The organism is Paenibacillus sp. Y568, from assembly GCF_059445545.1.
This window is the reverse complement of the sequence record NZ_JCAIUM010000029.1, coordinates 1-46,372: the sequence shown is the minus strand read 5'-3', so window position 1 is coordinate 46,372 and position 46,372 is coordinate 1. Positions and strand designations below refer to the sequence as shown.

The 46,372-nt window shown below is 36.8% G+C and carries 32 protein-coding genes, 11 tRNA genes, 1 rRNA gene and 4 pseudogenes; all 48 read right to left on the bottom strand.

Annotated elements, in window-relative coordinates; translation table 11 throughout:
• Positions 1–169: 169 nt before the first annotated feature.
• The 48 genes and pseudogenes from AC1D7X_RS24665 to rrf all read right to left on the bottom strand — a co-directional run bounded on the left by AC1D7X_RS24665 (position 170) and on the right by rrf (position 46,173).
• Entirely contained in the window at positions 170–754 is a 585-nt protein-coding gene (locus tag AC1D7X_RS24665) for a sugar O-acetyltransferase (RefSeq protein WP_495476334.1), read from the bottom strand.
• A 1,108-nt stretch (positions 755–1,862) separates the two neighbouring features.
• Entirely contained in the window at positions 1,863–2,300 is a 438-nt protein-coding gene (locus tag AC1D7X_RS24660; protein WP_495476333.1) for a hypothetical protein, read from the bottom strand.
• A 762-nt stretch (positions 2,301–3,062) separates the two neighbouring features.
• Positions 3,063–4,316, bottom strand: a pseudogene (locus tag AC1D7X_RS24655) (transposase).
• A 117-nt stretch (positions 4,317–4,433) separates the two neighbouring features.
• Positions 4,434–4,697, bottom strand: coding sequence for a hypothetical protein (locus tag AC1D7X_RS24650; protein ID WP_495476336.1), 264 nt, complete (start codon positions 4,695–4,697; stop codon positions 4,434–4,436).
• A 26-nt stretch (positions 4,698–4,723) separates the two neighbouring features.
• Complete coding sequence (locus AC1D7X_RS24645; RefSeq protein ID WP_495476332.1) at positions 4,724–4,831, bottom strand: hypothetical protein; 108 nt, start codon at positions 4,829–4,831, stop codon at positions 4,724–4,726.
• Between the two features lie 210 nt (positions 4,832–5,041).
• Positions 5,042–5,257, bottom strand: a pseudogene (locus AC1D7X_RS24640) (antibiotic biosynthesis monooxygenase family protein); the annotation flags it as partial.
• Between the two features lie 231 nt (positions 5,258–5,488).
• Positions 5,489–6,460: a hypothetical protein gene (locus AC1D7X_RS24635; protein ID WP_495476331.1), complete on the bottom strand. Its 972-nt coding sequence runs from the start codon at positions 6,458–6,460 to the stop codon at positions 5,489–5,491.
• Positions 6,461–6,516: 56 nt separating this feature from the next.
• A complete protein-coding gene (locus AC1D7X_RS24630) occupies positions 6,517–7,335 on the bottom strand; it encodes a TIM barrel protein (protein WP_495476330.1) in 819 nt (272 codons plus the stop codon).
• Positions 7,336–7,377: 42 nt separating this feature from the next.
• Positions 7,378–8,511: a DegT/DnrJ/EryC1/StrS family aminotransferase gene (locus AC1D7X_RS24625; protein WP_495476335.1), complete on the bottom strand. Its 1,134-nt coding sequence runs from the start codon at positions 8,509–8,511 to the stop codon at positions 7,378–7,380.
• A 141-nt stretch (positions 8,512–8,652) separates the two neighbouring features.
• Positions 8,653–10,458, bottom strand: coding sequence for an ABC transporter ATP-binding protein (locus AC1D7X_RS24620; protein ID WP_495476329.1), 1,806 nt, complete (start codon positions 10,456–10,458; stop codon positions 8,653–8,655).
• Positions 10,455–12,263, bottom strand: a complete 1,809-nt coding sequence (locus AC1D7X_RS24615) for an ABC transporter ATP-binding protein (RefSeq protein WP_495476328.1) — start codon at positions 12,261–12,263, stop codon at positions 10,455–10,457. The genes AC1D7X_RS24620 and AC1D7X_RS24615 overlap by 4 nt, the downstream gene beginning before the upstream one ends.
• 19 nt (positions 12,264–12,282) lie before the next feature.
• A complete protein-coding gene (locus AC1D7X_RS24610) occupies positions 12,283–13,308 on the bottom strand; it encodes a BtrH N-terminal domain-containing protein (RefSeq protein WP_495476327.1) in 1,026 nt (341 codons plus the stop codon).
• Positions 13,309–13,354: 46 nt separating this feature from the next.
• On the bottom strand, positions 13,355–13,606 hold the full coding sequence (locus AC1D7X_RS24605; protein ID WP_495476326.1) for a phosphopantetheine-binding protein: 252 nt from the start codon (positions 13,604–13,606) through the stop codon (positions 13,355–13,357).
• Between the two features lie 27 nt (positions 13,607–13,633).
• Positions 13,634–15,562, bottom strand: coding sequence for a carbamoyltransferase C-terminal domain-containing protein (locus AC1D7X_RS24600; RefSeq protein ID WP_495476325.1), 1,929 nt, complete (start codon positions 15,560–15,562; stop codon positions 13,634–13,636).
• Between the two features lie 16 nt (positions 15,563–15,578).
• A complete protein-coding gene (locus AC1D7X_RS24595) occupies positions 15,579–17,150 on the bottom strand; it encodes a B12-binding domain-containing radical SAM protein (protein ID WP_495476324.1) in 1,572 nt (523 codons plus the stop codon).
• Positions 17,151–17,162: 12 nt separating this feature from the next.
• Positions 17,163–18,884 carry an alpha/beta hydrolase family protein gene (locus tag AC1D7X_RS24590; RefSeq protein ID WP_495476323.1) on the bottom strand — a complete coding sequence of 574 codons (1,722 nt, stop codon included), beginning with the start codon at positions 18,882–18,884 and terminating at the stop codon, positions 17,163–17,165.
• Between the two features lie 84 nt (positions 18,885–18,968).
• Positions 18,969–19,208: an acyl carrier protein gene (locus tag AC1D7X_RS24585; protein ID WP_495476322.1), complete on the bottom strand. Its 240-nt coding sequence runs from the start codon at positions 19,206–19,208 to the stop codon at positions 18,969–18,971.
• 60 nt (positions 19,209–19,268) lie between these two features.
• Positions 19,269–20,165, bottom strand: a complete 897-nt coding sequence (locus tag AC1D7X_RS24580) for a glycosyltransferase (RefSeq protein WP_495476321.1) — start codon at positions 20,163–20,165, stop codon at positions 19,269–19,271.
• A gap of 4 nt (positions 20,166–20,169) precedes the next feature.
• Positions 20,170–21,639: a class I adenylate-forming enzyme family protein gene (locus AC1D7X_RS24575; protein WP_495476320.1), complete on the bottom strand. Its 1,470-nt coding sequence runs from the start codon at positions 21,637–21,639 to the stop codon at positions 20,170–20,172.
• A 34-nt stretch (positions 21,640–21,673) separates the two neighbouring features.
• The gene (locus AC1D7X_RS24570) at positions 21,674–22,783 is read right to left on the bottom strand and encodes a DegT/DnrJ/EryC1/StrS family aminotransferase (RefSeq protein WP_495476319.1); all 1,110 of its coding nucleotides are present in this window, start codon (positions 22,781–22,783) and stop codon (positions 21,674–21,676) included.
• 12 nt (positions 22,784–22,795) lie between these two features.
• Positions 22,796–23,773, bottom strand: coding sequence for an NAD-dependent epimerase/dehydratase family protein (locus AC1D7X_RS24565; protein ID WP_495476318.1), 978 nt, complete (start codon positions 23,771–23,773; stop codon positions 22,796–22,798).
• A gap of 470 nt (positions 23,774–24,243) precedes the next feature.
• On the bottom strand, positions 24,244–24,588 hold the full coding sequence (locus AC1D7X_RS24560) for a class I SAM-dependent methyltransferase (protein WP_495476317.1): 345 nt from the start codon (positions 24,586–24,588) through the stop codon (positions 24,244–24,246).
• Positions 24,589–24,785: 197 nt separating this feature from the next.
• Positions 24,786–27,080 (bottom strand): glycosyl hydrolase family 65 domain-containing protein, encoded by a 2,295-nt coding sequence (locus AC1D7X_RS24555; RefSeq protein ID WP_495476316.1) that lies wholly within the window; start codon positions 27,078–27,080, stop codon positions 24,786–24,788.
• Positions 27,081–27,109: 29 nt separating this feature from the next.
• Positions 27,110–27,589 carry an adenylyltransferase/cytidyltransferase family protein gene (locus AC1D7X_RS24550; protein ID WP_495476315.1) on the bottom strand — a complete coding sequence of 160 codons (480 nt, stop codon included), beginning with the start codon at positions 27,587–27,589 and terminating at the stop codon, positions 27,110–27,112.
• Positions 27,590–27,884: 295 nt separating this feature from the next.
• Entirely contained in the window at positions 27,885–29,207 is a 1,323-nt protein-coding gene (locus tag AC1D7X_RS24545) for an aspartate aminotransferase family protein (protein WP_495476314.1), read from the bottom strand.
• Positions 29,208–29,347: 140 nt separating this feature from the next.
• A pseudogene (locus AC1D7X_RS24540) lies at positions 29,348–29,500 on the bottom strand (IS256 family transposase); the annotation flags it as partial.
• A gap of 300 nt (positions 29,501–29,800) precedes the next feature.
• A pseudogene (locus AC1D7X_RS24535) lies at positions 29,801–30,432 on the bottom strand (IS3 family transposase); the annotation flags it as partial.
• Between the two features lie 144 nt (positions 30,433–30,576).
• On the bottom strand, positions 30,577–32,415 hold the full coding sequence (locus AC1D7X_RS24530; RefSeq protein WP_495476313.1) for a TnsB C-terminal domain-containing protein: 1,839 nt from the start codon (positions 32,413–32,415) through the stop codon (positions 30,577–30,579).
• Positions 32,416–32,432: 17 nt separating this feature from the next.
• Positions 32,433–33,272: a TnsA endonuclease N-terminal domain-containing protein gene (locus AC1D7X_RS24525; RefSeq protein WP_495476312.1), complete on the bottom strand. Its 840-nt coding sequence runs from the start codon at positions 33,270–33,272 to the stop codon at positions 32,433–32,435.
• 723 nt (positions 33,273–33,995) lie between these two features.
• Positions 33,996–35,828, bottom strand: a complete 1,833-nt coding sequence (gene glmS / locus AC1D7X_RS24520) for a glutamine--fructose-6-phosphate transaminase (isomerizing) (protein WP_495476311.1) — start codon at positions 35,826–35,828, stop codon at positions 33,996–33,998.
• Between the two features lie 588 nt (positions 35,829–36,416).
• The gene (gene glmM / locus AC1D7X_RS24515; protein ID WP_495476310.1) at positions 36,417–37,757 is read right to left on the bottom strand and encodes a phosphoglucosamine mutase; all 1,341 of its coding nucleotides are present in this window, start codon (positions 37,755–37,757) and stop codon (positions 36,417–36,419) included.
• A 58-nt stretch (positions 37,758–37,815) separates the two neighbouring features.
• A complete protein-coding gene (locus AC1D7X_RS24510; RefSeq protein WP_495458148.1) occupies positions 37,816–39,234 on the bottom strand; it encodes a CdaR family protein in 1,419 nt (472 codons plus the stop codon).
• Positions 39,218–40,057 (bottom strand): diadenylate cyclase CdaA, encoded by an 840-nt coding sequence (gene cdaA, locus AC1D7X_RS24505; protein WP_495458149.1) that lies wholly within the window; start codon positions 40,055–40,057, stop codon positions 39,218–39,220. The genes AC1D7X_RS24510 and cdaA overlap by 17 nt, the downstream gene beginning before the upstream one ends.
• Before the next feature lie 194 nt (positions 40,058–40,251).
• Positions 40,252–40,866, bottom strand: a complete 615-nt coding sequence (locus tag AC1D7X_RS24500; protein ID WP_495458150.1) for an anti-sigma factor family protein — start codon at positions 40,864–40,866, stop codon at positions 40,252–40,254.
• 117 nt (positions 40,867–40,983) lie between these two features.
• The gene (gene sigW, locus AC1D7X_RS24495; RefSeq protein ID WP_495458159.1) at positions 40,984–41,553 is read right to left on the bottom strand and encodes an RNA polymerase sigma factor SigW; all 570 of its coding nucleotides are present in this window, start codon (positions 41,551–41,553) and stop codon (positions 40,984–40,986) included.
• Between the two features lie 186 nt (positions 41,554–41,739).
• Entirely contained in the window at positions 41,740–44,541 is a 2,802-nt protein-coding gene (gene ppc / locus AC1D7X_RS24490) for a phosphoenolpyruvate carboxylase (protein ID WP_495476309.1), read from the bottom strand.
• Between the two features lie 444 nt (positions 44,542–44,985).
• Positions 44,986–45,059 (bottom strand) — tRNA-Gly (locus AC1D7X_RS24485).
• An 11-nt stretch (positions 45,060–45,070) separates the two neighbouring features.
• Positions 45,071–45,144, bottom strand: a tRNA-Pro gene (locus tag AC1D7X_RS24480).
• Positions 45,145–45,167: 23 nt separating this feature from the next.
• Positions 45,168–45,244, bottom strand: a tRNA-Arg gene (locus AC1D7X_RS24475).
• 18 nt (positions 45,245–45,262) lie between these two features.
• Positions 45,263–45,337: transfer RNA gene (locus AC1D7X_RS24470), tRNA-Gly, on the bottom strand.
• Between the two features lie 8 nt (positions 45,338–45,345).
• Positions 45,346–45,430 (bottom strand) — tRNA-Leu (locus tag AC1D7X_RS24465).
• Positions 45,431–45,444: 14 nt separating this feature from the next.
• Positions 45,445–45,520: transfer RNA gene (locus AC1D7X_RS24460), tRNA-Lys, on the bottom strand.
• A 4-nt stretch (positions 45,521–45,524) separates the two neighbouring features.
• Positions 45,525–45,599, bottom strand: a tRNA-Gln gene (locus tag AC1D7X_RS24455).
• A 48-nt stretch (positions 45,600–45,647) separates the two neighbouring features.
• A tRNA-Val gene (locus tag AC1D7X_RS24450) sits at positions 45,648–45,723 on the bottom strand.
• An 18-nt stretch (positions 45,724–45,741) separates the two neighbouring features.
• Positions 45,742–45,816 (bottom strand) — tRNA-Glu (locus tag AC1D7X_RS24445).
• Between the two features lie 20 nt (positions 45,817–45,836).
• A tRNA-Thr gene (locus AC1D7X_RS24440) sits at positions 45,837–45,912 on the bottom strand.
• A 2-nt stretch (positions 45,913–45,914) separates the two neighbouring features.
• Positions 45,915–45,990: transfer RNA gene (locus AC1D7X_RS24435), tRNA-Asn, on the bottom strand.
• 66 nt (positions 45,991–46,056) lie between these two features.
• A 5S ribosomal RNA gene (gene rrf / locus AC1D7X_RS24430) occupies positions 46,057–46,173 on the bottom strand.
• Positions 46,174–46,372: the final 199 nt, after the last annotated feature.

Genomic DNA, 46,372 nt, shown 5'->3' with positions numbered 1-46,372 from the left:
TGACGGGATGGTTTCAGGATACATGGTTCCGTCATTCCCATCCTCGGTTGTAAAGTTAGATTTCATTTCATGAAATCTCTGTTTTTTCGCGCTGTAAAGCGCTTATACAGAACTTGTCATACTTCCCCGTTAGTTCAATCATGATTAACTTAAAAAGCTAATCACATGTTCAGTATTCCAAATTATTATTAATTTTTTTCAGCTCTTTTGCTGGTACTCCTGCAACGACAGTATTCTCTGGAACATCTTTAGTGACAACTGCTCCTGCCGCAACAACAGAGTTGTCCCCAATCGTCACGCCGGGCAGTATGGTTGCGTTTGACCCGATCCATACGTTTTCCCCAATTATAACTGGAGAGGGATATGTTGTGTTTCTCGTCTCCAAAGGTAACCCATGATTAAGTGTAGCAATCGTGACATTCATACCAACCATTGTACCGTCTCCTATACTAATTCCACCTCTATCTTGGAAGGAACAGCCTGTGTTGAAAAACACATTCTTTCCTATACTAATATTTTTCCCATAGTCTGTATAAAACGGCGGGAAACACATAAAAGACGAATCAACTTTATTGCCTGTTAGTTCACTAAAAATCTCCACTATTTCTTCTCTTGAATGATAGGAAGTATTCAATTCCATTGTGATCTTTTGAGCTTGATAACTACATTGAATTAATAATCCATGCAATTCTTTATCCTCACCCGAAATTGGGCTGCCTTTCTTACAAAAGTCTATAAAATCTTTCATGTCCATTTTTAAAAATCACCTACCTAATTTAATTATACTTCTTGTTTTGTTGGGCGAATAATCAGATCACTAACAGACTCTGGTTAAAAAATATCAAATACATATAAGATGAGGTTACTGAGGTTACTTCAATACCCTTCGTGATTTGCCTAATGATATTTATTCAATTCACGAAGGTTTTTGAACACATTCTACACATTATCAGTATATTACACAACTCTCATATACCAAATCCATTGTTACGCTAAACTGCCCGTTAGCGTAACGGAACTCCGATATTATTGTTATTATCCGATTTAGGATGAAGACTATTTTCTATTACAAAGAAATGATTGAAAATACCTACTACTCGTATTTTATTGTCTGCCTCTCCAAATATTTTTGTTTCTGCTGTCATAAAAATAATCTGATGTGTGAGATGTGATGATTTCAAGTCATTTATAGTGTGAAAGCAATTCGAGCTTTCGGTACTGTCGCATTTAAGACCATGGACCTTATGGAGATAAATATCATAATCTTGAGTACTTGGTTTTGTATAAACCATCACAAACAATAATATGGAAACTATTAGGAAGGCATATCTTTTCTTGATAACGGCACCTCATCTCTTATGGATAATCGTACCATATAATACCACATATAATTGCCCTGTTTTTTAACAAGGCAACACCACGCTCTACTGCCCGTTAGTTGAAAACCTAATCTAATTGTTCGCATCTTTATAAAAGAATCCAATTACTGAAGTTATCAAACCAATAAATAATATTATAAATTCTGCTCCACCTAGACTAGCAACTGGGTCGAGCGCCCAAACTGCTGCAAATAGCATGATACTTATTCCTAATAACATTATTTTCATGGACTTCATCATACCCCTCCAATTCAAATAGATGAACTATCCTGACTCTTCCTCCCTGAGGATTATTCTTTGATAATATCAAAATTTCACGATAGCAAAGCAAATAATTATCAAAGCCTTTTTCATGGGGTTATATCCTCCATATTTGTGACTTCTATTAAATTACGAAATCGGCACATATATTGTTACGCTAACCTGTCCGTTAGTTGAACAAGTACGCTTTCTTTTATTACACAATATCGTCGTACTGCGTAACTATAACAATGCCTTAATCTCGCTCTCCAAATTATCGAAGCAATCCCGCATAGAATGGCTTATATAACAAGGAGTTTCCTGATACTCAGAATATTCAGCGATTACTTCATGAGCCGAATATGTGTATTCCCTTTGTTCAAGGAAGAAGTCAATCTTCAATAAAGGATTAGTTTCTTCTTCAAACTTCCGTTCACTCTCTCGCTTCACCCATTCTGTAATACAACCAGATTGTATTACTTCCTCAGCTTTATAGTCGATCACTTCATAATGAGGTACGACTAAAAACACTTTTCCACACTCACTACACTCGGGATTATCAAAAGCGTATATTCCTGCTTCTTCATCGGTTGGCACGTTTTTAAAATCAAAGTCAGCATTTTCAAATACCACGAAACCTTTACAACCTTTTACGTTGCATTTGTGGGCTTCTATTGACATATCATTAATCCCCTTCTTACTGCATATTTTGTGTCAAATGCGACATAAAACCTCCACTTATCTTGTTGAACTAAACTGCCCGTTAGCCACACATGCAGCGCAAGCGCTGCACCACAGATGATAGAAGTTAATGAGTTCTTCCTTGGGAGCTTAATGATGAGTTTAACACTTTATTTTCAAATCTCATCCTTATCATATATTGCATATTAAAAATATTTCCACCAACTATCTTTTCGTCACCAATCAAAAAAAAGAAAAGCCCCGACATTATCATCGGGACTTTTCTAAGTGTATTAATTGCTGTTAATTATCTTCTTAGTACCTTGAATTAAACCATCGCAAACCGGCTTGCGTCTATTTTAACACCGAACACCAGATACTAACTTTATTGTAAAGGTACTAACTCTTGTGTAAAGACACTAACTATAATGTTTAGGTACCAACTTTAATGTCAACAGACATAATTGTTCAGTGACATTATAGTTGGTGTCTCAAAAACTTAGTAATATCAACGAAAATTAAGTTTTTTGGCAATTTCTTATTTCACATTATAGTTGGTGTCCAAGATAAGATAACCATTTCTACATTTACATTAAAGTTTGTACCTGTAAATCACAATAAAGTTTGTTTTTAATGATGTCATGCAGACTACATCAATTTACGAAATCCTCAAACACTATTTATTTGAATCAATTTCATAAAGCGTCCTCTCAATAATCAGACGCGCCGAATATTACAACATCATTTTTTTGAAAATGGGAGTTATGCAGCTAATTTATTAGCTTTAATACTTTGGTACAAGCGATCAGATGTTAGCTTACAAGCCGTGTAGGTTAGACACGCAAGCTCAAAATCAACCTTAGCCAGCGCTCCACGATGACGGATGTTATTCAACTGAAAGTACTCTTTCAGATACGCATTTACGCGTTCAACTGCTGTTCTCTTCTTGCACAGATCGTAATAACTGTCACTACCACGAGCTGGAACGGTGTATTTCCTTAGGTTATCGTCGATCTTTTTCTTAAAGACCTTCTGGCATTTCCCATCCTTAAACTCTAAAATACACTCTTTTGGCTGCGTGCATTTTAGAGTTTCGTATTTCGAATCAAAGCTGTCGTACCGATAAGAATGACCTTCTTTACAGGTCGGACGAAAGTATTTGTCCACGTCTGCATCCTATTTTTCATTGCGACGGTTGTAATCGATCAGTGCTCTCGCGTTCATCACCTTGGTTTGCTGGTAAATCGGAACTAAATCATAACCAGCATCTACAAGTACATGCTTAACGGGTAGGTTAGGATGCCTTTCGACCAGTCCTTTAAGCAACGGAATAGCCATTTTCCCATCGTTGATGTTTCCTGAAGAAAGCAATGTTGTAAGGATATATTGGGTTTTGCAATCGACCAGAAGATGTGCTTTATAGCCATACCAGAACACGTTTTTACCTTCGGAGTTCTTCTTCACACCCCATGCAGGAACACATGGGATTTCCTTCACCAATGCGTCATATCCGTAAGGTAATTGTACTTCTACCTTCTTCTCGAACAGGGGGCGATTTTCTTCAAGTTCCAGTTGTTCCTTTAACCATTGCTCTCGCTCACCCTTGGATTTGCGGCCACGTTTCTTCTTCGGAAGTTCAGTGGCTAGTTGATCCGTATCATCTTTCTTCTTCTCCGGTCGGCGATTTCTGAAAGACTTGGGATTTATGAAGTTTTTGGCGTGTACGAAGCTTCACTTGGAATCCGATCGGAACCGGTAAAGCCACTCAATGCTTCTTTTCAAACGTTTCCTTAGATCTTTTATCGTTGGAATGCGTTCCACGATTCGAATGAACAGCGAATGTAACATCGCTGTGTAATTCAACTGACTCGGTGCCCCTAGAAACGCCTTTTTGGAAACAACACGTAAGAAAAGATTAACATCTAAGGTCTCAAAAAGATACCCGTAGGTATCCTTGGGTGACATTTCTAATAAATCCCCCAAGGAAAACAGACTTTCCTGTTGAATACTATACATGTGGAGTTCTTCCTTTCTTCTCTCTGGTGCGTGGTAGTGGTACCTAAACACTTCGAGATTTAGGGAGGTACTCCTTTTTATAATGTTTATAAGCCTAAGCGCAGTAAGGCTTTAGAATTATGAAATTGATTCAGCTTCTAACGATTTTAAAGGTACAACAATTGTAGGGAAACCCGTTGAAACCTCTTGGATAGGAAGCCTTTCATCTATGAATACCTTATCTATATTTAAAACTTCAGCAATCTTATTCGCATCTAATATTTTATCAAATATTGGTATATTTTGTTTCATCCATAGAATTTCTTCTTGATTATCGAACGAAACTGAAATTTTCCCGGCTTTATAATTTAAAATAAGTTGATCCAAGGTTTCCTCTAATATTTCGTTTCGAATAATATAGGCAGTTCCTAAAGTCGGATGCCCCGCAAAAGAATATCATAACCATTGTCTTTCTTTGCATCAGATAATATAAAGGTAGTCTCAGAAAAATTAATTTCTTTGGCGATTTGTTGCATCTCACGATCAGAAAGGCTTCCAGCATTTTTAAAAACAGCAAGTTAATTTCCTGTATATTTTCCTTGCGAAAAAACATCAACAATAGAATAGTTAATTGTACCCATAATAGACTCCTCATTTATTTAGACCCGAAAGATAGAACCGCGATATGAAAAAGGCGGATCATTGCACGGTCGTTTCCAGTAGTAAGATTAAATTCTTAGAAAGTATTATTGCGTACTCGAGAAATACTCCCGTTCAACTTTGCAAATTTTCACGTTATAGTTTTGGCACCATTCTTGCATGCCTTTTTCCTGGGCAACTTTGTGGGCTTGATTGTTCTTCCAGTTACTTATAACCTCCAGGTTATCCCATTAGGAAATCGTAATGCCAGAACCCGAAGAATCCCTTACACTTTCGATTCCTAAGAAACCAGGTTGCTGGGAAGGTCGCCATAACCGGATTAAAGAGTATCAATGCAGACACGATTTCACAAGAAATCACGGACGTTGTAAGAATGGGATTTTAGTCGAATAGAATTGTAAGCAGAATTAAGCTCAATGTTCTAGCACTAATCTTGGACTAAATAGTCCAGTATATTCGAGTATTTTTCTAAATTTTGAATCTATGTAACCAAAGATTCTATCGTTACTGTTAACGCAAGGGGCACATCGAAATCACAACAATGATATGAAACGACCTAATAAATCTCGTTCTTCTTCTATAAGAACATCCAGCCTTGAACTGATTTTACTCAAAATCGTCCTATCATTCTTTATATCATACTTCATGATCAGCGTTCTTAGCACAAAGAAATCTTTCTCCAGAGAAACAAAACGCTGCCGCAAATCATCCTGCACAGTTAAAATTCCTGTTTCTTTAAAGTAATTAATTCTAGAAACCATGTGTTTTTTATGCTCCCAAAAAGTATGTAGCGGACGTATATCGGAATCCCCTGTTTCAAGAAACTCTTTTTTATATAATTGATAGGTATCCATTCCAAAAACAGCATCTATTGGTCTATAATGCACAAAAGAGTTCGTTGAGTTAACGTAATCTAGTAAATACTTTTTTAGTAAAGGAAGATTTACTTCAAGGTCAGAATTCGTATATTCAATATCCGTAGTGGGGTCAAAAAAGCCAACACCAGCCCAAGGTGAATGTACAAATCCTTTCTCAAGGCTCTCAAAGTTAATTTCCATTTCCGTAAATTTGTTGGCTTGATTAAAACCAACTATTTTAAATTGTTGTAAGTCCTTATCATATCCATAAATTAAATTTTGATGAGGGTATGTTTTCTTTAAATAGTTTACTTTTGAAGGGATGTAATATTCATCTACTACAATTTCACAATAAACCCCCTGATCGATACAATCTATTATAAACTGAATCAAATTAAGCTTCGTCCTGAAAAGAAAGTCTCTCGTTAGCCAATTTTGATTAATACAAGGAAATCGAGCGTACTTCCCATCGTAAGAGAGAAAATCGAATTTTAGATCTATTTCTTTATCTCTGCTATATATCTGTGCATAATTATTATAAAACCATGTTTTCTTTTTCTCGTCTGTTAAAACAATACATAGTTGATGAGCTTGATGGAGATAACAAGTTATTGGTGAAATCGTTATAGGTAAATATTTTGAATTCAATTAAACTCCTCCATTCATAATGCGAGTAAATTTCCTATCTCATAGGACCTAATTGGTTATCTTATTTGTTTTTTTTCTTTTCTGATATTAGATACATCCCCTATATTTACAAAATACTCCGCACTTCTTATCATTGGTGAGCAGTCGGTTAAATCTCCGCTCAAACCAATTTCAAATATAAAATCCTTATGTTGCACATAAGGCTTAACTAGACTCCAATCGATGGAACCCTGTCCGAGAGGAAGTGCATCATGAGATTGCCCTAAACTATCTACTAAATGATAGTAATGTGCATAGTTTTGAGTAATATCTAATACTCGTTCCAATCCCTTATTCCTGCCCTGTAAAGCAATAAAAGTATGGCTAACATCCACATTCAGTGGTAAGTTGAGGGGCACAATAATTTCTTCCATAAGGTAAGGATTTGCGTAAGAAAACAATCCTTCAGTTGTGTCTTCCCATAAAAATAGACCCTCAGCAAATTGTTGGACTTCCTCAACCCTGTGTTTCATTCGAATCGACGCTTGACGGCCATGTAGATCCGAGCTTATCGTATCAATGTAATGAGCATGTACTATACAGCGAACTCTTTCTTGCCTGCAAATCTCTGCAAGTACTTCCGAAGAGTAACAATAGAATGCTTTCATCTCTACATCATCCGACATGATATCCAGATATGTTCCTTGGAATCTAGGTGGGTGATGTAAGTAGACTCTTATACCCAAATTATGTAGTCGACGAATTTGCTCAATTATTAGATTTGGATGCCCAATGTCTTCTTCTGTCAGATAAAATTCAATAATTTCAGGATTATATTGAAGTCGGTCTGTGATACTAATCTCATTTAAATTTGTTTTTAAGCGAATATAGTTCATTGTTTAACACCTCAACTTCACGTTCATAAATTTATGTTAATGCTAGAACATTATTTGGCATACATTTTTTTCTATAAGCGTACATATTGTTTCTACTGCCTCAAGCTCTAAATCACCATAGTAAGGTAATGACAGAACTCTCTTTACAACCCTGCTAGCATAGGGAAGATTTTCCGACCTAGTTGAATCAAGATGTTTATACCAATGAAAGTCACTACATAATGGATAAAAATATTTTCTTGTAAAGACATTGTATCTTTTCAACTCTTCATGAATCCAATCTCTAGATCTTCCATATTTACTTTCATCTATTTCAATAACAAAATATTGATAACTACTAGAATCCTGTTCTAATGGAGTCAACACCCTTATTCCTGGTATGTTTTTTAACAATTTTTCATATAACTTTTTAATCTTATCTCTTTTTAATCTTTCTTGATCTACTAATTTTAACACTTCTAAACCTATACCAGCTTGAATTTCATTCATCTTCGCGTTTAAGCCGGACAATACAACTTCTTCAGGTCCATCCAACCCGAAATTTTTTAGAAGATCTAACTTTTTAATCAATTTTTCGTCCCTATAAGTAAGACCTCCTCCCTCTACCGTATTAAAAAGTTTGGTAGCGTGAAAGCTAAACATTACCATGTCACCAAAGTTACCTATTGGTTCCCCATCTATTTTTGATCCAAAAGCATGTGCCGCATCATAAATAACTTTCAAATTATGCTTTTCTGCTATCTTTTGAATTGCTTCTACATCACACGGGTTCCCGAATACATGAACAGCAAGAATAGCACTGGTATTCTTTGTAATCAATTTCTCAATCTTTGTAGCATCAATATTTAATGTATTGGGATCGATATCACAAAATACTGGAGTCAATCCATTCCAATCAAGAGCTTGAACCGTTGCAGGAAAAGTGAATGGCGTTGTAATTACCTCTCCCTTGAGATCCAAAGACTTCAAACCCAATAACAATGCAGAAGTTCCATTATTGAATAATGATAAATGGTTAACATTTAGATATTTTTTTATATTTTGCTCTAACAAAATATGTTGCGGCCCACCATTTGTCAGTATTTTCTCATTGTATATTTCTTCAATTTTCCGAGAAATACTATTTATATTGGGCATCAATGGCCTTGTTACGTATATAGGATCTTTGAATGTCATCAACAACGAAATTCCCCCTAGCACTTCATGCTACACGATGCTAAAAATATCAATTAATCACGCGAGCTCTCGCACTGCTTTGAACAATAATCATCAACAATACTGGTGCCTAGAGCTCACGATATAAAAAAAACCGTTTATTTAGTTAGCTTTAGGCAACATATTAAACCTATATTTCTCCGCTTGAGAATTAAACATTTCTGCGTACTTACCATTATGATCCATTAATTCCTCGTGTGTGCCCTGCTCAACAATTTGACCCTGTTCCAGCATAATTATTCGATCTGCCATTCGCGTCGTTGATAAACGATGGGAAATAAAAATAACAATCTTGTCTTTTAATTGTTCCATCATGACTTTGTTCAATTCATATTCCGAATTTGGATCTAGCGCACTAGTCGCTTCGTCGAGAACTACGATTGGATAATTGTTAGCGAAAATTCTAGCTATCGCTACTTTCTGAGCTTCCCCTCCTGAAAGGTTAACGCCGGAATCATCATATTCCCTTGTAAGATTCGAGAAGATTCCTTTCTCCATCTTTCTTAGCTTATTATCGAAACCGCTGTCATGAAGTGCATTCAGTATTCGATCATTGTCACTATCGTCAACCACGTCCATCGCTACATTTTCAGATAATTTAGCTGCATACATTTGATAATCTTGAAACACACAGCCAATGCTATTACGGTAACTTTCTAAATCGAGTTCTTTTATGTCTATGCCATTTAACTTGAGTACTCCATCTTTTACATCATACAAGCGCAATAGTAACTTGATTAAAGTTGATTTTCCCGCACCGTTATAACCAACTAAAGCTATTTTCTCTCCTTTATTTATTTTAAGAGATAAGTTATTCAAAATTGGCTTATGCTGACCTTCATAGGAGAACGAAATATTACTCAATTCAATCTCATTGATCTCTCTTGGAGTTTTTATTGCGTTTAATTTACTCCGTATTTCAGGTTTATAGTCCATAAACACTCTAAACTTTTCGGCATATAAGCTATGCTCTGGGAATTTGGACAGGCGATCTACTATCGCATTAAGATTGTATGTTACTTTCCATATACCATTCATTGATGCGGCAAAATCACCCATCGAAATTGTTTTTTGCACAAACATCTTGAATGCAAGAATAATGGTTATAACCACTTCACTCAGGACAGATAAGAGACTTTTCAAAGAAGAAATCATAAAAATCCCCATACTGTACTTTTTGTAAGTATTTTTAGTGTCCTCAATTGTTTTCGAATAGTCATTCTCCAATAGTTTCGAAACATTACTTAACCTAATTTCAGAAGCATATTCTTTTAAATAAAAGATTCGGTTTATATAAGAGGTCTTTTTTTCTAGCGGCTTAAGATCGATAGCTCTTTTCACCTCTATTTTTGCAAAAAGATATTGCAAGAAGATAGACAGAGCAACAGCTGCCACCAGTATTAAAATAATATTTGCATCTATAGTGAGAAGCACTCCAATAACTGTTAACAAAGATGCTATCTCATTAAGCATTCCGCAAAAATCATCTAACGTATCACTGCCCCTTTTATCTGCCCCTTGTATTGCCCAAATAAAATCAGAGTAGAAATTAGGATTGTCGTAACAAGAAAGATCCATTCCCACAATTTTCTGAAGCAATTCTGCATGCATTTTCCCGTGAAGAACCTCGCGTGACTTGTGACTGAAATAATGCCAGAACCAGGAATATAACCACGATATAATGATTTGGTAAACTACATAAATGCTAATCAGTATCGTAATCTCAGAAAAAGAAACTCCTTCTTCTACCTTATTAAATAACACTTTCAGGAATAATACATTTGCAAGGGCTAGAGAAAATCCTCTGAAGACATTATATATAATGGACCATATGAGGTAAGCGGGTGAATATTTATAAACAAGCCTAAGCATATAAAATGTATTCTGGGTCACTCTCTTTATGTTCACACTATCACCTCAAGATATTTTTCTGCTTGCTTTCTAAACAAATCTGCATACTCACCATCATCCGCCATTAGCTTTTGATGATTTCCTTGCTCGCTGATTTCCCCATCTTTTAAGAAATAAATTCGATCGGCCATTACTGCTGATGACATCCGATGTGATACAAAAATAACTGTCTTGTCTTTGCAAATTTCCAACATATTAGAGAACATCTGATATTCGGCAATAGGATCTAGTGCACTCGATGGTTCATCCAGAATAACAATGCCACTTGGTTGGGCAAATACTCTCGCTAAAGCAATTTTTTGAGCTTCCCCTCCAGAGAGTTCTATTCCTCTTTCATCAAATTCACGAGTAAGTATTGTGTTAACACCGTTATCTAAATTTTTAACTTTTTCGTATATCCCACTTGCCTTAAGTGAGTCTTCAATGATTTGATGCTGTTCCTTAGTCTCTACTTCAGACAGCATTACATTTCGCGCAATACTCATTGAGAACAACTTATAATCTTGGAATACTGTTTTGATATTGCCTCTATACGAATCCAAGTTATAGTTTTTAATATCATGATCATTAAGGTAGATGGTTCCCTTAGAGGTGTCATAGAGACGCATAATTAATTTAACAAGAGTGGATTTTCCTGCACCATTATTACCCACAAGTGCAATCTTCTCACCTTGCTTAACCTCAATATTTATACGTTTCAGAACATAGTCTTTCATTCCTTCGTACTTGAAAGATACATCATCCAGTTTTAACCGGTTATGCGAGGACTTAACTAATTTTCCATTTTCATTTTTATCGATTTTAGGCTCATAGCTCAAAAAGATTCTAAAATTCTCGATGTAGAGTGAATTTCCCTCGAAATCAGTATATATACCTACTAACTCTCTAAAGGACCAGGCAACATCGCCTACCGAATCTATGATGACAAAGAAATCTCCCAGCAAAACGGTTTTGCTAACAAGTGCTTTATAGGAGACATAGAAAATTACTAGTGAATCAGTTAATACTTCATTTGCAAGGAAAAATAAATATTGAAGTAATGAAAGTTTCATTCCATACTTTTTCGTTACAAAAACTATGTTTTCATATGCGTCATAAAACCGTCTGAATAGCACTCTATGAATATTAGTCAGTCTTATTTCTTTTGCATAATCTTTGAGATAAAAGGTACGCCGTGTATAATCTTTTTGTCGCTCAATTTCTAACTTGATCATATTGTATGCATGGTACCATTTATTATTGTATTTCCCGATTATCAAGCCTGCTATGACTGGAATAAAGATAAAACAAAATACAATCGGATCAATCGTAAAAATAATGTAAGAAGTTAAACTAATATACGTTACAATACCAACGAATTCACTTATTGACTGTACAACAGCTTGTGCACGTACGCTTGCTTCGGATAATGCTTTAACGTAGCTATCATAGAACTCTGTGTTTTCATAACAGGATATATCTACTTCAGTCGCCTTTTTAAGAAGTAGTTTCTGTATGTACCATTGAATATTTTGATCGGATATTGGCGTATAGACTTGTATATAATAATTTTCAAACATAGAGAATAAAATCTTAAGTCCACCCAATGTACCGATTACAAGCGCAACCTCAGAGTAATCAATACCGGTCGTAAATCCATTCAAAATATAACGCAGTAATAATACAAAGAAAAGAAACGTCATTACACGATTAACGACACTGAAAACTAAACTCAAAAAAATTCTAGAAGGACTAGCCTTCCAAATTAGTTTCAATACAAAAATATTATTATCAAATATTTTATATAAACCTTTGCTCTTCATAGTTAGCTGTACCCCCCCCTTAGTGGCTGATTGCATCTTCCAAGTTTGAATTAATTAGCAAATCAAGCACTTCCTTTTCGCGACAGGTGATTACTTCTAATTTTTCAATCGCGCTAAATATTCCATTTTTCTTTTGGCTTTGCGATGCTTTAAAGAGGAATCGAAACATAAGTACCCAGTCTCGATTATTTTCTTCAAGCAGTCTAAATACGGGATTATCTTTTGATATTAACGATTCATACATCTTTAAGTATTGAATTGTCATATTGCATCTTCTATCGATGTGCCATCCCCAAGTCCCACTGCATAGACTCGTGGCAATGCTGCCTATTCGCTCATCACTAACCTGTAGAATCTGCTCTAATAGTAGTTTAAATGTAAATGAATGTATGCGTTCATCTGATAGAAGGCTATTTTCAGGATGCTTATACAATTTATGCAATCGTTTGATGGAATGCATAAATTCTTCCCACGTCTTGCCTTTACTTATTTGTACTTGTTCCTGCTTAAATAACAGTGTTGTGTATGAACGTACTTCAGCCTCATGAATTCCTTTTAAAAATTCAGGATAGGACATAACCCCCTTATACTTAGGGATGGCTGAAACACAATGAATTTGCCCTTTCTTATCATCGTATCCAATTACCATTACCGCATGATCTCCATGGCGTTTTTGATAAATATGAGGATAATGATAATGTGCGTAGTATTGATCAAAGTTCACAATTACAGGAAACCCATCATTCAAATATTCCTTAATTTCATTCAACATTTTTTTTTTAGATGGATAATGAATCTTCATTTCGATATTGTAAAGTGCATGTAGCTGTTCAGGATTAACGGGTTCAATATCTGTAATCTGTATCTCTTCATAGCTTCTCTCTACCATCAACAATACGTTCATGTTGAACTGCCACGGCCATACTGATCCTAAGTAATTAACTGGATATTTTTTATACAAAATGAGCGACATTATTAAATTTTGATAACAATCCAGCTCTACATCTAAAAATGGCTCAATATTAGCAAAGTCGTTTATGATCACATTATTCCCTCTTTTTCACCATGGTCATCAGCTCAAAAATTCATTGTTATTTCTCGACTTGATTTTTCATAATTAGATTCATAAAATCTTGAACAGTTTGCAAATTATCGGCCGTCAAATTGTCGTCCTCAACCTCAAAAGAGAACTGCTCTTCTATTTCAACAATAATTTTTACAAAGGAGATAGAATCCACCCCTATATGTTTCAAATTTGTAGTTCCACTAATCTCATCCAGTGATAAATCCAATCCAGATTGCTCCTTAATAATATGTTTCACTTGTTCTAAGATATCGTTCATAACTAGAACCAACTTCCTCTCTGGTTTTTATTTATTGTTCTCTCTGATCGATATGTCTGCCAAATTAAAAGAAATCGTTTTCTTTGCAAGTTTTTGGAACATTGCAGCTTGCTTTTCAATTTTGATATCATAATTTTTAAAATCAAGTTCTGGTACCAGGTAAGCTACAATTAAATAATCAGTAGGAATTTCATAAGGATTAACTTCATTTAAAAGTGCTAATCTTTCTTGCTCATTTTCATATTTATTCATTTTAAGTGGTCTACTCATACATTTTGTTTCGTTGTAATCTTGGTGATTAAACAGCTGCACTCTGAAGCCATTGATATACATTATTTTTATATTTTTTCTCAGAGCAAAATTAAACACTTCATCTATATCGTTAATAATCGGTTCGCCATTGTCGTTCAAGGAAGTGTTGCAAATTAATGGAATTCCTGTATCCATTTTAAATGCAGCAATAATATTATATAAAGTCTCATTATCCTCTTTTCTAAGGCTTTGGATTCTAGCTGAACTATCCAAATGTGCAATTGAGGGTACCAGTTCTTGCTTATCTTCTCTAATTTTAAAAGTACTAAGCATATAGGGCGATTCATAATTTGATACAAACCATTCATTTAATTCCTCTTCTAATATTATTGGTGCTACTGGTCTCCACCATTCTCTAATCTTTACATGATTTAAAATATCTTTACTCTTTGTACATCTAGGATCTGCTAAAAGACTTCTATTTCCTAAAGCCCTTGGACCTATCTCTGAGCGATCATTAAACCAAACAATTGGTGACTCCTTTATATCTTCTATAACTCGATCTATTGATAACTCCGAAATATTTTCAATAAATCCACTATACTTGGTGCCATATTCATCAATATCAAAGTTTTTCTTATCCCCATAATATGCATTTTTGAAGAGGAAATTGAAAGATGCTAGATGACTGTAAAATGCATATAAACCGATTCCAAGTGATAACCCACTATCATTAATTGCTGGAGAAGCCATAAACCCTTTGAATTTATACTTATCCATTAATGCACTATTAGTAGGACAATTTAGACCAAATCCTCCTCCAATAGCTAGATATGCTTGTGAGGGATCTAGATGATATTTTTCTATCATTTGATTTACATTGCACTCCATAATTTTCAACGATATTGACTGCAGTACTTTAACAAACATACTGATTTTATTTTCTCTTTCGTTAAAGTTCTCATCGAAATAATTAAACAATTTCCCTGCATCTTTTTCTTCTAATGATTCAATAAATGTGATAATGCTGTCCAATTTTTCATATGCATTCTTTAGATCGTAAAACTCTTGAACAAGTATCAGTTCATCCATACTGACTAGTAATTCACTCTTACTCGCACTTCCTAACGCCATTAACGAACCTTCCCGCATATTGTACTTATGGCGAGAGTGATCCCATAATATACCAGGAGAATAAATTGGGAACATCTTTACCTTGCCGTTTATAGAAATGCAACCAGCATAATACTTCTTTTTATATGCATTTCCGTCGACTACATTATCAGGCCCACCATCTACAGCCATAGTTATAATATTGGAGTTGTAGAATTTTTGACTGTCTATTAACATAGATGAAAACAAATGCGCTATACTATGATATGCAATTTCATTATGAATTGGAGTTTTATAATACTCTTCTGCTAACTCAGGTGTTCCCCATATATCGTTCATATCATCAATGGTTAATTTGTAATCTGCTAAGAGATTATTAATACAACTTATTGCATCGGCTTTATTGTAAAATGATTTATGATGCCCCTTAAGCCCGCTTAATCGCTCCAGCTCCCAGTAATGAACAAGCTCTACGTTATCTCCTTCTTTTCGCCAAAGTGCTATATTTTGATCATGTCTAACAGATAAATTAAGCAAATGAGCAACATTACCAATATGAATATATGCTGATAGATAATATCCGTTTTTCATATTTTCACTCCCTAATCTATATATAATTCGCGTATTCACGGTTCATCTTAAATAACTTAATGAGTAATCTCTTTTTTTGGAGATCCAGCAAACTTATATATTCATCAAACTGGCTTCCCTCGAAATTTTGCTCACACAAAAGCCACGCACGCTCAGGATCCCAATTATGTTCTGCCAAGTCTAGTAACTCATTGAACCAAAGTGTGATCATATTTCCCATTTGCTGTAGAATTTCATTTGTAGCTGATTCGTTACTTACAACTACCTCTAAAGTATTTGCCTCATTATGGAATTTTCTTTTGAGGTAGGAAAGCATATTAAGGTAATCAATGTTGAAAGAGTACAGCTTCAGATTGTAATCGTTTTGGGCATTAAATTTGCTAAAATAATTTTTAATTAATGAACCTAGCTTACCTATCCGTTCATCCATAAATTTGTATTCATATTCATAAAATTGCTGCGATTCTATAAGCAATCCATCGCTTTTAATCTGCTCAAATAGTTTTGTTGATTGGTTAGGAGCTAATAGATTCGTAAGGTGAAAAGCGCCCGCCAAAAAGTTTGCAGATAAAAAGTTTGCGTTTTCTCTTAAGCTTTCAAACGTAGAGTACGGATTGAAATTAACAAACGTTATCGATACATGTATTTCCAATTCATTCATAAATTCTAATGTATTTTTAAAGTCATCAATTGATTTGCTTTTACCATATAATTTTCTATCTGCTTCATTACCTGTTTCCAAGTCTATAAACACACCACATAATCCAGCCTGAACCAAATTTCTTACAAATTCTTTACTTACTTTTTGAGAAAAATCAAAAGTCACATACATATAAAAATATATTTCTAGATTTCTTTTATTAATCTCATCCATAAAACTTGTTAATACATTTACATATTCATCACTATTAAAACCATGGTCTAAAACATCAAATCGGTTAATGTTATAATTAGTCACAATGTACTCAATTTCATCAACAATGTTTTTTACACTTCTTAAACGGATCCTCTGATTGTTCAAATCACTTCCATATCCACGGGTAAAAAATATTTTTGCCGCTTTAATATTATATTGAACTAATGGTTCTCTATTAGGAAAAGGAAGATCATCTAGTTTTCCAGTGTCAGTCGATTCTGGATTTGTAATTAATCTATTATTGCTATCACGATAAACAATTCCATTAACTCTACTTACATCTTCTTTCTTAGCTAAAGTATTGATGAGATTAGAGAAACTCCTCTCCCCTTCACCCATAATCACAAAATCGAGGCATTGATTTGCTGTCATAATCTCCACATTAAAGCAAGATGAGAAATATCCTCCCCAGCAAATATATGTATCTTTTAAAAGCTTTTTCACATGTTCAGAAATAAGTTTCGCATATTCATAAGTCACATTGTACACATTTATGCCAATGACATCTGGATAAAAATCTAGTATCCAATTATAATCAATGTATTTGATACTAAAAATTTTAAGACTTACATCGTGACCTTCTTTTTGTAGCGTTGAAGCAATGTAGGCTAAGCCTATTTCTTCATCTACATACTGATCATCACTGCAGATGGCTAATAACAAAATTTTCATTTATCGAACCACCTACCTATACTCATGTGTCCTATTACATTTCTTTATCCAAGAAATAGTCGATTCAATTGCAATATTTATCGTCGATTGTGAAAAGCAATGTCCTGCACCTTTCACAACAACATGACTGTCACAACTTCTATTTTGCACTCTATCTGCTATATATTTGTAGCAATTAATATCGTCATTCTCACCGGTTACTAACAAAGTAGGAAGAGTGCAGTTATCATAAAGATCTTCTCGATTTAAATGCTTTTCATATTGTAGAAACTCTACTGGTAACCATAATGGGCTAATCGGGAAGACTATATTTTTACTACTGTTGCGTAACAATTTAATTTTAGAAGTTGCAGGAATATCGTTAATAACAGGACTCCATAGAACTAGATTCTTAATCCCTAATTCTTTCTCAGCAACTAGCCAAGAAATATTAGCTCCGAAACTCCACGAGAGCATTGTAATTTGTGATGTATTAATCGTTCCTAATTGTTCTAATAAGCGAATTACATTTTGTAAATCATCCACATAATCTTCATATGACGTTTTATCAAAGTCCCCTTCACTTACGCCTGAACCGATATGGTCGTATCTGAAACTGTAATATCCATTCTCCGCTAACTTCTTTGCTAGCATATGCCACGCTTTGAATTCGCTAACACTGTCACAACAAAGACCATGCTCGAATATAACCACGGGTAAATTTTCACCTGAATAATCCCTAGGTCCATATAGTACCCCTGCCATTTGGTTTCCTCTAACTTCAAGGGCAAAAGTTTGCATAAATATGGTTTCTAGTTTGGTTACTTGATATTTCGACAACCGTTCAACATTATAAGTCGGTTTACTTTGATTTTCTGCTAAACGTTGATCCGTATGGCGACATACACAATCGATGGTATAATCGAATAGTTCTGATGATTGCAACCAATAGTTTTCATTTGTTAGATGCCCACAATCGATTATCGTTACCTTTTTTTGTTCTTTAGAAATATCTAAACTTTCAAACCATCTTCCATTTCCCCAATGGAATATCGTTATACTTCCCTTAAACTCACTCAAAATTTCGTTATAATTCAACCCGCTTAAACCACAAATTGTTTTATAACTTACAACCTCACTTTCACCACCAAAAAATGGACCTACCGTAGTATCCCAAAATCTCAATTCATAGTCTGGATTCTCTATGTTTATAATTTCAAAAGTAGGCTGACTTCCATTTTCAACTAACCTAGCGTATTGGGTTTCCAAATAACCCAATGGGATTGTTTCTCTGTGCATTTCATTCGTTTGATCCTCAAGCTTCGTGCACATCATTTTTATTGAACTTATATCTGGATTTAATAAAAATAATTGTTTACTTCCTTTTCTATTAGCTAATATTGGGGCTACGAAGTTTCCAGCAGATACACCTATTATTAAATCAACGGTGATTTCAAGCATATTTGCCATAAAATCATGCACGATTTCACTAGCTTCTATACATTCATCAAGCCCCTGCAAGACAAGCTCTCCATCACTATTACCTGTCCCTGGATAATTAAATGTCATCACATTAAATCCTAGACAGCTTAATTCTTTTGCAAGCGTACTAGTATAGTAACGAATACCTGCCATGGAACGATTGGCTAAGGAGGGACATATAAAGATATTCCCTTTATTGCCTTCTCCCTTCCCAAACCATATCGTGGAGAATATTGTTGATTGTTTAAAAGGTATGTAATACTGTCTTACCATCTACAATCCCTCTACTTTCAGATAGATTCCTTGTTGCTAAATCTTCGCCGGTCAAGTTCTAACCAATCCTTAGCATGTTAGGGATCATTTCAGTTTATGATTTAAATAACTGCATAGGTTTTCAATAGAATCAATATTCTCAGTGATTAATGCATCCTCATCGATTTCAATATTATAATGCTCCTCGATGTGTACAAATAATGTCATGATGCCAAGCGAATCAATACCTAATTCTGAAAAACTCTTCGTTGCATCAATAGTTATGTCCTGGTTGTAATCTAGTTCTTCTCGAATTGTTTTTGCAATCCAATCATATCTATCCATTTTATTACCTCCTGTAATTTGATTTTCTAGAGATATCTAATTAATAATGGTTTCTGCAAATTATAATTTAAAAAAAACTTCGTCAAGGCAGCTTTCATTGGTATAAGTATTATTGCTAAACTCTGCTTCAAAACGCCGCAATGAAATTTCACCCATTAAAAATAATTTTAGTAGACTTACCTTTTTATCTGGATGAACTTCTGAAAGCAGTTCCGTGCTGGCTTCATATTGCTGTATAAAATAATCTTTACTTCTTGGATGCGGAAGGTGATAGTTGATAGTATCACTACCATTTACAAACATAATATTATTTCCCTGTAATCTAATAGCTAATTCAAAATGCTCAAATCCCCAAGATTTAAATTTCTCATCGAACGTACCTGCCCTAACAATATGCTCTTTCTTTATACTTGAGTTTCCTGCAAGGAAACTGATCCAAGCAATCGGCGAGCTTGATAATTGTTGATCATTGTATAATGTCATTATTTTTTTGTAATACTGCGGCAGTCTCGAATATTTCCTCATCTCATTCTGTTCAAAGTTTTCCAGACGAGCCAATCCGCCAAAATAGTCATAGCTAGCTCCGATAACAGCAACCTCATAATCAAATTTACTGTTTAACTTAATATGATTGGCAACAAAATCGTTGTCAGGAACCCTATCCGCATCACAAAATATCAGAATTTCACTTGAGCTTTCACGTATACCGGCATTTCTTGCACTTGCTCTCCCCATATTCTTTTGGTTAATCAACTTAATATCAAATTTCGGATCGAAGCGTGAGGATATATAATTTTCATCCAAACCATCAATCGAACCGTCATTAACAATCACAACCTCAAAATCACTTGTTGAGCAAGTTTGATAATTAAAAAATTCTAGCGTATAGCCCAATGACTCTTTCTGATTGTATACAGGAATAATGACAGATGCCTTATAACTTTTATTTCCCTTCATATAGCTATTTCTCCTTTAGAAAGCGGTTTCTAGCCATGACTCGTGATATTTTCCCGGTGTTCGTTTTTTCTATACTGCTCCATTCAACAAACACCTGTGGAATTTCAACTTGCCTCAAATATTGCTGACAATGTCTATTGAGCTCTTCACTACTCAATTTTAATTTACTTTTACGTTTTGTTGTATACACACACACAATTTTTTGTACATAATTTTCATCTGGGATTCCAAATACAACACAATCATCTATGTCTGAAAAGTCAGTAATGATCCCCTCAATACAACTAGGGTCGATATTAATACCTCCCCTATTAATTAGGTCGTCTTTTCTTCCTCTTACAAACAACTGACCGTTCACATCCAGATAGCCCTCATCATTAGTCTTCAGCCAACCATTTACGATTCTATCTTCTGTCAATTGTTGATTGCCTAGATAACCTTTCATAAGACTAGGGGTATGAACGTTAATTTCCCCTATCTCATTTGGTTCACATTCAACGCCAACATTATTAATAATTTTAATTTCTACTCCGTCTAACGGTTTCCCAACCGATCCGTTCTCGCTATATTCATCAGGTCGTTGAGCTGACACTCTAAATCCAGCTTCAGTTAGTCCATACACATTATAAATACCGGCTGCCTTAAATATTTTGTTCGCTTCTACCAATAATTCCTTTTTCGCTACTGCTCCACTAACATAAACCGCTCTCACGCTGCTTAGATCATAGTTCCTAACACAACTTGCCTTCATAAGTAGATTTAATATAGTAGGATTTATCCCCAGTATAGTAACACCGTTCCGTTCAATTAACTTTAGAGTAGCAGAAGGAGAAATTCTGGGATTCATAATTACTGTCTTTGAACCGGCATATAGAGCTACAAATAGTTCACCTATCAACGAAGATACGTACACCATTGTTCTGGTTATATAAAATATATCTTGTTGATTTGGGTGCATATATGACGCTATTGCTTTAATGTTGCAAATAATCCCCTTATGCGTTAGTACAACACCTTTTGCTCCTCCCGTTGTACCCGAACTAAACAATATGACTGCATCATCATTTTTAATTATTTTTGTGTCAGCCTGCTTAAGTATAGTTAAGAAGAATGATTTATGACAAATTGCTGTATCTTGTTCCTGTTTAGACAGGATTGAACTTGACTTACGATTTGTAATTACTAGACTTGCTTCTGCTCTATCCAAGTAATCAACAATTGTTTTATACGGTATACTAGGATCGATTAACACAGCCGTCGCATTTGATGATATGACTGCGAAGAAAGCTATAACGAAATCAACACTGCTTTCGATTACGATTCCTACTCTTGCTCCTGGCTGAATTTTAGTGCATATCATTTTTTGGAATTCAATAATCTCTTGTAACAATTGATAACGACCATATTCTTCTCCATTATCTACGATAGAGAACTGCTCTTGTTGGGAATGAAATATTAATTCATCGATTCTCATTTTTATATTCCTTTTCAGTAAATAATCTTCTCTTCTAAATAGCCCTCCTGTACATTACAAAGAATTTTTTCACTTCTTTAGCGATATATTCTACTTCAATATCAGATAGATTTTGATGAACAGGTATCGATAGAATACGTTCTCCTTGCATTTCGGTTTTTGGTAACGAAATATGTCCATATGAATCTATGAAAGCTTTTTGTTGATGAATTTGAATTGGATAATGCACTTTACAATCTACGCCTTGGTCACTCATATATTCGATTAAGCGGTTACGATTTTCCGTTTGAATCACATAGGCGTGGTACACAGAGTGAACACCTTGCGTATCAACAGGTATGATAACTGGAAGATATTTGAATTGATTATTATAGTAAGCAGCGATTTCTCTTCTCCTCTTATTCCAATCGTCCAAATATTTGAACTTAATATTCAATAATGTAGCTTGGATAGTGTCGAGTCGCGAATTCATTCCCCACAGGACGCATTCATCACGTGTCTTAAGACCATGATTTCGTAGCAGTCTAATACAATTGCTCATTTCTTCGTTATCTGTCACAATAATTCCAGCATCTCCGCACGCACCAAGATTTTTCAAAGGATGCATACTAAAACATCCAATATGTCCAAGAGTACCTACTTGCTTTCCTTCAAAAGTGGCCCCTATTGCTTGTGCGGCATCCTCAATGACAATAAGTCCATACGCATTGGCTATTTTCATAATTCCATCCATTTTACAAGGTCTTCCAGCCAAATGAACCACTATAATAGCTTTTGTTTTTGGAGATATTGATTCGGCAATAAGATCTGGATCTATGTTCCGATCATCTCCCACATCAACAAGTACAGGCGTCGCACCAACTAATACTATGGCAGATACGGTTGCGACAAATGAATTGGAAACCGTGATAACTTCGTCACCTTCTCCAATTTGGGATGATTTTAACGCTAAGACTAGTGCGTCTAAGCCAGAATTTACGCCTATGGTATTTGTAATCCCCATATATTCACATACATTGTTCTCAAACTTTGTAACTTCATTTCCTAAAATGTAATCCCCTTTGAAAAATACAGTATTCAATGATTCATGGATTTCTTCCAGCAGATTACCTTCAACACATAAATCTACATAAGGAATTTTCATTTAATGTTCTCCTCAGCTAGTTTGAACTTCCTTCATTTTTTTAATGTTCTGATATTTACTACTATTTGGATCAGATATGTTTCGGCAAACAAAATTATCAACTAATTTCTTAATAGATTGATGGATTCCAAACTTAGGTTTCCAGTCTAGTGAAGATGTGATCTTATTAGAATTTAAATGATAAGACCTCTTATCATTAGAATCTTGAATATCAATTTCTACTGATTTGCTTACTATTTCAGCAACCATAGATGCAATATCCAGCACTGTAAAATTGGACTCAGATACGTTAAAAGCTTGTCCTCCGATATGATCTGCCGGAGCCTCGATAAGTTCCAAATAAATGTCTACCATGTCCTCAATCGACAATAATGGACGTTTTTGGGTCCCACCTAAAATAGTAATTTTATTATTTGTAATTGCTTGATTTGTGAAAATATTTGCCACTAAATCAAGACGAAGCCGCTTTGAATAGCCTACCAAAGTCGCAGGTCGTAAACTAACAGTCGTAAACTCACTACAGTTCTCCGCAAGAACTCCTTCTTCAGCTTTACACTTCGTTTCTGCATAGCATGTAATAGGCATCATTGGAGTCAACTCTGTCACATCTGAATTTTCGTTAATTCCGTAAACGCTTGCAGACGAAGCATTAATAAACCTTTTGACTCCTTGTTCTTTAGCTATTTTCAATACATTTAGAGTCCCATTGTAATTGACGTCCCAGGTTAGCTTTGGATCTAAATCTGCACTAGGGTCATTAGAGATAGCTGCAAGATGAATGACAATATCAATGCTTTCCATCGCCTGAATAACCTTCGCCTCATCTCGGATATCTCCCTGAACAATCTCAATTTTGTCTTTGTATTCAGCCTTGTAAGGGAATTTCTCGTAAAGGAACCAGTCTAAAACCCTAACTTTGTATCCTTTCTCAATTAAAGCATCTACTAATTGAGCTCCTACAAAGCCTGCTCCACCAGTTACTAATATCATGTCTTTCCCTCCTAATATAGTTTTCCAAATTCCAATTTAATTATTTAGTTTTGGAACTAGCTATGGAAATATTCATACTCCTAGGTGAAATTAGTTTTTCGATATTAAAACCTTCAAAAGAATGATTCACCTTCATATTGTGTTTTGAGAAGATTAATTCAATGTCTTGAACAGAATATGTTCTGAATCGTGCGACTTCGATATCAAAATCACATTTAGACCCATTTTTAAAGATTTTTGATTCCTGTATAGCATATTGACTAATAGGGTCATACTGATACTCATCTAAACATATAGTCTGAGTGTCTGGATTGTAATCCCAGTCTCTAGTTGGAAATCTCCTTCTAGCGTAATCACCATTAATTAGATGAATAAAACTATTGCCATTCTCAATTAAGCACTTCGAAATAAGGCTCAACCTCATAATCAGTGCTTGACACTTTCAGAGCGTAATTCTGAACATTTATTCGTTAGATGAGCCCTGTTTTATCCGTAATAATCTTGTCAACACTAAGCTCTGAATTAATCAAGCACTGGTTTCGGTTTTGAGCCCGAAATAATATTGAAAATTTTCTCATTCTCCTCATCTGTTTCCAGAATCCAATTCCACCTTCATATAGATTTAAAACTAAATCAAGTTCATTGACGTAGCTTATTTCCCGAACATCAGCTTCAAACAAATCAATGTTATTGATATTTTGTGATTTCGCTATTTCTTTAGCATAGTAAACAAGTTCGGGATTAATATCAAAGCCATTTATAGCATGGCCTCTCTTTGCAAATTCGATAGAATGCCTACCGTAACCGCATCCCATACTCTAGTATATTGAGTGGTTTCTTTATTTGAAATAATTCATGAACCACGTTCACTTCATGAACCTTTCTTGAGTCCATTGCATATCCTTCATATGTAATTTATAGGCTGTCTTATACCAATCTGTTGGTATCTCCATCATAATGGTCTCCCTCACATCGTTCGTATACTTAGCCCTAAAGAGTCATCAACTATACCTTAGTGTCCCTTCTCCAGAATTTTCACGCCACATTCACTATTTGCAAATTCCAAAGACATATTTTTATTTAGAAGAAAACTACCGTTGTTATCGGAACCAACTATACACTCTGCTCCCTCTACCAATGTAATTTCGAAATAATTATGTGCTGCAAATAACTTCAACTTTTTATTTCTCCAGACAATTTGAGTAGTAACTGAGTTCCAGTTGTCAGGTATTCTTGGCCTTACTTTCAGAGAATTAGAATGATTCTCCAATCCAAAGAAGCCATATAACAGAATTAGCCATGCTCCTCCGTAAGACGCGATATGTAAGCCATTATTATAATTTTCTTTCGGATGAAAATCTAAATTGAACCGCACAGATATTAAAAAATATTTATAAGCAGTTTCAATCATTTCATTATCAGCGGCCACAATTCCAGCATGAGTGGCACTTAACGAAGACTCATGAGTCGTCCTTGCATCATAGAAATTAAAGTTAATTTCCTTATCCTCTTGCATGAACTGATCCCTTAACATGGACATTAACATGATTACATCGCACTGCTTAATGATTTGAGTGCCATCACCCGAAAAGCTCAGTGATTTTTCTACCAAATCTTCGTCCATTATCGGTCTTCCGTTGGAATCATAATCTGATATTTTTTTATCTTGAAGCTTAAAATATCCATCAAATTGCTCAATTACCCCTTCACAATTTCTAGGAGAAATCTTCAAATTGGAGGACACGTGCTCCCATTGTTTGAGTTCCTCATCAGAAATCCCAAGATCGCTAAACCCTTCTGCTGCTTTTTGCACTAGCTTACTCGTTTGCTCAATACACCATTTAGCTAAATAATTCGTATAAAAGTTGTTATTGATATCTATATGATATTCATCTGGACCAATCACATGGTTTATGGAATATACCTGTGCCTCATGATCCCATTCTGCAAGACTCACATTAAATCTACTAATTTCTATAAGTAAGTCTAAATGATTATCAATGAACTCTTGATCACCTGTAATCGCTGCGTATTCAATCATTGAGTATGCCACATTTGAACTAATATGCTTGACTAATCTTCCTGTCCATTCTTCGAAGTAAGTAGCTTTCTCAAAATGATAAACTCTAGTTGGTCCGCCTGGCTCTCCATCAATATCTGATTCCTCCGACCATCTAACTCCCTTGTAGCCAGTAGCTTCAGCATACTTTCGAGCGCCTTCTTTAGTATCGACGCGATGCATTAAGAGAGAACGAGCCTGATCAGGATAGTGCCAACTAAAGAATGGAACTTTATATAAGTCAGTATTAAAGAAAAAGTGTCCATGATGGTATTCACTACTTAGCCCTCTGGCCCCAATATTTTTGATACATTCGTCATTCATAACCTGGAGCAAGTGAAAAGTGGAGAAAAGCAACCCTTGAAATGCCTTAAAATCACCCTCAACATTGATTGAAATATCTTCCCATTTTTTTGACCAAGTCTCTCTATGTTCTTCAAAAAGTCGATCTTTTCCACACTGAACAATTTCTCGGAGAGTTTGGTGAACTTCTTGTTGACTGCTTGAGTCAGAATCAAATGTGACATATCTTATAAAGGTAATCGACTCTTCTCTCTTTGCTTTAAAAAGCGCATTCGTTCCAATCCGATTTTTTTCTATGAACGGAACTGCTTTAATCATTTGCTCTGATACAACCGACGAGGCAGTGTGCACTAGCTTTTTACTTCCTTTTGTCATTAGTGACAGAACACAAATCGAACCTTCTATGAAGTGTTCTTTTAGTTCTAAATGATACGATTTAACATTGTTGTCATAAAATCCGCCGTGATAAGAGTTACCACCTTCATAATTGAAAGCTAATTCAATCATGACATCCGCTTCATAATTCAAAGCAGTCAACTCCCCACTTACTATCGAAACATTCTGATTTCCATGAATAAAATAAGAATACTTATAATCTGTTATGCGTCCATTACTATCTTCAAACTTAATATCTACCTGAACAGTTGAATTTTTCATATCTAATATTCTTTCAAAATGAAGTATATTACAATGGTCAAAATTGATTGACTCTCCGTCGATCCGAAGTTTGATATCTAACCAACTGGGTCCATTAACAATATGATTAGGAACAGACAGCCCATAATCATACAAATTATAATAAAAAGCCCCCGGTACAGAATACTGGCTATCAAACTCAATCGTGGATCTTAAACCTACGTAACCATTTGAAAGAGTAAATATTGTCTCATAAAACGGATGCTGCCCGCTCTCATAGGATTGTTGCTTTATAATGTAAGGATTCACAAACAAACACCACTTTCTCAAATGAATGTTTAAACACCTAGTTTATTCAATAAATTTGTTGAAGATAGTTTTTCACCCTTGGTAAAGAGAGTATCTCCGCCAACCTCTCTAATCGCCTTTGCTTCTGAAATAAGATTTTCATTAGCATCAGATAACGTATAATCCGGGCCTTTAACATAGTAATTCGGTTTAATAATCTTGAGGGTTTCTACGGCTGTTGGCCATTCATTTAAAGCAACATAATCGACTATTTCCAGACTCGATACCGCTTTCAAACGAAGTTGTTCTGAAAAAAAAGGCCTATTATTACCCTTGTTGATGTACTGATCTTGGGTCACAGTAACAATAAGAACATCGCCGAAAGATTTTGCCTCTTCAAAATGCCAGATGTGACCAATATGAATTAAATCAAAACATCCATGACAAAGAACTACAGTTTTACCTTCAGATTTCAATTTTTCACATAAGATTGAGAGCTTAACTATGGTAGTGATTTTTTTCGTTCTCAATACACTTCACTCCAGAAACTTAAGATATAGTCATTCTCATTTAAAATCGAAAGCTAATATTATTTATTCTAGTATCAAATCTTCGATGTCTCCACTTGATAAATCGTTTGCACAAATATGAACATCTGTAGAAGTAGAACATGAATCACTTCTATTTTATATAAAGAGTGTATCGAATACACAGTATTCAACGATGTACTAGCCGTTTGGTTGTTGCGCAAACGTTTGAATTAAATTGCCAGGTTTACACATTATCTGTTATCTATAGTTCCTCTGCGCAATAGAGAACTAGCAATTACTGATATGGAGTTGTTTTAATAATATATTCTAATATATTCAATGATTCATTTATATCGCTCTCTGAATGAGCTGGCGTTATTGTTATTGGTTCAGGACAAACTGCTAACGGCATCAAAAATGCATAGAGACCTTTATCATATGCTTTTTCATAACATTTCATATGGTAATTTTTATTCCAAGTTGTCACCACATCACGGAAATTATGAAGTCCCTCGCTAGTACCTAAATGTGTTACGATTCTACCTGCATATCCAATGGAAGAACCTGGAACTCCATTTCTAGCAAAAATGTCATTAGCGCCGTCTACAAAGAGTTTGTTTAGATCATGAACTTTTTGATACAAATTTTGATTATCCTTCAAGTATGAGAGAGCGTGATATGAAGCAACCATTGTGTACACTCTTCCTGTGTTAGTTCCGCTAGCTTCAACATCCCCTAACGGTCTTAATACGTCCATATATTCTGATTTTCCAACAATTGCTGCAATAGGCATTCCACAACCTAGTATTTTTCCGTATGTAGCCAAATCTGGTGTTATGCCCAAATATTCCTGAGCACCGCCTAATCCACCTCTAAATCCAGACATAACTTCATCAAATATCAAAACAATATTTTTTTCTTTACACATTTGACGAACCGTAGACATAAATGCTGCATCAGGATAAATAACAGCCGATGCAAGGCAAATTGGTTCCATGATAACCCCGGCTATCTGATCTTCGTATTTTTCAATTACATTAATAAAGGTATCGGTATCATTGAATGGAACAGGAATGACCATCTCGCTTATATCACTGGGTATCCCACCGGAACCTGCAACCGCTTCCAATTGTCCTAGATCCATTTTCTTTCCTAGCCGATCTGAAGAATCCATTGCGAAAAGCATATAGTCATGCACACCATGAAAGTGACCTTCAAACTTGATAATCTTCTTTTTCCCAGTCTTACTTCTAGCCATTCTTATTGCAAACATAGTAGCTTCAGTACCTGAATTCGCAAATCTAACTTTTTCACCACAAGGAACTAAATCTGTAATCAATTCAGCTAACTTAACGTGATATTCTGTTTCATACTGAAAACCAAAGCCCATATCAAAAGATTTGTTAAAAGCTTCTCTTATAATTTCTGGATTATGGCCTAAAAATAATGATCCCCATCCCATACAAAAATCAATATATTTTTTTCCATCAACTCCATAAACATGGCTACCTTCAGCTTTACTAAAATGTTTAGCTCCAAATACAGCGAAGTTATTCCAACCTGAAGCAGCTCCACCAACCATTACTGCATTAGCTCTTTCTTGTAATTGATTTTCCATTTAAAGTAAGCACCTCTTTTACTTATTCACTATTTAATTACTAAGGGTATGCAGCTTTCCACTTGTCACAGAAGCGCTCAAGTACAGCTTTACCAGCTTGTTCATCATTTGCTCGGTACACCGATTTGAAGTCTTCACAGCATACGGTCATATTTTTCATAGTCTAGAAATCCGGTAAGCTCTGTTTCTAACAACTGATTCATAGCTGTTTCTAGATGAAAACGAAAAACTTCAGTCCCATCTTGTTTTGAGACTAGAGCTTGGACTAAATCTGTTGTAAAATGTTGTAAAATGATTCATAGGGAAGACCTCTTTTCTGTGAATTGTTGTGTGGTAACTCAATTCTACAAGAAAAGGTCCTACTTTTTCTATTTATCTTTACACATATAATATATTCCGAAAATCCCAATAAAGCAAATATTTAAATATATTAACCATTATTCTTATTTGTAAAATATAACAGGAATAATATTGTATTTATATATAACAATAATAGTTTCAATAGGAGTTTGTTAGGTTTTAGTTGAAGAATACGGAATAAATAAGAGAAAAGATAGTCGAGTATGGTCATAGCCCCGCAAAGTAGACAGTAGTTAAGCGGCGATCGCTTCACGGTATTCTACCGGGGAGAGTCGCCTAATTTTTTCTGGAATCGCTCTTTATTGTAATATTCAATGTGTTCGGCAATGAGTCTCCGAGCACTTGCCTCACTATCTGGCTCGTGTAAATAAAGCTTTTCCGCTTTAAGATGGGAAAAGAAAGACTCGACACAAGCGTTATCAAAGCAATTTCCTCGTCTCGAATGGCTTCCTTTAAGCGCATATTCTTCTAATAGACGGGCATACGTTTGCGTTGTGTATTGAAACCCTTGGTCGGAATGTAGAAGCGCTTCTGGTGCATCCAACTGCTTTACCGTGTCTAATACAAGTTGTAAATCATTGCGGTTGGATAGTTTCCAAGCTAGAGCTTCATTATTAAAGAGATCCCAAATTACAGAAAGATAGGAAAATCATGGCCAATTCGCACATAAGTAATATCTCATTTCCGTAAATTCACGATTGAGGACATTAGGAAAGATAACAGATGCTTTTCGACCAAAAGATGGACGTTTCTTCCGGATCACGGAACATATAGCTAGCTCTCTCATGAGTCGACGTACTTTTTTGCAATTCAGGGAAATCCCTTCCTTACGCAAAGCCGTCTGCATGCGATTGTAGCCAAAATGTTTGTTGCAAAGTAGAAGTACTTAGTTTTGCAGCAAAAGTAACTGGTTTTATATGGAGAGGTGGGTATGATAGGCTTGCTGGCCTCGCCCTTTCGCAGTGAATCATGCCCCATAGAGGCTCCATGTCAAACCTATGCATAAACCCTACTTGTTGCTGCATATTGACAAAAATTCATCGTTGCAATTCTCGGCACTTTTCGATTGCAAAAAACACCAAAATACGGTCGTAGTCGATGAATAGCTAAGAAATGCTTTCATACCCTTTTTATGCTTCAGAAAAATACTGCTACAGTTCCTAGGATCAAAACTAACTTCTATTTCTGTTTTACCATCAATACCATTCCCATTTCCATTTCCATCGAACCACCCCTCTTCCAGTCCAAGACTGCAAGTGTAATTAAGTGCTCTAAACTCAATTCCAAAACGGGTTACTTTCGCACGCTCTCTTGGCAATAAGCTGTAACGGAGTTCATTTCTACCTTTTTCATGCAGTAATCTTTTTCCCTTAGCCCAATTCCATACTTTTAAAGGGGTAAGCTCTACTTGGTCAGAGAACATCTCCTTGCTTGGAATATAGTCCCTACTCAAAGCGCTTTTGTTATAATTTATAAAGTATACAATCAGAAAACGGTTGAATTCTTCAATAGTCCAAGCCGATTCTCGGGCCGGATCATTATCTCCTCGCACAATTTGTTTTGCCTCAGTTGAACCAGATAGTAACTGTCTGATCATCTCATTACTGATATGAAAATTGACTTCTACAAATGGCTTCAAATCACCGCGATAAGACGGAGCATTTAGTACATCGACCTGGAGGTTTACAAATCTCTCTGAGAATTGTGCCTTTAGCTCTCCGCGATCACCAACTAAATATTTTGGCAAGTAGTGGCATGGCCACTCTTCTTCACTAATATCAATACCAAAACGCGCACAATTCTCCACTTTACTAGTAGCTGCATTCTCAATCGCTAACATTGCCTCGAACCATGATTCCGAAGCCAGGCTTACGTGGTAACCCACAACCATCCTGCTGAATACATCAATCACTACATACAACGTGGGTTTTCCCAAAATTGTCTTTCTGTCAAAGGAAACCAAATTAATATCTGATCGTGTTGCATCCACTTCAAATACAGCTCCTACACAAGAGCCTCTTTCTGAGGCATTCCCCTGCATAGGTCGAACATCCATCGTTGCTCTGCGTTTTCCATGTTTATTAGAATAACGACCAGCGGCAGTAGTGTTGTTTTTATACCAATAACGAAATTGACGCAAGCTGGGACTTCTATCTACATCAACTATGGGAACCCTTACACCATATTTTCTATAAAATCCTCGTTGGTAGAATGTTTCACACATTCTTTCATGCGTTTTTGTAATGTTCATCCCCTTACGTTTATGAAAAATCCGTATAGCGGATATAAAATTTTCTTTGTCCTCATCAGTTACCATATGTCTATTTGTAGATACAGGTCCGGGTTTATTCTCGTAAACTCTCTGTATTCCAGGTACACCACAATCAAAGTAGTTATCTAGCAATCCGTTCATTGCCTTACCATAAAACCAATACTTTTTCAAATAATCTCGAATCACCTTCTTCGGTTTTCCAGAAGATAAATGTGCTTCATCTAAGAGTTCCCCCCTACTTTTAGATATGTAAATGTCCGGTTCTTGTAATACTATTTCCTTAATAATTTCCCACCTACGATTTCGATTCTCCTTATATTTGTCCAGATAATGATCATCAGGAGATAACAACCGCATGTCTATTTCTAGTTCTGTAACTCTGCTCTTCTTATCCCCTATTTCATTAACTAATTCATCGTATTTCATAAAATACGGGTATGACATATTTCGATGATCATCAATATTTAACACAACAATATTTTCCATTAATTCATCAATCCATAACACACGAAGTACTTCTATTGGTTCAAAATCATCGTTAAATCTTTCAATAATGGAATTTACAACAACAAACATGTTCAACCTCCTAATATCTAAGCCAAATTGATTAATTTCCCCGTTTTTTCAAGCTCGTAAATAGTTAATGGCTCACTTTCCCTAATAACCCGCTTATTCATATCAGTTCCCCACTTTTTGTTAGCCAGCATATGTTGCAAAATAAACATGCAAGTACCTCTCTCTAATTTATATGTCTGGTCCGTACGTAAGCATAGATTTGTTAGTGGGGTTTGTCCCTCATCTTGTAAAAATATCTCAAGCAATCCTTCTGATACAAGCGATACAAGTTCCTCATTCACCCCTGGCCGGGTATTAAGGTACTTTGCTTCCGCCATCCATTCCACGTTCTTCACAAGAAAATCAGGTATTTTATTTTCCGTAATAATAGTCCAATCAACACCTTGCTCAGCAAAGTATAATCTCTCAATTTCAAAAAGTTCAAGAGTACGATCATTCAATTGTTCACTTGGTTTTATGGTTCTTATAACGTCACAAAACCCCTTTTCTGTTTTTAACGTAAGTCTAAAATCAGTTGTCATTATTACAGGGATCCCGTCAATATTCGGATGTATTATTCCAAGTTGTTCAGCTATCTCTTTTGTTTTTTGAATAGGTAAAAGTGGCCACTGCTCACGAATATCAACTACCCCATCAAGCCATTCACAGTAAAAGAGATATTTTCGTTCGTATTCCGATAAAGTGTGGTGAATGCGACCTGTTTTCCAACCTTTATGTCGTGTTATCCATCCCTCCGATGCAACTTTATTATCATGCGCCTGAATAAAAGGAGTATAGTCTTCTCCTACACCTTGTCCTCGCCCCTTTTTCAGATAATTATTTTGCAACGTCTCTTTTCTTTGACCGCGTCTAGACATTATTATCCCCTTTCCTTGTCCATATTTAGGCCTATAGCGAGTGACTCGTTCATAGGAAACCTCCTTAATAAACGACTAATGGCTCCGCCCCTTTTTTTAAAAAAAGGGCGGAGCCATTAAAATTTAATTGTTTATGTGAGATCTTGGAAGTCTTATCATAATATATATATCAATTATAACCTAAAAAAATTACAAATTAACACTTCTTAATTGTGATCATCTCATAAAGATTGCCGATCCCTCCTCTATTCTCACAAATCTCACACACAGCGAAGCTTTAACTCATGTCCCTACACACTCACTTCCTCACTATAAAAAACTAAAAGACTGATGTGAGGCACAAGGAATTCGAAAAATATCCCGATGAAAAATCAAAAAAATTACGTAAGTCTAGAGGAAATGACAGGGTATGGGCAAAATTTTGAAGGAGAAATCATAGGTAGTGATTGTATAAATACCTGATACAACAAAGGATTCGGGGCGTTAATGCAATAAATACGAAAAAGAGCGTAAAAAAGCCGAGTGATAATCAGAAAATAATCTGATTATCACTCGGCTCAGCAGGATACTTTATGGGGTAGATGGAAACTCAATTTTTTCTACATCTACACAGATACTAACTTTGTTGTAAAGGTACCAACACTAGTGTAAAGACACTAACTATAATGTTAAGGCACCAACTTTAATGTCACCAGACACCAGACAACGACCGAATCAACCCTCTTACTCCACAGTCACGCTCTTCGCCAAGTTACGTGGTTTATCTACATCATTACCACGAGCAAGTGAAGCATAGTATGACAGCAGTTGTAGAGGCACTACAGACAATGCCGGACTTAGGAGTGGTAATGTCTTAGGAATAGCAAATACTTGGTCTACAGACTTCAGTAGGGTCGATACGTGCTCTTCATACGTAATGGCCATGATATCTGCTCCACGAGCATTTACTTCCTTAATATTGCTCACTGTCTTTTCAAGAACAGATTCTTGTGTAACTAAAGCAATAACAGGAATTCCTTCTTCAATTAATGCTAGAGTTCCGTGTTTCAATTCACCTGCTGGATAAGCTTCAGAGTGAATATATGAGATTTCTTTAAGCTTCAAAGATCCCTCTTGAGCAACGGCAAAGTCTACTCCACGACCGATGAAGAATAAATGTTCATGGTGTGAAATCTGTTCTGCATAAGCCTTAATAGCTTCGGATTGCTCCAACATACTATCTAATTGTTCAGGCAATGCTTGCATAGCTTGAATGATTTCTTTAACAGCTTCTGTAGTCTGTGTCCCACGTACTTCAGCAAGATACAATCCGAAGAGATAAAATGCGATCAATTGGGAAGTATAAGCCTTAGTCGATGCTACTGCGATTTCAGGACCAGCTAATGTAATAATGACATCATCTGCATCACGAGCGATCGAGCTTCCTACAACGTTAGTAATAGCTAATACATGCGCCCCATTAGCCTTCGCCTCACGTAGTGCTGCAAGTGTATCTGCTGTCTCTCCAGACTGGCTTACAACGATCACAAGCGTCTCTGGTGTCACGATAGGTGAACGATAACGGTATTCTGAAGCGACATCGTTCTCAACAGGAATACGTACCAATTGCTCAATCACATTACGTCCGACAAGACCCGCATGATAAGCTGTTCCACAAGCGACGATCTGTATATTACGTATATTTAAAATTTGGTCATGAGTCAGCTTCAACTCTGGAAGGATTACCTTCTCACCCTTAGCATCAATCCGTCCACGCATAGTGTCACGGTACGCTTTTGGTTGTTCGTGAATTTCCTTCAACATGAAGTGCTCAAAGCCGCCTTTTTCTGCTGTTACGGCATCCCAATCGACATGAATCATTTCCCGAGAAATAAAATTCCCTTCAATAGTCATTAATTCGACGGAATCTTGTGTCAATACAGCCATTTCACCATCATTCAGGATATACACATTACGCGTATATTGGAGAATTGCTGGAATATCAGAACCGATAAAGTTCTCTCCATCTCCAAGACCAATGATCAGTGGGCTAGCTTGACGAACTGCAACGAGTTTATCTGGCTCATACTCCGTTAATACGCCTAATGCGAAAGCACCACGCATAAAGGTAATCGCTTTTCGCACAGCTTTAACAATATCTCCATCATATTCACGAGCAATTAGATGAGCAATAATCTCAGTATCCGTCTCAGATTTAAACGTATGACCTTCACGGATTAACTCTTCCTTCAAATCCAAATAGTTCTCGATAATACCGTTATGAACAACGGAGAACTTTTGGCTCTCGTCCATATGTGGATGGGAATTCGCATCAGATGGTTTACCATGAGTTGCCCAACGCGTATGGCCAATACCTGCTACTCCAATTAATGGATCATTCTCGAGCTTGGCTTCCAAGTTAACCATACGTCCTTTTGCTTTCACGACTTCAAGACCCTTATCTGTAAATACCGCAATTCCTGCAGAATCATAACCTCGATATTCCAGCTTTTTAAGACCCTCAATTAGCACCGATTGCGTATTCTTATTTCCAATGTATCCGACTATACCACACATATATAAAATCCTCCCGTTCACTTCTGCTCTATTTTTAGAATAAAAGTGTACGAGTCCACTGTGCGGCACGTACAAGAATGCACGGTAAATGTATTTAATTTTCAAAAGTTCATTCACAAATGTACATTCAGGTTCCATACCACTACTTAAGCTCTCGCACACTTATGATTATATAATTGCTACACCCATCGGTACGTTGTATGAACAGTCGCCCGCTCGTTTTCCGTTATCCAATTCACGGCTCTGGTGTATCACCGGGAGGTCCCCGCCGAACATTTCGAACACCTCCACCTCGTCAACTTGAGCTGCCGTTGTCGTCAGGAGCCCGATACAGATCAATCATCTGGATCTTCGTCCATCTTACTTCCCGCGCTAGCCAAGTTCTGGCGCTTTTCAATCTTAAACCCTACGATCCTCACTCTCTATATTTGAATGACATCCGTTTATTATATGCATGTTAACCCGATTTGGCAATATAAATAGAAAACATTGACCGTAGTCCCATATTATATAACCTATGGTGATGCCGAAGAAACTTTATAAAACTAGTCTCATCGACATCAAGGTGTACCTATCTATCTTGCTTTCTTACACCAATTCCCGCTTCACTACCTCAACGATATCTGCTACATAACGATCCAAACTCTCTTTATCTGGTCCTTCAGCCATCACTCGAATCAATGACTCAGTACCTGAAGCTCGTACAAGAACTCGTCCGTTATCCGCTAACTTCTCTTCAATGGATGCCACAGCTTCTTGAATTGCGACATTGCCTTCATAATTGCTCTTGTCTTCCACGCGAACATTCACCAATACTTGTGGATATTTTCTCATCATCATCTTAGCTTCACTAAGTTTCTTACTGGATTGTATTAAGGTATCTACTAGTTGGATCCCTGTAAGAAGACCATCACCTGTCGTATTATAATCTAAGAAAATAACATGACCAGACTGTTCTCCACCTAAGTTGTATCCACCTCTGCGCATTTCTTCCATCACGTAACGATCGCCTACTGCTGTTTTGGATGTTTTAAGTTCTAACTTCTCAGCAGCTTTATAGAAACCGATATTACTCATGACCGTCGATACAATCGTGTTATCATTTAGTTTACCGCTTCGATTCATTGATTCTCCACAAATACATAGAATAAAGTCACCGTCTATTTCTTCTCCAGTATCATCAATAGCGATCAATCGGTCAGCATCACCATCAAAGGCTAATCCAAGATCAGCTTTATGATTCAATACTTCCTGTTTCAACTTCTCTGGATGTGTTGATCCACAGTGATCATTAATGTTCAGACCATTTGGTTCCGAACCTATTGTAATTACCTCAGCACCCAGATCACGGAATAACATTGGTGCAAGTTCAAATGCCGCGCCATTTGCGCTATCCAATACAATCTTGAGTCCAGTAAAGGATTGGGTAATTGTTGTCTTCAAGAAATCTAGATACTTATATTTAGAATCATTATCTACAATGACATTTCCTAAATCCGCTCCAACTGGGCGTGGCAATTGATCCACCTCAGCGTCCATTAATTTCTCAATTTCAAGCTCTGTTTCGTCAGAAAGTTTAAATCCATCTCCGCCGAAGAACTTAATGCCATTATCCTCAACTGGATTATGTGATGCAGAGATCATGACACCTGCATCTGCCTTTAATAGACGTGTTATATAAGCTACAGCTGGTGTAGTCACTACACCTAAACGAATAACATGTGCCCCGATAGATAATAAGCCCGCTACTAAAGCAGATTCAAGCATATGTCCTGAGACTCGAGTATCCATTCCAATCACGACCGTTGGTTTATCTACATTACCCGTAAGTACATATCCACCACAACGTCCAATGCTATAAGCCATTTCAGCTGTTAACTCAATATTAGCAATCCCACGTACGCCATCAGTTCCGAAATATTTACCCATAATTTTCTCCTTTATATCAACTCATGTAACCCCGAGTTGTCTCCCTTTTTTGTCCGTTTTACGGTAATTTGTTACTTTCGTCTCCATTAGTTTCCCCAATGGAAGAATTAGAATTAGTGGAAGCATTAGATTGATCTACACTTGGATCAGGAGTTTCCTCTGGTTCAGGTGTGGTTGTCACAGGATCTAAAGGCGGATCTGGTTCATATATCTCTCCAACTGGTACATCCGGTGGTTCTTTACCGTCTGTAGGTGTCTTATCCTTCACCTCAATCGTAGCCTTCATCACATCTTCACTAGCAAATGATGTGAATTGAGGAAGAGTAACATCTAGAGTTACTTCCTGAACGCCTGCTTTTAAATTTGCAACGTTTGCAACCACTTTTATATCTTTAGCATCTAGACTCTTAAGTTGGGAATATGCCCCTTTAAGAGTCAAACTAATGGCCTTAGGTTCCACAATCGTTGCCTGTTTATTTTCACTTGCACCTTCAACTTCAATAGGAATATTATCTATTGTGATCTGATCTACAGATACGACTTCTACTTCCACATCCACAATGCTTGGTTCTATTTTCTCAATACCCGAAGGTAGATCAAGATTAGCTTTCAGTGTAAACTTACCTGCTTTATCAATTTGACTCAGATCTACCGTTGCGGCATTATACGCCTCAATTGCTGCTAATGCTTCTTTGGGGCCATATAATTTAACTTCTTTCACATTAGAAACTACACTAGACAGTACTAATCCTTCGGGTAAATTTTCGGTGTATTTAACTTCCAGTGGCACTCTCTTGAAGGATGCAGATATTGGTACTTGTACCGATACCACGGAAGGTTCGATAATAGCATTCTTTACCTCTTGCCCTTTAATGTCCAGAGCAATCAGTTTCACCTTTTTCTCACGAATTGTTTCTTTACTCCCATCAAGATCAATCGTTCCCTGTACCTTCACTACACTTAATAGTTCACTATCCGGTAATGTAACCTGTACAGCACTAGGTTCTATTGTCATTTCACCCATAACATATCCATCAGACTGAGACCCTGTCGTTACAATGGTTACAGGGAAGGTGGCATCTGTTCGTTTTTCAATCGTGATCGTAACCTTCGATGGCTCCATAGACACCAGTTCAACGCCTGATGGAAGTTCGGATGACAAAGGTACCGTATAGGTACCTTCCTTTACATCATGAAGATCTAATATAACTTTATAATCGTCATTGAAGATCGATGTAATCGCAGATCGTTTGCCCTTAACTTCCATTCTGACCCGATCAATATCCACCGAACTTAACTCATAGGAAGTGTCGTCTAAGCCAGATGGTTGTATTTTGACATTTTCTATAATAGTGGTATCCATGGCCGTAGTAGGGGTTGGTGTAACATCCTCAATATGGACCATACCCCACAATAGAACACTGACGGCAATCGCAAGAATTTTTACTACCGTGTTGTTCTTAATCCATCTTTCCATTTTTGCCGCCCCCCTTCCGTTTCCAGAATGCAGGACGTTTTTCTTTTACACTAGACCTTGGACGTAATTCCTCATACAACTTCGATATCAGTGACTCCTCTTTAATATCCCTCACCACTTGACCATTCATTGCCAATGAGATCTGTCCCGTCTCTTCCGACACTATAACAGATATGGCATCGCCTACCTCACTTATCCCTATTGCAGCACGATGACGAGTTCCTAATTCCTTACTGATAAAAGGATTCTCTGACAGCGGCAAGTAACAAGCTGAAGCAGCGATTCTATTCGACTGGATTATCATCGCACCATCATGCAAGGGTGTATTAGGAATAAAGATGTTAATGATCAGTTCAGAACTAATCATCGAATTCATGGGTATACCCGATTCAGTATATTCATTTAATCCTGTCTCACGTTCAAAAACAATTAATGCACCAATTTTTCTGCGTGATAAATAATTCACAGCTTTAATCATTTCGCTTATTAATTTAGTGAACTCTTCATCTTCAGCAGAACTTCGCCCGAGAAATTTACCTCGACCTAATTGCTCTAATGCTCGTCGAAGCTCCGGTTGAAATATAATAAATATGGCCAATACTCCAAAAGTAAACATCTGATTCATGAGCCACTTCAGCGTGTACAGATTTAACCAAGTACTTAGTGCCCAAATAATAACTAGAACCAGAATTCCTTTTAACAATTGAATTGCCCTGGTACCCCTTACCAACAAAATAGCGTGGTAAATGATATATGATACTATAGCGATATCGATAATATCCTTAATGGAATCGCTCCAAGTGATGTCGGTGAAATAACTCATCCAAAGGCCCCCGTTTATTCCCTTTAATAATATTATGCTCTCACTATATAATGTCCCTAATGTATAGGTTATAACGATCAACCTCATGATGCAAGCGAAGGTTATATAAATTTGGACAAAATGGGTAATCTCAACAAAAAAGGTGCCATCTTTGTGTAAAAGAGGCACCATAACGTCCTGTTACCTTTAAATCACTAACGGTAGGCAACATCCGAGAAAACATTAGAGATTTTGTACCAGATCCAATCTACCGCTCGATCGACATTTTTTACTTGTCCAGAAATATGTGCAGTTGATGCTCTGAACAACGACCCGTCAATCACAGTCAAATTCCCTTGTACTTCCCCAAATACCTCTGTCTTCCCGTTCTCTATCGTTAGATCGCCTGAAATCGTTGTTCCTTCAGGTACAATGACTGTATTCCCTTTAATAACTACTTCATCCAAATCGCTTCCTTGAACCAATAACTGTGTATCTTGATTAAAGATATTAACAGCACTGAACAGCATGATTACAAGAAATAGAGCTGCCGCTGTTGCTGCGGGATGCATTTTCATCCATCTAACCCACACTTGTTGCTTCTTATGTTTGGGCATGATACTCATAATGCGATCCGTTAACTCACTCGATGCAGAAGGAATATGGTGAGGAACAGAATACAGCATCATTTCTGTTTGCTCAAGTTCTTTAAAATCCATACGACAACTTGGGCAGGACAATAAGTGAGACTTTAGCATCAGTTGTTGTTCCTTGGACAAGTCATCGTCTAGATAATCATGCATTAAAGAGACGGCTATCTTGCATTCCATATGAGCCATTCCTTTCAAAAAATCTGTTAATTTCCCATTACCTATAACATAAGGCATAAGACTTGATAATTTACATACGTATCAATGCTAAAGATGTTTCATAATATAATGGGAAGTTTACAACTTCGGCTCTAATTTTTTACGTAAAAACTCTCGACCCCGATGAACACGTGTCTTTATCGTTGTCACAGGCATATCTAATACATCACTAATTTCTTGTAAAGACAAATCTTGAAGATATCTTAAGATCATGACAGATTTATATTTTGCTGGAAGACTCTCGATGGCATCGTAAATCAGCTGTTTTGTTTCTGAAATCATTAACTCACTTTCGGGGGTTCGATCATCACTTGGGATCAAGGAATAACCGTCCAGACCCTCCTGTTCGTTCATATCAGCGTCTAGCGAATATGTAGATTTTCTTTTCCTCAAACGATCAATACAGAGGTTGGTTGCAATACGATAAATCCATGTCGAGAATTTCTGATTAGGATCAAATCGATCCAAACTTTTAAATACACGCAAAAATGTCTCCTGAACGACATCCTCCGCTTCATGACGATTGTTCAGCATCCTATAGCCCAAATGGTATATTTTATCTTTATATAACTCAACAATTTCTGCAAAAGCCTGCTGATCACCATTTAGTGCAAGCTTCGTTAATCTATTCTCTATTTGGTCCAACATTATTCCCCCAGACTTGCTGATGGGTATCATAGGTTCTAATACAACATTAGAATAGTAATTCATGTCTGTCAAAAAAGCAATACCACATCTCTATTATTAACAAAAAAGACCAAATAAAAATCGAGGTTCCCGAAGGAACTCTCGACATGATATCTTACATTGTTCCAAAGTTTATTCAAAAATACATCAACCCGTATTTCGAAGTCCTGCAGCAATTCCGTTGATAGTTAATAATACTTCACGTAGTAGCTCATTGTTATCTTCGCCCTGATCGCGTAGTTCACGTAACTCGCTAACAAGCTGAACTTGAAGATAACTTAGTGGATCTACGTAAGGATTACGAAGTCGAATCGATTCCTGTATAACCGGAACATTATCAAGGATCTCTTTTTGTCCTGTTATTTTGAGAATAAGATCTGAAGTCAACTTGAATTCTTCTTCAATCTGATTGAAAATACGGTCACGATACGATGATTCTTTCGTCATATTAGCATACTCTTTCGCTATCAAGAGATCTGCCTTCGCAATAGCCAATTGTAACGTATCAATAAGTGTTGTGAAGAATGAGAAGTTAGAATACATATCTTGTAGAACCTTCAAGTTCTCTTCCTTATCCTGATAAAAGCTTTGTAAGCCTGTACCTGCAGCATACCATGCTGGAAGTAAATAACGACTCTGCGTCCACGCAAACACCCAAGGAATGCAACGTAAATCTTCGAATCGATCACTATTCTTACGTTTAGAAGGACGTGAACCAATATTAAGCTCTCCAACCTCTGGTAATGGCGTTGATTCCTTAAAGAACCTCAAGAAGTCAGGATCACGGAAGATCAGATCTTGGTACTTATCAAGAGAAACCTCTGAAATCCCCCTTACGATATTATCCCATTGCTCTTCTTGTTGTTCATAAAGATCATTATGAGGTGAGCGAGCATTAATAGCGGCTGTTATAAGGGCTGCTGTTGCTTGATCTAAGCTTCGGTAAGCTATACCTTGCAAAGAATAACGTGAAGAGATAACTTCGCCTTGCTCGGTTATTTTGATACCTCCACCAACGGTAGAAGCAGGTTGTGCTAAGATACTACGGTTCAGCGCCATCCCTCCGCGGCCTAGAGCTCCTCCACGACCGTGGAAGAATTTCAACTTCACGTTGTATTCATCTGCAGCTGCAGTTATTTTCTTCAAAGCAACACGTAGCTCCCAATTCGCTGTAACTACGCCTCCACCTTTGTTACTGTCAGAATATCCCAACATAATTTCCTGTAAATCATTCATGGCAGCAACGCTTTGTCGGTAAATAGGAAGATCGAGTACTTGTCTCATAATATCTGGCGCCGCATGAAGATCCTCGATTGTCTCAAACAATGGTACGGCTTGAAGAGTACATGTAACTGTCTGATCTGCATGTTGACAAAATAGGCCTACTTCCTTAGCGAATACCATCACTTCCAGAATATCACTAGCATCTTCGGCCATACTTATGAGATATTTCGTGATACAGTTTTTGCCGAATTCCTCTTGTGCCTTATACACGGTCCGATATACATCTAGACATTCCGTAGTACTTTCACTATATACATGATAAGGAGATGTAATAGGTCTTGGATCATTCAATAAATTATTCAGTAGAGTAATTTTCTCATCTTCAGTGAGTTGAGCATAGTTCTCCGAAATATTCATCTTTGCCAACACTTCAGTCATTGCATTCTCATGTTCTTGACTATGTTGGCGAATATCTAGAGATGCCGTATGGAATCCAAACAATTCAACTTGACGGATTAATTTCTCGATGTAAGTGTCTGCTACATAATCTGCATAGTGATGACGAAGACTTCGATCAATAATCTTCAGATCTTCAATAAACTCTGCAGGTGATGCATAACGCTCTGGTGTACCCTTCTTACTGTCATCTAGAACATTATTTACCTTCGCCATCATATGAACAAGTTTGATACGATAAGGTTCATTATCGTTATGCCATATAGAATTTTTGCTCAACGTAATCATGGACTGGTCGCGAAGAATCGATTCTTCTAGTTCACTTGAGATCGTAACAATAGATGTACTGAAACTTAAGTACTGCATGAATTCAGCCATAATGCGTTGATACTCTCGAACAGCTAACTTACGTTGCATACACAACGTCTGCCAAGTAATGTCAGAAGTAACGGATGGGTTACCATCACGATCTCCTCCAATCCAAGAGCCAAACTGGAGGTACGTTGGAACATGCCAGTGGTTTCCTGGGTAATATTTATCTAGACATCGTTCAAGTTCCAGATATACATCCGGAAGTACATGGAATAACGTTTCATGAAAGTAATACATACCGTTTCGAACTTCATCCAAAACAGTTGGTTTACGATCTCTTAATTCATCCGTTTGCCATAAAGTAATGACCTCATTCAGAAGTTTCTCTCTTAGTTGTTCCCGTTCACGGAAAGTAAGTGTTGGATTATCTAATAACATAACATCTTCAGAGATCCGCTTATGAATATCGAGTATTGCTCTGCGCATAGCTTCTGTCGGGTGAGCTGTCATGATAAGTTCAAGTGAAAGACCTTCTACAATATCCTGAACTTCTTCATATGTGAAATTTTGCTCTTTCAATTCTTGAATTGCGCCTTCAATAGAACCTGGTTGAACTGTTTCTCCTGCAGAACGCTCATAATCACGTTTTCTACGAATACGATGGTTCTGTTCAGCGATATTTACCAATTGAAAGTAGACTGCGAACGCTCGAATCACCTGATGTCGTGTATCCGGCTTTAATGTGTCAATCATATCCTTAAATTCAGCATATACTTCAGGCAAAAATACTGATCTCAAGGATTTGCTTGTTTCACGTATCTTCTCTACGATCTCTAATAGTTCATTGCCCCCTTGATGCACTAAGACTTCTCCAAGAATGTTACCAAGAAATCGTACATCTCTCCGAAGCAAGTTATTAGAGTTACTCTTACTAGTGGTAACCGTAAGGTCAGTCATGTTACTCCTCCCGTCTTCTCTGTTAATTGCTATCTATTTGTTCATACCTTCGTAATACTTCATAACATCATACAATAAATTAAAACTAAAATCTTTAATTTTCTTTAATAAGATTCAATTTAATTCTGTATTAATATTACCGTATGTGAATTTTGATTCATTCCCACATTTATAAATCTTAAATAAACGTATGTTTAATTAAGGTGATTTTTAATACCTAGTCAATACAAGCTTTTAGATAGCCTCATATTTATACATATACATCAATAAATTACCATATTTAGCGGGGTTAATCATACTGTTCAAATCAACCATACTAGTCTTTATAACATTTGACTTGAACATACATAGTAAATAATTCCTGAGTTACTCCGCAAGAATCAACTATGCAAAATATATATACAAAAAAATCCTTGAATATCAAGGATTATCGAATTTAAAATATGGAGCGGGTGATGGGAATCGAACCCACGCTATCAGCTTGGAAGGCTGAAGTTCTACCATTGAACTACACCCGCGAAGTAAAGAATCGGGACGACACGATTTGAACATGCGACCCCCTGGACCCAAACCAGGTGCTCTACCAAGCTGAGCTACGTCCCGAAATTATTCTTTTTGTAATAAAATGGTGCGCCCTAAGAGATTCGAACTCCTGGCCTTTTGATTCGTAGTCAAACGCTCTATCCAGCTGAGCTAAGGGCGCAAATGCATGTAATAAAAATGGAGCGGACGACGGGAATCGAACCCGCGACCCTCGCCTTGGCAAGGCGATGCTCTACCGCTGAGCCACGTCCGCAAAAAATATGGTGCGCGTGGAGGGACTTGAACCCCCACGTCGTGAAACGCTAGATCCTAAGTCTAGTGCGTCTGCCAATTCCGCCACACGCGCACACTTGTAAAAAATGGTGAGCCATGAAGGATTCGAACCTTCGACACCCTGATTAAAAGTCAGGTGCTCTACCAACTGAGCTAATGGCTCTTAATGGCTGGGAATATAGGATTTGAACCTATGCATGACGGAGTCAAAGTCCGTTGCCTTACCGCTTGGCTAATTCCCATTAATGGATCACTTATATTATCTCCAATATTACAACAATCACAATAAATGGTGGAGGCTGAGGGGATCGAACCCCCGACCCTCTGCTTGTAAGGCAGATGCTCTCCCAGCTGAGCTAAGCCTCCACGTTTCTAAAATTAAAATGGTGACCCGTAGGGGAATCGAACCCCTGTTACCTCCGTGAAAGGGAGGTGTCTTAACCGCTTGACCAACGGGCCATACTAGAATGAAAAACTTATGGAGCTCTCAACCGGATTCGAACCGGTGACCTCATCCTTACCATGGATGCACTCTACCTACTGAGCTATGAGAGCAATGGCTCCCCGAATAGGACTCGAACCTGTGACAACTCGATTAACAGTCGAGTGCTCTACCAACTGAGCTATCAGGGAATATAAGCATTCATGAGATAAAGCGAAGCGTATAATATGCATGTACACATATTTTACAGAATAACTGCTTGGCGGCGTCCTACTCTCCCAGGACCCTGCGGTCCAAGTACCATCGGCGCTGGAGGACTTAACGGTCGTGTTCGGGATGGGTACGTGTGGAACCCCTCCGCTATCGCCACCAAACGTGATTTTTCGAAGCTTACGCTTCTCGAAATCGCTGCGAGAAAATATCAGCCCCAAAAAGGACATGCAGCTGTATTCAAGGTTTAATCCTTGAAAACTAGATACGAATGAATTTGCAGTTCGAAACTTTCATTTGCTTCTGAAGCCTAAACTTCAGAATATTAGGATAAGCCCTCGACCGATTAGTATTGGTCAGCTC

Bases quoted from the DNA above. Each gene is read 5' to 3' on its own strand.
- AC1D7X_RS24665 (WP_495476334.1), bottom strand. From the start codon at position 754: ATGGACATGAAAGATTTTATAGACTTTTGTAAGAAAGGCAGCCCAATT.
- AC1D7X_RS24660 (WP_495476333.1), bottom strand. From the start codon at position 2,300: ATGTCAATAGAAGCCCACAAATGCAACGTAAAAGGTTGTAAAGGTTTC.
- AC1D7X_RS24645 (WP_495476332.1), bottom strand. From the start codon at position 4,831: ATGCAACAAATCGCCAAAGAAATTAATTTTTCTGAGACTACCTTTATA.
- AC1D7X_RS24630 (WP_495476330.1), bottom strand. From the start codon at position 7,335: ATGAACTATATTCGCTTAAAAACAAATTTAAATGAGATTAGTATCACA.
- AC1D7X_RS24625 (WP_495476335.1), bottom strand. From the start codon at position 8,511: ATGACATTCAAAGATCCTATATACGTAACAAGGCCATTGATGCCCAAT.
- AC1D7X_RS24615 (WP_495476328.1), bottom strand. From the start codon at position 12,263: ATGAAGAGCAAAGGTTTATATAAAATATTTGATAATAATATTTTTGTA.
- AC1D7X_RS24605 (WP_495476326.1), bottom strand. From the start codon at position 13,606: ATGAACGATATCTTAGAACAAGTGAAACATATTATTAAGGAGCAATCT.
- AC1D7X_RS24600 (WP_495476325.1), bottom strand. From the start codon at position 15,562: ATGAAAAACGGATATTATCTATCAGCATATATTCATATTGGTAATGTT.
- AC1D7X_RS24595 (WP_495476324.1), bottom strand. From the start codon at position 17,150: ATGAAAATTTTGTTATTAGCCATCTGCAGTGATGATCAGTATGTAGAT.
- AC1D7X_RS24590 (WP_495476323.1), bottom strand. From the start codon at position 18,884: ATGGTAAGACAGTATTACATACCTTTTAAACAATCAACAATATTCTCC.
- AC1D7X_RS24585 (WP_495476322.1), bottom strand. From the start codon at position 19,208: ATGGATAGATATGATTGGATTGCAAAAACAATTCGAGAAGAACTAGAT.
- AC1D7X_RS24580 (WP_495476321.1), bottom strand. From the start codon at position 20,165: ATGAAGGGAAATAAAAGTTATAAGGCATCTGTCATTATTCCTGTATAC.
- AC1D7X_RS24575 (WP_495476320.1), bottom strand. From the start codon at position 21,639: ATGAGAATCGATGAATTAATATTTCATTCCCAACAAGAGCAGTTCTCT.
- AC1D7X_RS24570 (WP_495476319.1), bottom strand. From the start codon at position 22,783: ATGAAAATTCCTTATGTAGATTTATGTGTTGAAGGTAATCTGCTGGAA.
- AC1D7X_RS24565 (WP_495476318.1), bottom strand. From the start codon at position 23,773: ATGATATTAGTAACTGGTGGAGCAGGCTTTGTAGGAGCTCAATTAGTA.
- AC1D7X_RS24560 (WP_495476317.1), bottom strand. From the start codon at position 24,588: ATGGGATGCGGTTACGGTAGGCATTCTATCGAATTTGCAAAGAGAGGC.
- AC1D7X_RS24545 (WP_495476314.1), bottom strand. From the start codon at position 29,207: ATGGAAAATCAATTACAAGAAAGAGCTAATGCAGTAATGGTTGGTGGA.
- AC1D7X_RS24530 (WP_495476313.1), bottom strand. From the start codon at position 32,415: ATGTTTGTTGTTGTAAATTCCATTATTGAAAGATTTAACGATGATTTT.
- AC1D7X_RS24525 (WP_495476312.1), bottom strand. From the start codon at position 33,272: ATGTCTAGACGCGGTCAAAGAAAAGAGACGTTGCAAAATAATTATCTG.
- glmS (WP_495476311.1), bottom strand. From the start codon at position 35,828: ATGTGTGGTATAGTCGGATACATTGGAAATAAGAATACGCAATCGGTG.
- glmM (WP_495476310.1), bottom strand. From the start codon at position 37,757: ATGGGTAAATATTTCGGAACTGATGGCGTACGTGGGATTGCTAATATT.
- AC1D7X_RS24510 (WP_495458148.1), bottom strand. From the start codon at position 39,234: ATGGAAAGATGGATTAAGAACAACACGGTAGTAAAAATTCTTGCGATT.
- cdaA (WP_495458149.1), bottom strand. From the start codon at position 40,057: ATGAGTTATTTCACCGACATCACTTGGAGCGATTCCATTAAGGATATT.
- AC1D7X_RS24500 (WP_495458150.1), bottom strand. From the start codon at position 40,866: ATGGAATGCAAGATAGCCGTCTCTTTAATGCATGATTATCTAGACGAT.
- sigW (WP_495458159.1), bottom strand. From the start codon at position 41,553: ATGTTGGACCAAATAGAGAATAGATTAACGAAGCTTGCACTAAATGGT.
- ppc (WP_495476309.1), bottom strand. From the start codon at position 44,541: ATGACTGACCTTACGGTTACCACTAGTAAGAGTAACTCTAATAACTTG.